Origin of the sequence: Pseudoroseicyclus aestuarii (genome assembly GCF_003217255.1) — a bacterium.
Taxonomy (GTDB): domain Bacteria; phylum Pseudomonadota; class Alphaproteobacteria; order Rhodobacterales; family Rhodobacteraceae; genus Pseudoroseicyclus; species Pseudoroseicyclus aestuarii.
Window position 1 is genome coordinate 333,820 of record NZ_QJTE01000001.1, and the last position, 54,427, is coordinate 388,246.

At 69.8% G+C, this 54,427-nt stretch carries 54 protein-coding genes and 1 other RNA gene (2 of these 55 running past the window's edge); 27 read left to right on the forward strand and 28 right to left on the reverse strand.

What is annotated here, in order from left to right; all coding sequences use genetic code 11:
* Positions 1–39, reverse strand: the start of a protein-coding gene (gene pepN, locus DFP88_RS01570) for an aminopeptidase N (protein WP_110812686.1). Its footprint begins 2,511 nt before the window's first position; the window shows 39 of its 2,550 coding nt (coding positions 1–39); it begins with the start codon at positions 37–39; its stop codon lies beyond the left edge, outside the window.
* A 99-nt stretch (positions 40–138) separates the two neighbouring features.
* Here pepN and DFP88_RS01575 point away from each other — a divergent pair, with 99 nt between their 5' ends.
* Together DFP88_RS01575 and DFP88_RS01580 are read left to right on the forward strand one after the other, a co-directional pair.
* The gene (locus DFP88_RS01575) at positions 139–465 is read left to right on the forward strand and encodes a hypothetical protein (RefSeq protein WP_110812687.1); all 327 of its coding nucleotides are present in this window, start codon (positions 139–141) and stop codon (positions 463–465) included.
* Positions 466–564: 99 nt separating this feature from the next.
* On the forward strand, positions 565–2,724 hold the full coding sequence (locus tag DFP88_RS01580; protein ID WP_110812688.1) for a malate synthase G: 2,160 nt from the start codon (positions 565–567) through the stop codon (positions 2,722–2,724).
* On the opposite strand, the gene DFP88_RS01585 is transcribed toward DFP88_RS01580, so the two are convergent.
* A complete protein-coding gene (locus tag DFP88_RS01585; protein WP_110812689.1) occupies positions 2,721–2,984 on the reverse strand; it encodes a hypothetical protein in 264 nt (87 codons plus the stop codon). The two genes, DFP88_RS01580 and DFP88_RS01585, sit on opposite strands and share 4 nt — an antisense overlap.
* 112 nt (positions 2,985–3,096) lie before the next feature.
* Between DFP88_RS01585 and DFP88_RS01590 the strand changes: the two genes are divergently transcribed.
* The 3 genes from DFP88_RS01590 (at position 3,097) to DFP88_RS01600 (ending at position 5,619) form a co-directional block, all read left to right on the forward strand.
* Positions 3,097–4,008, forward strand: a complete 912-nt coding sequence (locus DFP88_RS01590; protein ID WP_220032271.1) for a LysR family transcriptional regulator — start codon at positions 3,097–3,099, stop codon at positions 4,006–4,008.
* Positions 4,009–4,136: 128 nt separating this feature from the next.
* The gene (locus DFP88_RS01595; RefSeq protein ID WP_110812690.1) at positions 4,137–4,913 is read left to right on the forward strand and encodes a gamma-glutamyl-gamma-aminobutyrate hydrolase family protein; all 777 of its coding nucleotides are present in this window, start codon (positions 4,137–4,139) and stop codon (positions 4,911–4,913) included.
* A gap of 25 nt (positions 4,914–4,938) precedes the next feature.
* Positions 4,939–5,619: a D-lyxose/D-mannose family sugar isomerase gene (locus DFP88_RS01600; protein ID WP_110812691.1), complete on the forward strand. Its 681-nt coding sequence runs from the start codon at positions 4,939–4,941 to the stop codon at positions 5,617–5,619.
* Here the strand turns inward: DFP88_RS01600 and DFP88_RS01605 are convergent.
* From DFP88_RS01605 to DFP88_RS01615, 3 genes are all read right to left on the reverse strand, one after another.
* Entirely contained in the window at positions 5,598–6,167 is a 570-nt protein-coding gene (locus DFP88_RS01605; protein WP_110812692.1) for a pseudouridine synthase, read from the reverse strand. The genes DFP88_RS01600 and DFP88_RS01605 overlap by 22 nt on opposite strands.
* A 51-nt stretch (positions 6,168–6,218) precedes the next feature.
* Complete coding sequence (locus tag DFP88_RS01610; RefSeq protein WP_110812693.1) at positions 6,219–6,443, reverse strand: hypothetical protein; 225 nt, start codon at positions 6,441–6,443, stop codon at positions 6,219–6,221.
* Positions 6,444–6,515: 72 nt separating this feature from the next.
* Positions 6,516–6,722, reverse strand: coding sequence for a cold-shock protein (locus DFP88_RS01615; protein WP_110812694.1), 207 nt, complete (start codon positions 6,720–6,722; stop codon positions 6,516–6,518).
* A gap of 440 nt (positions 6,723–7,162) precedes the next feature.
* On the opposite strand from DFP88_RS01615, the gene DFP88_RS01620 reads away from it, so the two are divergent.
* The gene (locus tag DFP88_RS01620) at positions 7,163–8,335 is read left to right on the forward strand and encodes a type III PLP-dependent enzyme (RefSeq protein ID WP_110813279.1); all 1,173 of its coding nucleotides are present in this window, start codon (positions 7,163–7,165) and stop codon (positions 8,333–8,335) included.
* A gap of 52 nt (positions 8,336–8,387) precedes the next feature.
* Here the strand turns inward: DFP88_RS01620 and DFP88_RS01625 are convergent, their stop codons facing one another.
* The 3 genes from DFP88_RS01625 to DFP88_RS01635 form a co-directional block, all read right to left on the reverse strand.
* Positions 8,388–9,392, reverse strand: a complete 1,005-nt coding sequence (locus DFP88_RS01625; protein ID WP_110812695.1) for an LLM class flavin-dependent oxidoreductase — start codon at positions 9,390–9,392, stop codon at positions 8,388–8,390.
* Positions 9,393–9,553: 161 nt separating this feature from the next.
* Complete coding sequence (locus DFP88_RS01630) at positions 9,554–12,994, reverse strand: pyruvate carboxylase (protein WP_110812696.1); 3,441 nt, start codon at positions 12,992–12,994, stop codon at positions 9,554–9,556.
* 68 nt (positions 12,995–13,062) lie between these two features.
* Positions 13,063–14,622, reverse strand: coding sequence for an MDR family MFS transporter (locus DFP88_RS01635; RefSeq protein ID WP_110812697.1), 1,560 nt, complete (start codon positions 14,620–14,622; stop codon positions 13,063–13,065).
* Positions 14,623–14,746: 124 nt separating this feature from the next.
* On the opposite strand from DFP88_RS01635, the gene DFP88_RS01640 reads away from it, so the two are divergent.
* Positions 14,747–15,340: a MarR family winged helix-turn-helix transcriptional regulator gene (locus DFP88_RS01640; protein WP_181418535.1), complete on the forward strand. Its 594-nt coding sequence runs from the start codon at positions 14,747–14,749 to the stop codon at positions 15,338–15,340.
* Here the strand turns inward: DFP88_RS01640 and hisA are convergent.
* Entirely contained in the window at positions 15,337–16,053 is a 717-nt protein-coding gene (gene hisA / locus DFP88_RS01645) for a 1-(5-phosphoribosyl)-5-[(5-phosphoribosylamino)methylideneamino]imidazole-4-carboxamide isomerase (RefSeq protein WP_110812699.1), read from the reverse strand. The two genes, DFP88_RS01640 and hisA, sit on opposite strands and share 4 nt — an antisense overlap.
* A gap of 151 nt (positions 16,054–16,204) precedes the next feature.
* On the opposite strand from hisA, the gene DFP88_RS01650 reads away from it, so the two are divergent.
* Positions 16,205–16,597, forward strand: coding sequence for a DUF2147 domain-containing protein (locus tag DFP88_RS01650; RefSeq protein WP_110812700.1), 393 nt, complete (start codon positions 16,205–16,207; stop codon positions 16,595–16,597).
* A 16-nt stretch (positions 16,598–16,613) separates the two neighbouring features.
* Here DFP88_RS01650 and hisH read toward each other — a convergent pair whose 3' ends face one another.
* Both hisH and hisB read right to left on the reverse strand, forming a co-directional pair.
* Complete coding sequence (gene hisH, locus DFP88_RS01655; RefSeq protein WP_110812701.1) at positions 16,614–17,255, reverse strand: imidazole glycerol phosphate synthase subunit HisH; 642 nt, start codon at positions 17,253–17,255, stop codon at positions 16,614–16,616.
* Complete coding sequence (gene hisB / locus DFP88_RS01660) at positions 17,252–17,836, reverse strand: imidazoleglycerol-phosphate dehydratase HisB (protein WP_110812702.1); 585 nt, start codon at positions 17,834–17,836, stop codon at positions 17,252–17,254. The genes hisH and hisB overlap by 4 nt, the downstream gene beginning before the upstream one ends.
* Positions 17,837–18,051: 215 nt before the next feature.
* On the opposite strand from hisB, the gene DFP88_RS01665 reads away from it, so the two are divergent.
* The 3 genes from DFP88_RS01665 to DFP88_RS01675 all read left to right on the forward strand — a co-directional run bounded on the left by DFP88_RS01665 (position 18,052) and on the right by DFP88_RS01675 (position 22,796).
* Complete coding sequence (locus DFP88_RS01665) at positions 18,052–19,494, forward strand: Glu/Leu/Phe/Val family dehydrogenase (protein WP_110812703.1); 1,443 nt, start codon at positions 18,052–18,054, stop codon at positions 19,492–19,494.
* 123 nt (positions 19,495–19,617) lie between these two features.
* Positions 19,618–20,226 carry a heme oxygenase-like domain-containing protein gene (locus DFP88_RS01670; protein ID WP_110812704.1) on the forward strand — a complete coding sequence of 203 codons (609 nt, stop codon included), beginning with the start codon at positions 19,618–19,620 and terminating at the stop codon, positions 20,224–20,226.
* Positions 20,226–22,796 (forward strand): HWE histidine kinase domain-containing protein, encoded by a 2,571-nt coding sequence (locus DFP88_RS01675; protein WP_110812705.1) that lies wholly within the window; start codon positions 20,226–20,228, stop codon positions 22,794–22,796. The genes DFP88_RS01670 and DFP88_RS01675 overlap by 1 nt, the downstream gene beginning before the upstream one ends.
* 25 nt (positions 22,797–22,821) lie before the next feature.
* On the opposite strand, the gene DFP88_RS01680 is transcribed toward DFP88_RS01675, so the two are convergent.
* Genes DFP88_RS01680 through DFP88_RS01695 form a run of 4 tightly spaced genes read right to left on the reverse strand, consistent with a single transcriptional unit; the run spans position 22,822 to position 27,873 of the window.
* Positions 22,822–24,171 carry a M81 family metallopeptidase gene (locus DFP88_RS01680; protein ID WP_110812706.1) on the reverse strand — a complete coding sequence of 450 codons (1,350 nt, stop codon included), beginning with the start codon at positions 24,169–24,171 and terminating at the stop codon, positions 22,822–22,824.
* Positions 24,172–24,182: 11 nt separating this feature from the next.
* Positions 24,183–26,072: a beta-N-acetylhexosaminidase gene (locus DFP88_RS01685; protein ID WP_110812707.1), complete on the reverse strand. Its 1,890-nt coding sequence runs from the start codon at positions 26,070–26,072 to the stop codon at positions 24,183–24,185.
* Positions 26,069–26,992: an ROK family protein gene (locus DFP88_RS01690; RefSeq protein ID WP_110812708.1), complete on the reverse strand. Its 924-nt coding sequence runs from the start codon at positions 26,990–26,992 to the stop codon at positions 26,069–26,071. The genes DFP88_RS01685 and DFP88_RS01690 overlap by 4 nt, the downstream gene beginning before the upstream one ends.
* On the reverse strand, positions 26,989–27,873 hold the full coding sequence (locus tag DFP88_RS01695) for a DeoR/GlpR family DNA-binding transcription regulator (protein WP_281268138.1): 885 nt from the start codon (positions 27,871–27,873) through the stop codon (positions 26,989–26,991). The genes DFP88_RS01690 and DFP88_RS01695 overlap by 4 nt, the downstream gene beginning before the upstream one ends.
* Before the next feature lie 191 nt (positions 27,874–28,064).
* Here DFP88_RS01695 and DFP88_RS01700 point away from each other — a divergent pair, with 191 nt between their 5' ends.
* The 8 genes from DFP88_RS01700 (at position 28,065) to DFP88_RS01735 (ending at position 36,463) form a co-directional block, all read left to right on the forward strand.
* On the forward strand, positions 28,065–28,787 hold the full coding sequence (locus DFP88_RS01700) for a copper homeostasis protein CutC (protein WP_110812710.1): 723 nt from the start codon (positions 28,065–28,067) through the stop codon (positions 28,785–28,787).
* Entirely contained in the window at positions 28,784–29,941 is a 1,158-nt protein-coding gene (locus DFP88_RS01705; RefSeq protein WP_110812711.1) for a Gfo/Idh/MocA family protein, read from the forward strand. The genes DFP88_RS01700 and DFP88_RS01705 overlap by 4 nt, the downstream gene beginning before the upstream one ends.
* Complete coding sequence (locus DFP88_RS01710; RefSeq protein WP_110812712.1) at positions 29,938–30,816, forward strand: carbohydrate ABC transporter permease; 879 nt, start codon at positions 29,938–29,940, stop codon at positions 30,814–30,816. The genes DFP88_RS01705 and DFP88_RS01710 overlap by 4 nt, the downstream gene beginning before the upstream one ends.
* Entirely contained in the window at positions 30,813–31,655 is an 843-nt protein-coding gene (locus DFP88_RS01715) for a carbohydrate ABC transporter permease (RefSeq protein ID WP_110812713.1), read from the forward strand. Before DFP88_RS01710 ends, DFP88_RS01715 begins: the two co-directional genes overlap by 4 nt.
* Before the next feature lie 34 nt (positions 31,656–31,689).
* Positions 31,690–32,904, forward strand: a complete 1,215-nt coding sequence (locus tag DFP88_RS01720; RefSeq protein ID WP_110812714.1) for an ABC transporter substrate-binding protein — start codon at positions 31,690–31,692, stop codon at positions 32,902–32,904.
* A gap of 74 nt (positions 32,905–32,978) precedes the next feature.
* Positions 32,979–34,094 (forward strand): ABC transporter ATP-binding protein, encoded by a 1,116-nt coding sequence (locus tag DFP88_RS01725; RefSeq protein WP_110812715.1) that lies wholly within the window; start codon positions 32,979–32,981, stop codon positions 34,092–34,094.
* Between the two features lie 3 nt (positions 34,095–34,097).
* The gene (gene nagB, locus DFP88_RS01730) at positions 34,098–34,859 is read left to right on the forward strand and encodes a glucosamine-6-phosphate deaminase (protein WP_110812716.1); all 762 of its coding nucleotides are present in this window, start codon (positions 34,098–34,100) and stop codon (positions 34,857–34,859) included.
* Positions 34,860–34,876: 17 nt separating this feature from the next.
* Positions 34,877–36,463, forward strand: coding sequence for a gamma-glutamyltransferase family protein (locus tag DFP88_RS01735; protein WP_110812717.1), 1,587 nt, complete (start codon positions 34,877–34,879; stop codon positions 36,461–36,463).
* 73 nt (positions 36,464–36,536) lie between these two features.
* Here the strand turns inward: DFP88_RS01735 and DFP88_RS01740 are convergent, their stop codons facing one another.
* Complete coding sequence (locus DFP88_RS01740; protein WP_110812718.1) at positions 36,537–37,238, reverse strand: metal-dependent hydrolase; 702 nt, start codon at positions 37,236–37,238, stop codon at positions 36,537–36,539.
* A gap of 150 nt (positions 37,239–37,388) precedes the next feature.
* On the opposite strand from DFP88_RS01740, the gene gatC reads away from it, so the two are divergent.
* From gatC to rpmG, 6 genes are all read left to right on the forward strand, one after another.
* Positions 37,389–37,676, forward strand: coding sequence for an Asp-tRNA(Asn)/Glu-tRNA(Gln) amidotransferase subunit GatC (gene gatC, locus DFP88_RS01745; RefSeq protein WP_110812719.1), 288 nt, complete (start codon positions 37,389–37,391; stop codon positions 37,674–37,676).
* Positions 37,673–39,157, forward strand: a complete 1,485-nt coding sequence (gatA, locus tag DFP88_RS01750) for an Asp-tRNA(Asn)/Glu-tRNA(Gln) amidotransferase subunit GatA (protein ID WP_110812720.1) — start codon at positions 37,673–37,675, stop codon at positions 39,155–39,157. Before gatC ends, gatA begins: the two co-directional genes overlap by 4 nt.
* A 33-nt stretch (positions 39,158–39,190) precedes the next feature.
* A complete protein-coding gene (locus tag DFP88_RS01755; RefSeq protein ID WP_110812721.1) occupies positions 39,191–40,015 on the forward strand; it encodes a RodZ family helix-turn-helix domain-containing protein in 825 nt (274 codons plus the stop codon).
* A gap of 49 nt (positions 40,016–40,064) precedes the next feature.
* Complete coding sequence (locus DFP88_RS01760) at positions 40,065–40,688, forward strand: N-acetylmuramoyl-L-alanine amidase (RefSeq protein ID WP_110813280.1); 624 nt, start codon at positions 40,065–40,067, stop codon at positions 40,686–40,688.
* An 11-nt stretch (positions 40,689–40,699) separates the two neighbouring features.
* Positions 40,700–41,081, forward strand: an RNA gene (gene rnpB / locus DFP88_RS01765) — RNase P RNA component class A.
* A 182-nt stretch (positions 41,082–41,263) separates the two neighbouring features.
* Positions 41,264–41,431, forward strand: coding sequence for a 50S ribosomal protein L33 (gene rpmG, locus DFP88_RS01770; RefSeq protein ID WP_017928995.1), 168 nt, complete (start codon positions 41,264–41,266; stop codon positions 41,429–41,431).
* Positions 41,432–41,555: 124 nt separating this feature from the next.
* On the opposite strand, the gene DFP88_RS01775 is transcribed toward rpmG, so the two are convergent.
* The 7 genes from DFP88_RS01775 to DFP88_RS01805 all read right to left on the reverse strand — a co-directional run bounded on the left by DFP88_RS01775 (position 41,556) and on the right by DFP88_RS01805 (position 49,029).
* Positions 41,556–42,860 carry an NAD(P)/FAD-dependent oxidoreductase gene (locus DFP88_RS01775; RefSeq protein ID WP_110812722.1) on the reverse strand — a complete coding sequence of 435 codons (1,305 nt, stop codon included), beginning with the start codon at positions 42,858–42,860 and terminating at the stop codon, positions 41,556–41,558.
* Complete coding sequence (locus DFP88_RS01780) at positions 42,857–44,212, reverse strand: glutamine synthetase family protein (protein ID WP_110812723.1); 1,356 nt, start codon at positions 44,210–44,212, stop codon at positions 42,857–42,859. Before DFP88_RS01780 ends, DFP88_RS01775 begins: the two co-directional genes overlap by 4 nt.
* Positions 44,209–44,886, reverse strand: a complete 678-nt coding sequence (locus DFP88_RS01785) for a type 1 glutamine amidotransferase (RefSeq protein ID WP_110812724.1) — start codon at positions 44,884–44,886, stop codon at positions 44,209–44,211. Before DFP88_RS01785 ends, DFP88_RS01780 begins: the two co-directional genes overlap by 4 nt.
* Positions 44,887–45,096: 210 nt before the next feature.
* Positions 45,097–46,428: a glutamine synthetase family protein gene (locus DFP88_RS01790; protein ID WP_110812725.1), complete on the reverse strand. Its 1,332-nt coding sequence runs from the start codon at positions 46,426–46,428 to the stop codon at positions 45,097–45,099.
* An 86-nt stretch (positions 46,429–46,514) separates the two neighbouring features.
* Positions 46,515–47,324: an ABC transporter permease gene (locus DFP88_RS01795; RefSeq protein ID WP_110812726.1), complete on the reverse strand. Its 810-nt coding sequence runs from the start codon at positions 47,322–47,324 to the stop codon at positions 46,515–46,517.
* The gene (locus DFP88_RS01800) at positions 47,321–48,229 is read right to left on the reverse strand and encodes an ABC transporter permease (protein ID WP_110812727.1); all 909 of its coding nucleotides are present in this window, start codon (positions 48,227–48,229) and stop codon (positions 47,321–47,323) included. Before DFP88_RS01800 ends, DFP88_RS01795 begins: the two co-directional genes overlap by 4 nt.
* Positions 48,230–48,300: 71 nt before the next feature.
* Positions 48,301–49,029: a transporter substrate-binding domain-containing protein gene (locus DFP88_RS01805; protein WP_110812728.1), complete on the reverse strand. Its 729-nt coding sequence runs from the start codon at positions 49,027–49,029 to the stop codon at positions 48,301–48,303.
* A 266-nt stretch (positions 49,030–49,295) separates the two neighbouring features.
* Here DFP88_RS01805 and DFP88_RS01810 point away from each other — a divergent pair, with 266 nt between their 5' ends.
* A complete protein-coding gene (locus DFP88_RS01810) occupies positions 49,296–49,979 on the forward strand; it encodes a VPLPA-CTERM sorting domain-containing protein (RefSeq protein WP_245904633.1) in 684 nt (227 codons plus the stop codon).
* Positions 49,980–50,041: 62 nt separating this feature from the next.
* On the opposite strand, the gene DFP88_RS01815 is transcribed toward DFP88_RS01810, so the two are convergent.
* The 3 genes from DFP88_RS01815 to rlmJ form a co-directional block, all read right to left on the reverse strand.
* Entirely contained in the window at positions 50,042–50,827 is a 786-nt protein-coding gene (locus tag DFP88_RS01815) for an ABC transporter ATP-binding protein (RefSeq protein ID WP_281268140.1), read from the reverse strand.
* A 161-nt stretch (positions 50,828–50,988) separates the two neighbouring features.
* On the reverse strand, positions 50,989–51,432 hold the full coding sequence (locus tag DFP88_RS01820) for a tellurite resistance TerB family protein (RefSeq protein ID WP_110812730.1): 444 nt from the start codon (positions 51,430–51,432) through the stop codon (positions 50,989–50,991).
* Positions 51,433–51,475: 43 nt separating this feature from the next.
* On the reverse strand, positions 51,476–52,264 hold the full coding sequence (gene rlmJ / locus DFP88_RS01825; protein WP_110812731.1) for a 23S rRNA (adenine(2030)-N(6))-methyltransferase RlmJ: 789 nt from the start codon (positions 52,262–52,264) through the stop codon (positions 51,476–51,478).
* Between the two features lie 155 nt (positions 52,265–52,419).
* On the opposite strand from rlmJ, the gene DFP88_RS01830 reads away from it, so the two are divergent.
* The gene (locus DFP88_RS01830) at positions 52,420–53,259 is read left to right on the forward strand and encodes a MipA/OmpV family protein (RefSeq protein ID WP_245904635.1); all 840 of its coding nucleotides are present in this window, start codon (positions 52,420–52,422) and stop codon (positions 53,257–53,259) included.
* 73 nt (positions 53,260–53,332) lie between these two features.
* Here DFP88_RS01830 and DFP88_RS01835 read toward each other — a convergent pair whose 3' ends face one another.
* Both DFP88_RS01835 and DFP88_RS01840 read right to left on the reverse strand, forming a co-directional pair.
* Positions 53,333–53,962 carry an EF-hand domain-containing protein gene (locus tag DFP88_RS01835; protein ID WP_110812732.1) on the reverse strand — a complete coding sequence of 210 codons (630 nt, stop codon included), beginning with the start codon at positions 53,960–53,962 and terminating at the stop codon, positions 53,333–53,335.
* A gap of 96 nt (positions 53,963–54,058) precedes the next feature.
* Positions 54,059–54,427, reverse strand: the 3' end of a protein-coding gene (locus DFP88_RS01840) for a CTP synthase (protein WP_110812733.1). It continues 1,278 nt past the right edge of the window; only the last 369 of its 1,647 coding nucleotides appear in the window; its start codon lies off the right edge, out of view; its stop codon occupies positions 54,059–54,061.

Below are 54,427 nucleotides of genomic sequence, written 5' to 3' on the forward strand. Positions count from 1 at the left end.
GTCCTTGAGGTAAATCGTCTGGGGTGCAGCATCGCGCATCGCCGTCTCCTGTGTGAACCGAATGGGCCGCCGGTAGTTATGCCCCTAACCCCCGGGCCGCAAGCGGCCCCCTTCGCGACCCCGATAGGAGCCATACCCATGTCCGCCCCCCATACAGACGTCGAAAAGCAGGAACGTCAGCACCGCACACCGCTCGTCGGCATGGGGCTCGCCGCGCTGTTCGGCGTCGTGATGATCGTGCTCCTGTCCTTCTTCGTCTTCGGCGAAGGCGAGACCCCGGAGGCCGAGCAGGTCCTCGACACCTCGACGGGCGAAGTGATCAACACCGATGAGGGCGCGAACGAGGGGGCCGAGGCCGTCGGCGGCGCGACCACCGTCACGCCCGACCAGGCGGCGCCGGAAGAGGCGATCGTCGAGGACGGCGGCGAAGGCGCGGGCGTCGAGGAGACCGACGTCCAGCAATGACGCGCAGCGGCCCCGGCCTGCCGGGGCTGCCGCCTTGCCGCCTGACGGTGCCTCCACTAGGTCTGTGCGCGACGCAGGAACGCAGAGGGAGGCGGCAGGATGGCCCAGCCTGACAAGGAACAGCGCATCGAACGGCACGGGCTCTTCATCGACCCCGTGCTTTTTTCGTTCGTGCAGGACGAGGCGCTCGAAGGGCTGGAGCTGGATCGCGGCGCCTTCTGGAATGATGTCGCCAAGCTGATCCACCGCTTCCGCCCGCAGAACGACGATCTGCTGAAGACCCGCAACCGGATGCAGGCCGAGATCGACGCTTGGCACAAGATGCACCGCGGGCAGGAGATCGACGCAGGCGACTACCGCGCCTTCCTCGAGCGGATCGGTTATATCGTCCCCGAAGGCCCCGCCTTCGAGATCGAGACCGAGAACGTCGATCCCGAGATCGCGCTGCGCCCCGGCCCGCAGCTCGTGGTGCCGATCACCAATGCCCGCTTCGCCCTGAACGCCGCCAATGCCCGCTGGGGCAGCCTTTACGACGCGCTCTACGGCACCGACGCACTGGGCGATCTGCCGCAGGGCGGCGGCTACGACGAGGCGCGCGGCGCCAAGGTCATCGCCTGGGCCAAGGCGCATCTCGACAAGGTAGCCCCGCTCGCGGGCGGCAGCTGGGGCGATGTCACCCGGCTCTGGAGCACGGGCGAGCGCCTCGCCGTCGAAGGCCCGATGGGCGAGACCGGCCTTGCCGATCCCGCGCAATACGCGGGCAGCACGGATGGCGCGGTCCTGCTGCGCGCCAACGGCCTGCTGATCGAGATCGTGATCGATCCCACCAGCCGCATCGGCAGCACCGATGCCGCCGGCATCTCCGACATCCGCCTCGAATCCGCCGTCACCGCGATCATGGACTGCGAGGACAGCGTCGCCACTGTCGATGGCGAGGACAAGGTTCTGGCCTATCGCAACTGGCTGGGGCTGATGAAGGGCGATCTGACCGCCAGCTTCACCAAGGGCGGCGAAAAGATGACCCGCCGGCTCGAGGGCGACCGCACATTCACCGCGCCCGATGGCGCTGAGATGACGGTCAAGGGCCGCAGCCTGATGCTGGTGCGCAACGTCGGCCACCTGATGACCAACCCCGCGATCCTCGACCAGGACGACCGCGAGGTGCCTGAGGGGCTGATCGACGCCGTGGTGACGGTGCTCATTGCGATGCATGACCTGCAAAAGACCGAAGGGCCGCGGAACTCGGTGACCGGCAGCGTCTATGTCGTGAAGCCGAAGATGCATGGCCCCGAAGAGGTTGCCTTCGCCGATGCCGTCTACGGCGCGGTCGAGGAGATGCTGGGCCTGCCGCGCTACACGGTCAAGCTGGGCATCATGGACGAGGAGCGGCGCACCTCGGTCAACCTCGCCGAATGCATCCGCGCGGCGAAGCATCGCGTCGCCTTCATCAACACCGGCTTCCTCGACCGCACCGGCGACGAGATTCATACCTCGATGGAGGCCGGGCCGATGATCCCCAAGGGCGAGATGAAGTCCGCCCCCTGGATCGCCGCCTACGAGGATCGCAACGTCGATATCGGCCTTGCCTGCGGCCTCAAGGGCCGGGCGCAGATCGGCAAGGGCATGTGGGCCATGCCCGACCGGATGGAGGCGATGCTCGACCAGAAGATCGGCCATCCCAAGGCCGGCGCGACCTGCGCCTGGGTGCCGTCGCCCACCGCCGCCACGCTGCACGCGACGCATTACCACGTCGTCGACGTCATGGCGCGGCAGGACGAGCTGGCGAAGGGCGGCCCGCGCGGCAGCCTCGAGGATCTGCTGACGATCCCGCTGGCCACGGGCCGCAACTTCGACGCCGCCGAGGTGCAGCAGGAGGTCGAGAACAACGCGCAGGGCATCCTTGGCTACGTGGTGCGCTGGGTCGATGCCGGTATCGGCTGCTCCAAGGTGCCGGACATCCACGACGTCGGCCTGATGGAAGACCGCGCCACCTGCCGCATCAGCTCTCAGGCGCTGGCGAACTGGCTGCATCACGGCGTGATCACCGAGGATCAGGTTCTGACGGCGATGAAGAAGATGGCCGAGGTGGTGGACCGCCAGAACGCGGGCGACGCCGGCTACAAGCCGATGGCGCCCGGGTTCGACGGCCTCGCCTTCCGCGCCGCCTGCGACCTCGTCTTCGAGGGGCGCCAGCAGCCCTCCGGCTACACCGAGCCGGTCCTGCACCGCCGCCGACTGGAGCTGAAGGCCACGCTCTAGCGCCCGCTCCTTCGTACGAAGGCCTGCCACTCGGCCCCGGCCCCCTCACGGCGCTGCAGCATCTGCAGCGCCGTTTGCGTGTCGTGCGAGTAGGGGAGCCGGGTCGCGATCTCTAGGTCGCGGCGCGACACGCCCAGATCCTCGAGGAGGCGCGGGTCGATGTCGCGCAGCCGCCGGCGGGGCCGGCGCGGGGGCCGCGGCGGGCGGCGAGCCAAGGTCAGGCAAAGTCCGACGTTCAGGTGGGGCAGGGTGATCATCATCGTCTCTCTCCGCTGTCGCGGCCCCTCGCTGGGCCGTTGACTCGAAGCTGGCGACATGGCACCGTTCAATCAAACGAATAGATGTGATCCCAAAGATCAGGAAATCTGTCAGATGAACCGGATGACCCTGCCGGAGCCGCCGCTGCTCGACCTCGATCTTCTGCGCAGCCTGATCGCCATCGCGGAGCGGGGCAGCTTTTCCGCCGCGGCGGAGGTGGTGCATCGCACGCCCTCGGCCATCTCGATGCAGGTCAAGAAGATGGAGGATCTGCTTGGGCGCCCGCTGTTCCTGCGCGACAGCCGCTCCGTCGCCCTGACGGAGGACGGGCGCGCGCTGCTGGAGCATGCCCGCCGGATGCTGGCGCTGAACCGCGAGGCGCTGGCCCGTTTCGTCAGCCCCGACCTTGCGGGCACCGTCAGGCTGGGGGCCCCCGACCACGTCGCCGCCTCGGTGCTGCCCGATCTGCTGCGCCGCTTCGGCGACAGCCATCCGGGCGTCACCGTCGACGTCTCGGTCGGGCTGACGCGCCGCCTGCGCCAGCAGCTGCGGCAGGGACTCTCGGTGCTGTCGCTCGATCTCGCGCTGTTCACCGTAGATTGCGACGGGGGCGAGACGACCGTCGTCGATGCCGAGCTGGAGCTGCTGTGGAAAGAGCCGCTGGTCTGGGGCATCGCGCGCAGCGGTGTCGCGGCAGAGCGTCATCCCTTGCCCGTCGCTGCCTGGGACGAAAGTTGCAGCTGGGCCTCGGCCGGTTTCGCCGCGCTGCAGGCGCAGGGCCGGGACTACCGCATCGCCTTCAAGAGCGCGCATACGGTCTGCCAGCTCGCGGCGCTGCGCGCGGATCTGGCGGTGGCACCCGTTCCCCTGTCGCAACTGGGGGAAGGGGTGGTCGAGGCGCCTGCCTCTGCCGGTCTGCCGCCCTTGCCCGACACCGGGCTTGCGCTTGCCGTGGCGCTTGATGCCGCGCCGCCGGTGCGGGCGGCGGCCGATCACCTGCGCGCGGCCTTCTCCGCCCGCGGTTAACGCGGGCGCCGCGCCGCCGGCTGCCCAATTGCCGGGCAGCTGCCTTGCACGGGTGCACAAAGGCTCTGCGCGGTCTTTTCACCGCGCCGGGCAGGGCCTAGCTTGGGGGCAGGCAAACCGGAGGTCGCATGTCCCGCCCCGTTATTGGCATCATCAGCAACAGCCTTACCGTCGACGATTACAACAGCCATGCCGGAGGCACGATGAACGCCTCGGCCGTGGCGCAGGTCGCCGAGGGGCTGCCGCTGATCGTGCCGGCCGACCCCACCCTCGTCAGCGTGCCGGAGTTGATGGAGACCTGCGACGGTTTCCTCTTCACCGGCGGGCGACCGAACGTGCATCCGGGTGAATATGGCGAGGAGGAGACGCCCGCCCATGGCGCCTTCGACCGCAACCGCGATGCCGTCACGCTGCCGCTGATCCGCGCCTGCGTCGAGCGGGGGCAGCCCTTCTTCGGCATCTGCCGCGGCTTTCAGGAGGTGAACGTGGCCATGGGAGGCTCGCTCTACCCAGAAATCCGCGATCTGCCGGGGCGCGACAATCACCGCATGCCCCCCGACGGCACGATCGAGGAGAAGTTCGCCCTGCGCCATGTCGTGACCTTCACCGAGGGCGGACCCTTCCACCGCCTCTTCGGCCGGACCGAGGTGATGACCAACACGCTGCACGGGCAGGGGGTGAACCGGCCCGGCGCGCGCATCGCCATCGACGGCCATGCCCCCGACGGCACGCCCGAGGCGCTTTACGTGCGCGGGGCCACGGGCTTTACCCTCTCGGTGCAGTGGCACCCTGAGTATAACGCCGCCGCGGATCCCGTCTCTCGCCCGCTGTTCGAGGCCTTTGGCCGCGCCTGCCGCGCCTGGGCCGCGAGCCGCACCCCGGTGCAGGTGCTGCAAAGCGCCTGACGCGCTGCCGGGGGAGGGCAGGGACATGAGACGCTCGCGCATCAATACCGTCATGGCAGAGGCCGCGGAGGTCGTCCGCAGCCAGGGCCTCCATCTGCCGCCCTGGGCCTGGTGGAGCCCGGCGGAGTTCATGGCGCGGCGCGACAGCGCCCGCGGGGTGATCGAGGCGGGCTGTGGCTGGGAGGTCACGGACTACGGCACCGGCGATTTCGACCGGAGCGGGCTCGTGCTTTTCACCCTGCGCAACGTGACGCCGGCGGACCGGGCGCAGGGGACCGGCTATGCCGAACGGCTGCTGGTCAGCCGGCAGGACCAGCTCTCGCCGATGCGGAGCCATACCCATGGGGCCGGCGACATCATCAACCGTGGCGGCGCCGCGCTGGTGGTGGAGCTTTACGGGTCCGACGACAGGGGCGGCTTCGCCAAGGGGCGCGGCGGGCGGGTGCTGCGCGACGGTATCGCCTGCGACTTCGCCCCCGGCGACCGCATCCGCCTGCAGCCCGGAGAGAGCCTGACGCTAAGGCCCGGCGACTGGCATGCCTTCTGGGGCGAGGGCGGCAGCGTGCTGATCGGCACGGTCTCGACCGCGGGCGATACAGCCGGAGATACCCTTTTTCGCGACGAGATCGGCCCCTTCGGCCCGGTCGAAGAGGATGCCTCGCCCGAGCACCTGCTGGTCAGCGACTACCGCAGCTGGCTGGGCTGAGGCGCCGGAACCTCGCGCCAGGCGCCCGGTTCCAGCCCCTCGACGCTCCAATCGCCGATGCGCCAGCGCACGAGGCGCAGCGTCGGCAGGCCGATGGCGGCGGTCATCCGGCGGACCTGCCGATTGCGCCCCTCGCGGATCGTCAGCGAGATCCAGGCATCGGGCACGGTCTTGCGAAAGCGGACGGGCGGGACGCGCGGCCAGAGGTCGGGCGCGGCGATGCAGCGCGCCTCGGCCGGGCGGGTCATCCCGTCCTTCAGCCGCAGACCGTCCCGCAGCGGCTGCAGATCGGCCTCCGTCGGGGCGCCTTCGACCTGCACGAGGTAGGTCTTGGCCTGCGCATGGGCGGGATCGGCGATGCGGGCCTGCAGCCGACCGTCGTCGGTCAGCAAGAGCAGCCCCTCGCTGTCGCGGTCAAGGCGGCCTGCGGGATAGACGCCGGGACTGTCGATGAAATCCGACAGGGTCGCGCGTTTCGTGACGCTCTTCGCGTCGGTGAACTGCGACAGCACGTCCATCGGCTTGTTGAACAGGATGAGGCGGCTCATGGCCGTCCTTTTAGCGCCGGGGGACGCAGGGCGCCAGTGGCGCGGGCCGCGCTAGCCGGCGGTCTTCTTGGCCTTGGCGCGGGTCTTTTTCTTCGGCTCGGGCTTCGCCTCTGCGGCGGCTTTCGCCTGCTGCTCGAGGCGGGCGGCCTGAAGACGATCCTTCTGCGCCTTCCGCTTGTCGTTGTCGGCCGAGATGATCTCGGTCGCGACGCGCGTCGTCTCTTCGGCGCGGGTCTCGGACTTGGACGGTTTGAAGAGCGGCGGCGTGGAGGGCATCGGGGTCCTCGTCGTGTCGATTGGCCCGGGGGCCAACGAAAAAGGGCGGGGCCAGTGGCCCCGCCCGATCAATCAGGCCAGCTCGAGGTTGACGGCCGACTGACGGCCATCACGGCCGCTTTCGATGTCGTAGCTCACCTTCTGGTCGTCGGCGAGGCCGGACAGGCCCGAACGCTCAACGGCAGAGATGTGCACGAAAACGTCCTTGCCGCCCCCGTCCGGAGCGATGAAGCCGAAGCCTTTGGTGGTGTTGAACCATTTCACGGTGCCAGTGGCCATATCCGTGGTCTCCTGTCTCTTTGCTGCCCGCAGTATGCGGCAGCGTGGCGAACGCGGTCTCGATCGATCAACTGAGGCCGGAAAGCGCAGACAGAGATGCAATAGAAAAGCGGTAGCCCTAGGAAGATGGGGCAGGGCGGGCTTCGGCGCAAGCCCCTAAATGCAATGACCGGGTTCTGGGCGTTTTGACGCCCGGTATCAGGGGGATAAGCGGCATGATGGAAAAAACTGCCGCCGGGGGGAGAAAGGCCCTTGATCCGAATCCCCTCATGGGCCACATGCCGCCTCAAGACGCCAACGCACGCGCCTCTGGCCACGCCTGGTCGCCAGCCCCCGATGACGGGGCAGACGAACGAGCCCAGCACGCGTTTATGCAGCGACGGTAACGTCTCCATTGGAACGAGCCGGCCCTTGGGCCCCCCTGTCTGGCGGAGATGACCATGACCCTGCATTTCTCTGACGCTTCGGCGTCGGCGCGCCTTCCCGTATCCTCGCGCCTCGAGGCCTATGCCGCCACCGCGCCCTTCGACCGGCCGACGCTGGTCATCGACCTCGACCGGGTCGAGGCGCAGTTCCGCGCCCTGCGTGCGGGCCTCGGCCGCGCCGACATTCACTATGCCGTCAAGGCGAACCCGCATCCGGCGATCATCGAGCGCCTCGTGCAGCTGGGCGCGCATTTCGATGCCGCCAGCCGCGGCGAGATCGAGCTTTGCCTCAGCCAGGGCGCGCGCCCCGAGCACGTCAGCTTCGGCAACACGATCAAGCGCGCCAGCGACATCGCCTTCGCGCATAACGCGGGCATTGGCCTTTTCGCGGCAGATGCCGCCGAAGAGCTGGAAAAGATCGCCGAGAACGCGCCGGGCGCGCGCGTCTACATCCGCCTGATCGTCGAGACCTCCTCGGCGGACTGGCCGCTGACGCGCAAGTTCGGCTGCGACCGCAGCATGGCGCTGGAGCTTCTGGACCGCGCGACCGAGCTGGGCCTGCGGCCCGTCGGCTTCTCCTTCCATGTTGGCAGCCAGACCCGGCGGGCCGAGATGTGGACCCCCGTCCTCGACAAGCTTTCGGGCATCTGGGCCGCGGCGCAGGAGGCGGGTCACGACCTGCAGCTGCTGAACATCGGCGGCGGCTTCCCGGCCTTCTACGGCGAGGCGATCGACGCGCCGACCGATTACGCCGCCGCCGTGGTGGCGATGGTCGAAGAGCGCTTTCCGGGCGTGCCGCACCTGATGGCCGAGCCGGGGCGCGGCATGGTCGCCGAGGCCGGCGTCATCGCCTGCGAGGTCATGCTGACCTCGCGCAAGTCCGACCGCGACATGCACCGCTGGGTCTACCTCTCGATCGGCCGTTTCTCGGGGCTGGCCGAGACGGAGGGCGAGGCGATCCGCTACGAGTTCGTGACCCCGCACGACGGCGAGGCGACGGGCCCCTGCATCCTTGCCGGCCCCTCCTGCGACAGCGCCGACGTGCTGTACGAGAAGCGGCCGATGAACCTGCCGCTGGCGCTGAAATCCGGCGACCGGGTGCTGATCCGCGGCACCGGGGCCTATACCTCGACCTATTCCTCGGTCTGCTTCAACGGCTTCCCGCCGCTGGACGTCGAGGTGATCTGAGACGCAAAAAGGGGGCCTCGCGGCCCCCTTTTTCCTGTCCCCTGCGCCGCGGTCAGGCGGCTTCGGCGACGCGCATCCCGGCCAGGACCTCGGCCCCGATCTCGAAGCTTTTCAGCCGCGCGCCGTGGTCGTGGATCATGCTGGTCAGCAGAAGCTCGTCGGGCTGGTACTCGTCGATCAGCACCTCGAGCTGGCGCCGCACCGTGTCGCGGCTGCCGGTGGCCGAAACGGCGAGCGCGGCCTCGGCTCCCGCAAGCGCCTGCGCGGGCACGTGATCGGCGACATTCTCCACCGGCGCGGGCAGCTTTCCGGGGCGGCCCGTGCGCATCCGCGCGAAGCTGAGCATCTGCGAGGAGCGGTGGTAGACCGCCTCCTCGTCCGTCTCGGCGGCGAAGAGCCCGGCGGCCATCATGAAATGCGGCTTCGCCAGCCGGGCCGAGGGCTTGAAGCCGCTGCGATAGGCGGCGATCGCCTCGCCCAGCATCTGCGGCGCGAAATGCGATGCGAAGGCATAGGGCAGCCCCAGATGCGCGGCGAGCTGCGCGCCGAAGAGCGAGGAGCCGAGGATCCAGACCGGCACCTGCGTGCCTGCGCCGGGATAGGCCCGCACCGGGGCGGCGCCGTCCTCGTCATCGAGGTAATTGATCAGCTCGACCACGTCCTGCGGGAACTGGTCGGCGCTGGAGAAATAGCGCCGCAGCGCCTGCGCGGTGGCCCCGTCCGTGCCCGGAGCGCGCCCCAGGCCGATGTCGATCCGGCCGGGATAGAGCGTCTCGAGCGTGCCGAACTGCTCGGCCACGACGAGGGGCGCATGGTTCGGCAGCATGATCCCGCCGGAGCCGACGCGGATCGTCTTGGTGGCGCCCGCGACATGGCCGATCACGACAGAGGTCGCGGCGCTGGCGATGCCGGGCATGTTGTGATGCTCGGCCAGCCAGTAGCGGTGATAGCCCCAGCCTTCGGCATGGCGGGCGAGATCGACGGTATTCGCCAGCGCCTCGGCCGTGCTCTGGCCCTCTACCACGGGGGCGAGATCGAGTAGGGAATAGTTCTGCATGACGCGTCTCCTTAGCGCCTCGATATGGGGCGCCGCCGCTGCCGCGCAAAGGGGGAGGGCGGCCTCGGGGGGCATCGAGCCCCCGCTCGGCCGCCGCCGCGCCATGGCGCGGCCCGCGCCCGGACCGGCGGGGCGCTGGTGATCCGCCGCCCGCCGGGGCGTCACTCCATCTCGACCAGCAGGTCCTTGGCGTCGATCTGCGCGCCGGGGGCGACGTGGACGGCCCTGACGGTGCCGGCCTTCTCGGCGTGGATGCCGGTCTCCATCTTCATCGCCTCGATCGTCAGCAGAAGATCGCCCTGCGCCACCGGCTTGCCGGCCTGTGCGGCCACGGTGGCGACGACGCCGGGCATCGGCGCGCCGACATGGGCAGGGTTTCCGGCCTCGGCCTTGGGGCGCTTGGCCGTCGTGGCGGCGGCCTTGCGATCGGCGACGCGGATCGTGCGCGGCTGGCCGTTCAGCTCGAAGAAGACGCGGGCGTCGCCCTCTTCGGTGGTTTCGCCCACGGCCTGCAGGCGCAGCTCCAGCGTCTTGCCGGGGTCGATCTCGATGCTGATCTCCTCGCCCGGCTCCATGCCGTAGAAGAAGGTGCGCGTCGGCAGGGCGCGCACCGGGCCGTAGGTCTGGTGGCGGGCCATGTAGTCGGTGAAGACCTTGGGATACATCAGGTAGCCGTTCAGATCCTCGTCCGAGACCGGCTGTCCCAGATCCTCGGCCAGCTTCGCCTTGGCCGCGGCAAGGTCGACGGGCGCCATATGGGCGCCGGGGCGATCCGTCATCGGGGTCTCGCCCTTCAGGATCTTCTTCTGCAGCGCCTCGGGCCAGCCGCCGGGGGGCTGGCCGAGGTTGCCGCGCATCATGTCGATGACACTATCGGGGAAGGCAACGTCGGTCGCCGGATCCTCGACCTGCGCGCGGGTCAGACCCTGCGCCACCATCATCAGCGCCATGTCCCCGACCACCTTGGACGAGGGCGTGACCTTCACGATATCGCCGAACATCATGTTCACGTCGGCATAGGTCTTGGCGACCTCGTGCCAGCGTTCTTCAAGGCCGAGGGACCGGGCCTGCGCCTTGAGGTTGGTGAACTGCCCGCCCGGCATCTCGTGCAGGTAGACCTCCGACGCCGGGGCCTGCTGGCCGGTCTCGAAGGCGGCGTAATGCGCGCGGGCGCGCTCCCAATAGTTGCTGATCTCGCGGATCGCGCCGGCGTCGAGGCCGGTGTCCCGCTCCGTCCGGGCCAGCGCCTCGACCAGGGTGCCGAGGGTCGGCTGGCTGGTATTGCCCGAAAGGGCGTCCATCGCGGCATCGACCGCGTCCACGCCCGCCTCGCTCGCCGCGAGCAGCGTCGCCATGGCCCCGCCGGAGGTGTCATGCGTGTGGAAGTGGATCGGCAGGCCGACTTCCTCTTTCAGCGCCTTGAAGAGGGCGCGGGCGGCGGGCGCCTTCAGCAGGCCCGCCATGTCCTTGAGGCCGAGGACATGGGCGCCTGCGGCCTCGAGCTCCTTCGCCATGGCGACGTAGTACTTGAGGTCGTACTTCGCGCGGTCCGGATCCAGCAGGTCGCCGGTGTAGCAGATCGCCGCCTCGCAGACCTTCTCGGCCTCGATCACCGCGTCCATCGCGACGCGCATGTTCTCGGTCCAGTTCAGCGAATCGAAGACGCGGAAGATGTCGACGCCGGATGTCGCGGCCTGCGCGACGAAGCTTTGCACCACGTTGTCGGGGTAATTCGTGTAGCCGACGCCGTTGGAGGCGCGCAGCAGCATCTGGGTCAGCAGGTTCGGCATCGCCGCGCGGATGGCGCGCAGCCGCTCCCAGGGGTCTTCCTGCAGGAAGCGGTAGGCCACGTCGAAGGTCGCGCCGCCCCAGCATTCCACCGACAGAAGCTGCGGCAGGTTGGCGGCATAGGCGGGGGCCACGCGGGTCATGTCGATGCTGCGCATCCGGGTGGCCAGAAGCGACTGGTGCCCGTCGCGCATCGTGGTGTCGGTGACGAGAAGGCGGGTCTGCGCCTTCATCCAGTCGGCCAGCGCCTTGGGGCCATCCCGGTCGAGGATCTGCCGCGTCCCCTCGGGCGGGGTCTCCACGCGCAGGGCGGGGGCGCGGGGGATGCGCGCCTCGGCCGGGGGCTGGGCGCGGCCCGCCGTCTCGGGGTGCCCGTTGACGGTGATGTCGGCGATATAGGTCAGCAGCCGCGTCGCCCTGTCGCGGCGATGGGCGAAGTCGAAAAGCTCGGGCGTCGTGTCGATGAACTTGGTCGTGTATTCGTTCGACAGGAAGACCGGGTGCTGCAGCAGGTTGATGACGAAATCGATGTTGGTCGACACGCCCCGGATGCGGAACTCGCGCAGGGCGCGGTCCATGCGGGCGATCGCCATCTCGGGCGTCTGGGCGCGGGCGGTGACCTTGGTCAGCAGGCTGTCGTAGTAGCGGGTGATGACGGCGCCGGAATAGGCCGTCCCGCCGTCGAGACGGATGCCCGGCCCGGTGGCGCTGCGGTAGGTCTGGATGCGGCCGTAATCGGGGATGAAGTTGTTCTGCGGATCCTCGGTCGTCACCCGGCATTGCAGCGCGTGCCCGTCGAGCTGCACGTCGTATTGCGAGGCGCAGCCGGTGGCATCCATGATGCTCTTGCCCTCGGCGATCAGGATCTGCGCGCGCACGATGTCGATGCCGGTGACCTCCTCGGTCACGGTATGCTCGACCTGAACGCGGGGGTTCACCTCGATGAAGTAGAACTCGCCCGAGTCCATATCCATCAGGAATTCGACCGTGCCGGCGCATTCGTAATTGACGTGCTGGCAGATCTTCTTGCCGAGGTTGCAGATCCGCTCGCGCTGCGTCTCGGACAGGTAGGGGGCGGGGGCGCGTTCGACGACCTTCTGGTTGCGCCGCTGCACGGAGCAGTCGCGTTCCCACAGATGGTAGATCTGGCCCATCCGGTCGCCGAGGATCTGCACCTCGACGTGGCGGGCGCGGATGATCATCTTCTCGAGGTAGCCCTCGCCGTTGCCGAAGGCGGCCTCGGCCTCGCGCCGGCCCTCCAGCACCTTGGCCTCGAGCTCGTCCTCCGAGGCGATGGGCCGCATGCCGCGGCCGCCGCCGCCCCAGCTGGCCTTGAGCATCAGGGGATAGCCGACCTCAGCGGCCTCGGCCCGGATCGCCTCCATATCCTCGCCCAGCACCTCGGTCGCGGGGATGACGGGCACGCCGGCCTCGATCGCGACGCGCCTTGCGCTGGCCTTGTCGCCAAGCTGGCGCATGGTCTGCGCGCGCGGGCCGATGAAGGTGATGCCGGCGGCGTCGCAGGCATCGACGAAATCGGGGTTCTCGGAGAGCAGCCCGTAGCCGGGGTGGATCGCGTCGGCGCCGGCCATCTTGGCCACGCGGATAATCTCGGGGATCGACAGGTAGGCGGCAACCGGGCCCAGCCCCTCGCCGATGCGATAGGCCTCGTCCGCCTTGAAGCGGTGCAGCGAGAGCTTGTCCTCTTCGGCGAAGACGGCGACCGTCTTCTTGCCCATCTCGTTCGCCGCGCGCATCACGCGGATCGCGATCTCGCCGCGGTTGGCGACTAGGATTTTCTGAAACTCGGCCATCACGTCCCCCGAAACCGGTACGGGGGCATGGTGTTGCTGCACCGCGGAAAAGGCAAGGGCGCGGGCGATCAGCCCCGCGCGGCGGGTCCCTGTCCGCGCAGCGGCAGCTCCTTGAGCATCAGCGCGAAGACGAGGCCGACAAGGGCCGCGCCCGCCGCGATCATGTAGACCGGGTGCAGCGCCTGCGTGACCGCCTGCGCTATGCCCTCGCGCGCGGCGGCATCCAGCCCCTCAAGCGTCTGCGGCCCCAGTTCGGGCCCGATCTCCAGCCCCTCGGCGCCGCCGAGGACGGAGAGCCGCGCCGCGAAGAGCGCGCCGAACAGCGCGACCGCGAGGCTGCCGCCGACCTGCCGGAACATCAGCCCCGCCGCGGTGGCCGCGCCCATCACCTCGCGCGGGACGGCGTTCTGTACCGCCGTCGTGGTGACCGGGAAGATGCAGCCCATGCCGCAGCCGACGAGGCCCAGCGTCAGGGCAAAGCGCCAGAAGGGCATCTCGGGGGTGATCGTCGTCAGAAGCAGCATGCCGACCAGCAGGAAAGCGGGGCCGGCGATCAGCAGCGGGCGGTAGCGCCCGGTGCGCCGCATGATCGCGCCGCAGCTGTTCGAGGCGATGAGCACGCCCGCCATCATCGGGATCAGCTCCAGCCCCGAGAGGGTGGGAGAGGAGCCGCGCGCGATCTGCAAAAAGATCGGCAGGTAGGTGATCGCCCCGAACATCGCCGCGCCGGCGACGAAGCCGACGACCGAGGTCACCCAGAAGGTGTTCATCGCGAAGAGCGACAGCGGCAGGATCGGCTCCGCCGCCCGCGCCTCGATCAGCAGGAAACCGGGCAGGGCCACCAGCACCAGAACGCCGAGCGCAAGGATCACGGGCGAGGTCCAGGGCAGGGTGGTCCCGCCCAGCGAGGTCAGCAGCACCAGCGCGCCGAGCGCGAGGCTCAGCGCCGCCGCGCCGGCATAGTCGATCTTGTGCCGGGTGCGCTGGCCCAGCGGCTTGAAGGCGCTGGCAAAGCCGAGCACCGCCAGAAGGCCGAAGGGCAGGTTGATGTAGAAGATCCAGTGCCAGGTGAAGCGCTCGACGAAGATGCCGCCCAGCAGCGGGCCGGCGACCGAGGACAGCGAGAAGACCGCCGCGAAGACGCCCTGCACCTTGCCGCGCTCGCGCGGGGGGATGATGTCGCCGATGATCGACAGCGCCAGCACCATCAGCCCGCCGCCGCCCAGCCCCTGCAAGGCGCGCGCGAGGATCAGGAACAGCATGGAGCCTGCCAGCCCGCAAAGCGCCGATCCCAGCAGGAAGACCCCGACCGAGACGAAGACCATGACGCGCCGGCCATAGAGATCGCCGAGCTTGCCATAGAGCGGCGCCGAGACGGTGGAGGCGAGGATATAGGCGGTGACCACCCAGCTGAGGTGATCGAGACCGCCGAGATCCGCGACGATGGTCGGCAGCGCCGTCGAGACGATGGACTGGTCCAGCGAGGCAAGCAGCAGCAGCACGGCGACAGAGGCGATGACCACCGGCACGTTGCTCCCCTCGGGCCCGGTCTCGGGCGTTCTGGGGGCGGGTCCGGCGGCGCGCGCGGCGCGGGCGGCAGCCTCGGGCGAGGCGGTGATATCGGTCATGGCGGCCTCGCGGGAGGGGCTGGGAGCTTCGGCGGACCTATGCGCAGGGCAACTATGTGTCAATCGCACGAATTTGGGAACGGTTTCGATTGACAGGCCCCCGTCCCCGGTCGCAGCAGGGGCCATGACCGGACCGAGCGATCAGGCGCCCCTCGCACGGGGCAGGGACGAGGCGGCCGAGAGGCTGCGCGCGCAGGGCTTCGCCGAGGCGGCGATCGATCCGCTGCTGGATTTCGAGACGGCGAGCTTCATCTGGAGCCGGATGATCGCCAAGGGAGAGCTGCTCTCGACGATCCTGTCGCGGCTGCAGCTGGGGGTGGAGCCGGCGCAGTTCCACGGGCTGACGGCGGTCGTGCGACTGCAGGCCGGCGTCGGGCGTCCCGCCGCCGAGCCGACCGTGGGCCTTCTGGCCGGAGAGCTTGCGGTCGATCCCTCGCGCGCCAGCCGGATCGCCGCCGACCTCGTCGCCGCCGGCTTCGTGCAGCGCGGCGCCTCGCCGGGCGACGGCCGCCGATCCGTTCTGGCGCTGACGGAGAAGGGCGAGGCTGTGCTGCAGGCGGTGCGGGCCGAGAAGTGGCGCGCCCTCGCGCAGGTCTTCGACGGCTGGACGCCCGAGGAGATCGCCGGTTTCGCGGCCCAGGTCCGGCGCTACGCGCAGGGCCTTCAGGCCGCGACCGAGGCGATGCAGGCCGAGGCCGGGGCGCCGCCGCAGTCCTAGCGCAGCGCCGTCAGCGCCTCGTCCAGCTTCAGCGCGCCGTCATAGAGCGCGCGGCCCGAGATCGCGCCGGAGATGACGCCGGTGTCGCGCAGCGCCGTCAGATCGGCGAGCGAGGAGACCCCGCCCGAGGCGATGACCGGGATCGAGACGGCGCGGGCCAGCGCCTCGGTCGCGGCGACGTTGGGGCCGGCCATGGCGCCGTCGCGCAGGATGTCGGTGTAGATCAGCGCGGCGATGCCGGCGTCCTCGAAGGTGCGGGCCAGATCGGTGACCTCGGTCTCGGTCTCGGTGGCCCAGCCGCGCGTCGCGACCTTGCCGCCGCGCGCGTCGATGCCAAGCGCGACCTGCCCCGGAAACCGCTGCGCAGCCTGGCGCACGAACTCCGGATCCTCGATTGCCGCGGTGCCAAGGATCACCCGGCTGATGCCGGCATCCAGCCAGTGCTCGACCGTGGCGATGTCGCGGATGCCGCCGCCCAGCTGCACCGGCACGCTCACCCGCGCTAGGATCGCCTCGACCGCCGCCGCGTTCACCGGGCGCCCGGCAAAGGCGCCGTTCAGGTCGACGAGGTGCAGCCATTCGGCGCCCGCCTCCTGAAACACCTGCGCCTGCGCTGCGGGATCGTCGCTGAAGACCGTGGCGGCGTCCATCTCGCCGCGCAGCAGGCGCACGGCCTGACCGTCCTTGAGGTCGATGGCGGGGTAGAGGATCATCGTCGGAGCCTTCGTTCCTGTTACGCGCGGCTGCAAGAGCACGGGCCGTCGCCGGATGCAACGTGACGTTACGGACAGTCGCGCTTGCCAGCCGCGCCGCCCGCGCGCCAGTCTGATCCTGCCGGCGGGGAGGCCGGCTGGGAGGATCATCATGACACCACGTACCATCGCGCTCGCTCTGGCGCTCTGGGCCGCAGGGGCTGCCGGCGCGCTGGCCGACCCGCTCGAGGGGCTGTGGCGCAGCGCGCCCGACGACAACGGCAATACCGGCCTCATCGAGGTCGCGCCTTGCGGCGACGCGCTCTGCGGCACGCTGACCCGCGCCTTTGGGCCGGACGGGGCCGAGATCGCCTCGGACCGGGTCGGGCGGCAGATCATCAGCGAGACGCGCCCGCGCGGCGACGGCACCTACCGCGGCAAGGTCTGGGCGCCGGACCGCGACCAGACCTACAACTCGCGCCTGACGCTGGAAGGCGACGTGCTGCAGGTCGAGGGCTGCGTTCTGGGCATCTGCCGCAACGGCGGGACCTGGCAGCGGCAGTAGCCGCCGCCAACGGCCCTCAGGGGCGCCAGCGCAGGAAGTTGGCGATCAGCCGCAGGCCGGTCGCCTGGCTTTTCTCGGGGTGGAACTGGCTGCCGACCACCGTGCCGGCGCCGACCACCGCCGAGACCGCCCCGCCGTAGTCACAGGAGGCGAGGCGCTGGCCCGTGTCGCTGACGGCGAACTGGTAGGAATGGACGAAATAGGCGTGATCGCCGGTCTCGATCCCCTCGAGCACGGGGTGCGGATGCTCGATGACCAGATCGTTCCAGCCCATGTGCGGCACCTTCAGCGCCGGATCGGCGGGGCGGATGCGGGTGATGCGGCCGCCGATCCAGCCAAGGCCCGGCGCCCCTTCGTATTCCTCGCCCTCGTCGGCCAGAAGCTGCATGCCGACGCAGATGCCCAGAAGCGGCTTCGCCTCCCGCTCCACCGCCTCGCGCAGCGCCTCTTCGAGGCCCGGCAAGTCCGCCAGCGCGCGGCGGCAGGCCGGAAAGGCGCCGTCGCCCGGCAGCACGATGCGGTCGGCGCGGCGGATGTCCTCGGGGCGGTCGGTCACGAGGATCGTGCCGGCGTCCCCCTCGCGCGCCATCCGCTCGAAGGCCTTCTGCGCCGAGTGCAGGTTGCCCGCCCCGACGTCGATCAGCGCGGTCAGGCTCATAGCGCGCCCTTGGTCGAGGGGATGCCGGACTGCCGCGGATCGGGCTCCACCGCCTGGCGCAGGGCGCGGGCGACGGCCTTGAACCCGGCCTCGACGACGTGGTGGGCATTGATCCCCTCCAGCCGGTGCAGGTGCAGCGTCACCCCGCCATGGGTGCTGAAACCCCGGAAGAACTCGCGCACCAGCTCGGTGTCGAAGCTGCCGATCTTGCCCGGCATCGCCCCGAGGTCGCAGACGAAATAGGGCCGGCCCGAGAGGTCCAGCGCCGCGCGCAACAGCGCATCGTCCATCGCGAGATGGCAGTCGCCGTAGCGCCGGATGCCGCTCTTGTCGCCAAGCGCCTTTGCCAGCGCCTGGCCCAGCGCGATGCCGGTATCCTCGACCGTGTGGTGATCGTCGACATGCAGGTCGCCCTTGGCGCGCACGGTCAGGTCGATCATCGCGTGCCGGGCCAGCTGGTCCAGCATGTGGTCGAAGAAGCCGACGCCGGTGTCGCAGTCGTGCTTGCCGGTGCCGTCGAGCCCCAGCGTCACCGTGATCTCGGTCTCCGCCGTGCTGCGGGTGATGGTTGCCTCGCGCATGCGCCGTCTCCTTGCCGTGCGGGGCGCTTATAGGCGCGGGGAGGCGGCGAAGCCAAGCGGCGCAGCGTCATCGGCGCTGGCCCCGCCGCCGCCTGCCCCGACAAGAGGTCCGTGTTTTGAACTTGTTAAGTAGCTGCGCCTCAGAATCGGACTAAGATGGTCCCGAAGCAGGGCCGCACGCGCGGCGCCGGCCACGAGACAGGAGAGCCGAGACCATGAGCCAGAACCAGGACCTGAAGGCCGAACCGAGCTTTCGCGACTCCGTCGATCTGATGTTCGACCGCGCCGTGGCGCTGATGGACATGAGTCCCGGCCTGAAGGAGAAGATCCGCGTCTGCAACGCCACCTACACGGTGCGCTTCGGGGTCCGGCTGCGCGGGCAGATCCATACCTTCACCGGCTACCGCTCCGTCCATTCCGAGCACATGGAACCGGTGAAGGGCGGCATCCGCTACGCGCCCAACGTCCACCAGGAAGAGGTCGAGGCGCTGGCCGCGCTGATGACCTACAAGTGCTCGCTCGTCGAGGTGCCCTACGGCGGCTCAAAGGGCGGCCTCAGGATCAACCCGCGCGACTGGGAGGAGGACGAGCTGGAGCGGATCACCCGCCGCTTCGCCTACGAGCTGGCCAAGCGCGACCTGATCAACCCGTCCCAGAACGTGCCGGCGCCCGACATGGGCACCTCCGAGCGGGAGATGGCCTGGATTGCCGACCAGTACCGCCGGATGAACACCACCGACATCAACGCCAATGCCTGCGTCACCGGCAAGCCGCTGAACGCCGGCGGCATCGCCGGCCGGATCGAGGCGACGGGCCGCGGCGTGCAATACGGCCTGCGCGAATTCTTCCGCTACCCCGAGGATGTCGCCGCGGCGAAGCTGTCGGGTAGCCTCTCGGGCAAGCGGGTGATCGTGCAGGGCCTGGGGAACGTCGGCTACCACGCCGCCAAGTTTCTGTCCGAAGAGGACGGCTGCCGCATCACCGCGATCATCGAGCGCGACGGCGCGCTGCACGACGAGGCCGGGCTGAACGTGCAGGCGGTCTACGACTGGATCCGCGAGCATGGCGGCATCACCGGCTATCCCGGCGCCGCGCATGAGCCCGATGGCAGCAAGCTGCTCGAGGCGGACTGCGATATCCTGATCCCCGCCGCGCTGGAGGGGACGATCAACCTCACCAACGCCCATGCGATCAAGGCGCCGCTGATCGTCGAGGCCGCGAACGGCCCCGTCACCGCAGGCGCCGACGAGATCCTGCGCGAGAAGGGCTGCGTCATCATCCCCGACATGTATGCCAATGCGGGCGGCGTGACGGTCAGCTACTTCGAATGGGTCAAGAACCTCAGCCACATCCGCTTCGGGAGGATGCAGCGCCGCGCCGAGGAGGCGCGTCACCAGCTTCTGGTCGACGAGCTGGAGCGGCTGAGCGCCGACAAGCAGCTGGGCTGGACGCTCTCGCCCGGCTTCAAGGAGCGCTACCTGCGCGGCGCCGGCGAGCTGGAGCTCGTGCGCTCGGGCCTCGATGACACGATGCGCACGGCCTACCAGGCGATGCGGACGGTCTGGCACGGGCGCAGCGACGTGCACGACCTGCGCACCGCCGCCTACCTCGTCTCGATCGAGCGGGTTGCGGCCAGCTACCGTGCCAAGGGGCTGTGACGACTGCACGAGATCGTACGGATTTTCCGTTTTTGTGCATCCCCCGGGGGCAGATCCTTGTCCCCGGGGGTGGGGGCCTCTAGGTTTCGCTCTCTGCATGGCAGCGACAGGACCGCGCTCCGCATGACACGACCCGATCCGGCAGCCCTGCCGGAGGATTCCCTGAGGCAGAGGCTGCGGCGCGATACGCGTGGGGCGCACGAGGCGTTCGACGTCCGTCTTTCGGCCCGGCCCATCGACACGCGCCCCGGCTTCATCCGCTTCGCCCAGTCGCACGAGGCCGCCTTTTCCAGCCTGGCCCGCGGCCTTGCGGGGCAGGGGGACGAGGCGGCGGAGCCGGACCTGCAGGACCTCGCTGCCGATCTGGCCGGGCGTCTGGGGCGCGATCTGCGCAGCCTCTCGGTGCCGGCCCTTTCTCCGCTGCCGCCGGCCCGCGTCGATCCGCTGGCGGCGGGCTACATCCTGCATGGCTCCCGTCTTGGCACCAAGATGCTGCGCCGCAGCTGGGCCGAGACCGCGGACCCTGACCTCGCCCGGGCCGATGCCTATTTCTCGGCCGATGCCGGGATCGAGGGCTGGCGCGCCTTTTGCGACCGGACCGATGACATGCCGGCCTCCGGGCCCCGCGCGGATTGCGTGGTGCGCGACGCTGCCGCCCTTTTCGCCCTATTCGAAACCGCCCTCGATGCAGCGGACCGGGCCGCCGAGACGCGCCCTGAAGGAACTGCCTGATGCCTGACGACCACGCCGAGCGATCCGTCGATCTGACGAATTGCGATCGCGAGCCCATCCACCTGCTGGGGCGGGTGCAATCCTTCGGCTGCCTGCTGGCCGTGGCCCCGGACTGGACGGTGGTCCAGGCCTCGGCCAATACGGAGGAGGTGATCGGCCATGCCGCAGAGGCCCTGCTGGGGCAGCGCCTCGACACCGTGGTCAGCGCCTCCGTCCGCGACGATCTGCGCCGGCGGATGCATGTCCTCGGCAGCGACGGTCAGGCCGCCCGGATCTACGCCTACGACATGTTCGGCGATGGCCGCCGCTTCGATCTGTCGATCCACATCACCGGCGATCTCTGCGTCATCGAGATGGAGCCCGAGATCGGCGCCCCGAACCGCGACGATCTGGCGATGGTGCAGCCGCTGATCGCCCGCGTCCGCGCCCAGTCCACCTTCGAGGAGGCGGCGCAGAAGGCCGCGCTCGGCCTGAAGCGGCTGACGGGCATCGACCGCGTCATGGTCTACCGCTTCGGCGAGGACGGCGCCGGCACCGTCGTCGGCGAGGCGATGGAGCCGGGGATGGATCCCTACCTCGGGCTGCACTATCCGGCCTCCGATATCCCGAAACAGGCCCGCGCGCTTTACCTGCGCAACCTGCTTCGGCTGATCGGCGACGTGGACGATCCCACCCATCCGATCCTCTCGGTGCCCGAGCGCGAGGACCAGCCGCTGGATCTGTCGATGGCGGTGACGCGCGCCGTCTCGCCCATCCATATCGAGTACCTGCGCAACATGGGCGTCGGCGCCTCGATGTCGGTCTCGATCCTGCGGCGGGGCAAGCTCTGGGGGCTGTTCGCCTGCCACCATTCCGAGGCCTTCCACGTCGACTACCAGCGCCGCAGCGCGATCGAGCTTTTCGCGCAGCTCTTCTCCTACGAGCTGGCGCAGCTCGAGACCGAGGCCGAGATGGCCGAGATCGAGCGGGCGCGTCAGCTTCACGACCGGCTGATGGCCCAGATCTCGAGCGGCGACGACATCGCCGACGGCTTCGAGACGATGGCCGAGGAGATCGGCGCGGTGATCCCGCACGACGGGATCGCGCTTTACGTCAAGGGCCGCTTCCATGTCCGTGGCTCTGCGGTCAACGAAGAAGAGATGCTGGGTCTCGCGCGCTTTCTCAACGGCGCAGAGCCGGGCACCGTCTACAGCACCGACCGGCTGGCCGAGGTCTATCCGCAGGCCGAAAATTTCGCCGACCGCGCGGCGGGGATCCTCGCGCTGCCGATCTCGCGCACGCCGCGCGACTACATCGTGCTCTTCCGCCGAGAGCAGCGGCAGACCGTCACCTGGGCCGGCAACCCCGAGAAGGCGGTGCAGCAGGGGCCGAACGGCCCGCGCCTGCACCCCCGCAAGAGCTTCGAGGCCTGGTCCGAGGTCGTGCGCGGCCGCTCCGCCCCCTGGCGGGCAGCGGAACAGCGCGCCGCCGAGGCGCTGCGCGTGACGCTGCTGGAGGTCGTGCTCAAGCTGTCGGACGAGGCGCAGGATGCCGCCCGCCGCGCGCAGGAGCAGCAGGAGTTGCTGATCGCCGAGCTGAACCACCGGGTGCGCAACATCCTGAACCTGATCCGCGGCCTTGTCAGCCAGGGCCGCGGCGGCGCCACCTCGATCGAGGCCTATCACCGGGTGCTGGACGACCGCATCCATGCCCTGGCGCTGGCGCACGACCAGCTGACCCAGACGGACTATTCCTGGATCAGCATCCGCGAGCTGATCGCCAACGAGATCGGCGCCTTCCTGTCGCAAAAGGGCGACCGGCTGAAGATCGAGGGCGATGCCGTCGAGGTGTCGCCAAGCGCCTTCACCACGCTCGCCCTCGTGATCCACGAGCTGGTGACCAATTCCGCGAAATACGGCGCGCTGTCGGACAGCAGCGGCTGGGTCGCCGTCACCATCGCGCAGCAGGGCGACGGGGCGGTGATGCTGCGCTGGGTCGAGCATGATGGCCCGCCGGTGCGCGCGCCGCAGCGCCGCGGCTTCGGCACCACGATCATCGAGCGGTCGATCCCCTTCGAGCTGAAGGGCACGGCGCAGGTCAGCTACAAGGTCTCGGGCCTCGAGGCCGAGTTCCGCCTGCCGGCCCAGCACGTCCGCCTGCAGGAGGCCCCGGCAGAGGGCGCCGCGGCGCCGGCCCCTGCCGCCGGCCCGCAGGAGACGCGGATCGACGGGCAGGCGCTGGTGGTGGACGACAACATGATCATCGCCATGGATGCGGGTGACATGATGTCCGACCTCGGCGCCAGCCGGGTGCATACCGCCGCCTCCGTCCCCGAGGCGCTGCGCATTCTGGGCACGGAGGCGATTGCCTTCGCGCTGATCGACATCAACCTCGGCTCGGAGATCTCGCTGCCCGTGGCCCTGGCCTGCCGCGAGGCCGGCATCCCGGCGATCCTCGCGACTGGCTACGGCGCGCGCGAGGAGGTGATCGGCCGCTACCCGGTGATGCCCGTGGTGCGCAAACCCTATACCCTCACCCATGTCCGCCAGGCCATGGCCGAGCTGGCGGCCCGCTCCGCCGCGGCGGGCTGACGGCCCCCGCGGGGGGCTGCCGGGCTTAGCGGGCGAAGGGGAAGGTGCCCTCGGGGCGGTGCCGGTTCTCCAGCGCGGACAGGTCCTGGCTGACGGCGCCGGGGGTCAGCGCCATGACCTGCCGCCCCGGCAGCATCCGGACATCGGGCGAGAGGTAGCCCGATTTCACCACGAGCAGCGGGTGCATCCGCAGATCGAGCCCCAGTTCGACGAAATCGGCCATGTTGTGGAAGGGGCGCCGCCGCTCGGAGATCACGACGGTGATCCCGCGCGTGCGCAGCACCGCGCAGCCCATGGCGAAACGCAGCCCCTCCACCGGCAGCACGAGGCGCGGCCCGCCGCCGCCCAGGCTGCCGCCGATCTCGACCGAGGTCGCGCCCTCCTGAAGCGCCTTGTAGGCGGCAGGGTCGGCGATCCCGGCGAAAAGCGCGCCCTCGATCCCGCGCTCGAGCACTGCCTCGATCACGTCGGCCCTGTCGCCGACGCCGCCCGCCGTGGGGTTGTCGCCGCTGTCGGCGAGGATGGTGTAGCCGTCCCCGAGGCTCGCGAGCAGCGCGTCCAGCGGCCCGGCCTCAACGTCGAAGGCCAGCCGCTCGCGCGCGTCCCAGTAGCTTTGGGCGATCTCCTCCGCCGCGGCTTCGCCGGCGGCGCGGTCGGTGCAGGTGACCATGGCGGCGGCGGTGGCGCGGGCGATATCGGCCCAGACGTAGCCGATCATCAGGTTGGCATCGAGGACGCCCCGCCGCTCATCAAAGCCGGGCAGGGCGGCATAGAGGCCGGCGCAGGGCTCCACGAAGGTCGAGGACATCTCGCCCGGCACGAGGATCGGCACCGGGCGGCGCACCACCATGGGCCGCGGCCCGCCGGTCAGCGCATCCTCGAGCATGCGGCTGGCGCGGGCGGCAGTCTCCTCCACGTCGACATGGGGCGCCGTGCGGTAGGCGGCAAAGGCGTCGAGCGTCTCGGCGATGGCCGGCGTCATCTGGCCGTGCAGGTCGAAGCCGGCCGAGAGGATCGCCTCGGGTCCGACGATCTGCCGGACCTCGCCGATCAGCCAGCCCTCGGGGTCGGCGACATCGGGGACGTACATCGCCCCGTGCATCAGCAGGAGCACGCCGTCCAGCGGCGCCTCCTCTTGCGCCGCCCGCAGCCGGCCCAGAAGATCGCCCGTCATCGCGGCCCAGGCCTCGGGCGCCACCGGCCCGCCGGGGACCGAGCGGTAGTGCACCAGCGGCACCGCCTCTATCGCACCGAAGTCGTGGTGGGCGCGGGCCGTCAGGTCCGCCCCCTCGGTCACGGTGAAATCCCCGACCCGCTGGTGCAGCGGGTTGTAGCTGGAGCATTCGGTATGCAGCCCGCCGATCGCGATGCGCATGGCAGCCTCCGTCACAGCTGGGGCATCAGGCGCGAGAGCGCGCAGAAGCGGGTCCAGTCCTTGGCTTCTGCCGGGCTCCAGCCCGCCTCGGCCAGCGCCGACAGACGCGGGAAGACCATCTCGTTGAAGCGCTCGGTGGTGTAGATCGTCTCGGTCCAGATCGCGCCCTCGACCCCGATCAGCCGGCCCGGCCCCTCGGGCAGGCCCGCCGTCGCCTCGTAGTCGTAGGTCTGCTTGGGAGAGACCGTGCCGGCCCAGGCCGCGCCGGGGGCATCCCAGCCCTCGCCCTGCACCATGTCGAAGTAATAGGCCTGACCCGGCATGGCGACGACGTCGTAGCCGTCTTCGATCATCGCCGCGACGCTCTCGACCTTCTGCCAGGCGAAGATGACGCCGTTCTCGGGGTCGATCCCCTCGCCCTCGGCGCATTCGTCCCAGCCGCCCATGCGGCGCCCCTTGGCGGCGATCATCTCCTGCACGCGGCGCAGGAAGTAGGACTGCAGCCCCATGGTGCCGTCGAGGCCCTTCTCCTCTCGCAGCGCCTGCGCGGCGGGCGACTGCGCCCAGGAGGCCTTGTCGACCTCGTCGCCGCCCATGTGCAGCACCTCGGAGGGGAAGAGATCGCAGAGCGCGTCGATCACCACCTCCATCACCTCGTAGGTCTTCGGCAGGGCGGGGTTCAGCGCGTTATTGGGATAGCCCTGGACCGAGCGGTAGCTGTCCTCAGGCTCTTCCGGGTCGAGCAGGCCGGGGATCGTCTTGAGAAGCGCGGTGACATGGCCGGGGGTGTCGATCTCGGGCATCAGCGTGACGCCGAGGCTCTCGCCCTGCGCGACCAGCGCCTTCACCTCCTCGACCGTGTAGCGGCCCTCCTGGCCCTTGGGCCCGTCGGCATACTGCGGGTCGAGGTCGGTGCCCGGCCCGCGCTTGCCGCCGCGCTCCGCGAGGTCGGGGTAGGCGGGGATCGGCAGGCGCCAGCCCTCGTCGTCGGTCAGGTGCCAGTGCATCCGGTTCAGCTTGTGCCAGGCGAGGATATCGACGAAGCGCGCGATCTTCTCGGCATCGCGGAAGTTGCGGGCCACGTCGATGTGGCAGCCGCGCCAGCCGTGGCGCGGCGCATCCTCGATCGTCCCGCTCTCGGGCAGGGCGAAGCGGCTGTCGGTCTGCGCGGCATGGGACATCTGCGCGAGCGTGATCAGCCCGTGCCGCAGGCCTTCGGCATCCGAATGGCGCAGCGTGATCGCCGCGCCGTCGAAGGCCAGAGCGTAGCCGCCCGCAGGCAGGGCGCCGTCCTTGGCCACGGTAACGGTGGCGCTGTCCTCGACGGGGTCGAGGGAGATGACCTGCGGCGCCACCGGGAAGAGCCGGCGGTGCAGCGCGGCGACGGCCGCGAAGGGGGCCTTGGGCGCATCCGCCGCGGGCACGAGAACCGCGGCCTTGGACCGGCCATCGCAGGCCACCGTCGCGGGCCAGGGCAGCACGGCATAGGGCAGGGCGGCCTCGCCCTCGGGGTAGTCGCGCTGCGGGCCGCGGGACTGGCCGGGCGCGGGCTGCAGCTCTCCGATCTCGGCCTCGATCCGGTCGCCATCCGCGGTCTCGATCCAGGCGGCGAGAACGCCCTGCGTGCGGTTCTTCGGCGCATGGGTCAGGCCGTCCATCACCACCTCCCAAACTTCGCCGGGGGCGATCTCGGTGCTGGGGGCGGCATCGACCTCCACATGGTTGGCGAAGCGGCGGCGGAAGCTGCCGCCGGTCACCGCCACGTCGTTCGCAGGCCGCGTCATCGAGGCGTAGCACAGCCGCACCGGGCGCAGCGGCGCATCGCCGAGGTTGTGCAGCCGCAGGACGAGGGCGCCGAACTTGGCGCCGTCACGGTAGGTCTGGTCGAGGCGTAGTGTCATGTCGTTTCCCTGTCGGTGGTTCTTGGGGCGCCGGCCTGGGCGAGGACCGCCATGCCGCGCGCGCCGGAGCTGTCGCCGTGACGAGCCGTCACGATTCGCGTGGGTTTGAGAAAGGGCCCGAGGCTGAGCGGGGCCAGCGCGGCGGAGAGCCGCTCGGCCACCCGCGGCATCTGCGACACCCCGCCGCCCAGCACGATGACCTCGGGCGCGAGGGTCAGTTGCAGCGTGTAGAGAAGCTCTGCCGTCAGCCGGGCCCAGGCCTGCAGTACCGGCTCCATCTCGGGGTCGGCGGCAATCTCGAGGGCGGTCATCTCGCGCCCCGTCAGATGCTGGGCGATGCGCGCAAGGCCGGTGCCCGAGACGTAGTTCTCCATGCAGCCCAGCTTGCCGCAGCCGCAGGGCAGGAGCGGCAGGCCGGTCTCCTCGAGCGCGCGGGCGGGCATGCCGACATGGCCGATCTCGACCGCGAGGCCCGAATGCCGGGGCGGCAGGGCGCCGTCCAGAACATGCCCCGCGCCCACGCCGGTCCCGAGGATCAGGCCGACGGCGCTGGCCGCGCCTTCCGCGGCGCCGCCATGCGCCTCCGAAAGGGTGAAGGCCATGCAGTCGTTGGCGACGGGAAAGGCGCGCCCGTAGTGCGCGCGCAGCGCGGCGCCAATGGAATGGCCCGAGCTGGCGGTGTTCGAGGTGAAGGTCTCCCCGGTTTCGGGGTCGATTACCCCGGCGACCGACAGGCCGACGGGCAGGGCAGGATCGCCCGCGCGGGCGATCAGCCAGTCGATCTGCCCGGTCAGCGCCGCCATGAAGGCCTCGAAGCTTCCGCGCGGCGTGGGGACGCGCTGCACGGCCAGCGTCTCCAGCCCCTCGTCGAAGAGGCGGGCCTCGATCTTGGTGCCGCCGAGGTCGATGCCGCCGATCATTGCGGCGCCTCCGCCAGGGCTGCGTCGTCGACCGGGTCGGGGCGCAGCACGGCGATGCCCTGCGCCTCGATCGCCTGCATCACCGCGCCGCCCTCGGGCATGTCGGTGACGAGGACCGAGACATGGGCCAGATCGCAGATCTTGTGCAGCGCGGGCTTGAGGAACTTGGTGCTGTCGGCCAGCACGATGACCCGGTTCGCCGCCTCGACCATGGCGCGGGTCTGATGCGCCTCGTCCTCGCGGAAGGTCGAGAGGCCGAGCGTGGGATCGACGCTATCGGCGCCCATCACGAAGGTGTCGAATCGCATGCCCGAGAGCGCCGTCTCGACCAGCCGCCCGCTGAGCGAGAGGTGGTTGCGGCGGATTCGCCCGCCGGTCAGCATCACCTCGTGCGTGCCGTGGCGCAGGGCGTTCTGCGCCACCATCAGCCCGCTTGTCATGATCGTCAGCGGCGGCGTCTCGGCCAGCGCCTCGGCAAAGAACTCGGCGGTGGAGCCGTTGTCGATCAGGATCGCGTTGTCCCCCGTCACCAGGGCGGCGGCGGCCTGGGCGATGCGCCGCTTGGCGGGCAGGTTGGCGCGGCGGCGGTCGGTCGACTGCGGCTCCACGAATCGCGAGGCGCCGACCTGCCCGCGCCCCCGCGCCAGCGACAGCGCGAGGTCGATGCGGAACTCCGCGAGGCCGGAGTGCCCGAAGCTGCGGCAGAAGCGGATCAACGTCGGCTCCGAGGTGCCCAGCGTGGCGCAAAGCTCGCGGCTGGAAGAGCGGATGAAACGCTCGGGCTCGCTCAGCGCGAAATCGGCGATGCCGCGCAGCTTCGGCGTCAGCACCGGGCGCTGGCCGTCGATCAGGGTCATCAGATCATCGCTCGATCCGGCCATGTCCATCTCCGTCCCCTGCAGCCTTGGGTAGCATGGTGGCGGGCGGGCAGATTTTTGTCAAACAAAGTTAAACAGCCCCCATGTTTTAGGTTGGCTAATAATTTCAGCGGAAAAAACAAACAAAATTTCTTGCCAGCTTTAGTCAAACCTGCTCACCTTCCGTGAAATGAAACACGGGCCGAGGGGGTTCGATGGCCGCAGCGCTGGAAATCTGCGTGGATACGCCCGATGGGCTGGCCGCCGCACTTGCGGGCGGGGCTGACCGAATCGAGCTGTGCTCGGCGCTGGCGCTGGGCGGTCTGACGCCCTCTGCAGGGCTGGTCGCGGCAGCGGCGGGCGCGGGCGTTCCGGTGCGGGCGATGATCCGGCCCCGGGCCGGCGGCTTCGTGCTTTCGCCCGCGGATCTGGAGGTCAGCCTCGGCGATCTTCGCGCCATGCGCGCCGCCGGTCTCGAGGGTGTCGTCCTCGGCGCCGCGCGGGCCGATGGCAGCCTCGATACCGAGGCTCTGGCGCGGCTGCGCGAGGCGGCGGGCCCGATGGCCGCGACGCTGCACCGCGTCTTCGACCTGACCCCCGACCCCGAGGCCGCGCTGGAGCAGGCGATCGACCTCGGCTTCGACTGCATCCTGACATCCGGGCAGGCGCCCAGCGCACCTGCGGGCGCGGCGCTGATCGCCCGCCTGACCGAGCGGGCGCAGGGCCGCATCGCCATCATGGCGGGCGGCGGCGTCACCGCGCAGGCGGCGCCGGCGCTGATCGAGACGGGGGCGGCCTGGCTGCATGCCTCCTGCAAGGGCGACGACGAGACCGCGCCGGCGCTGATGGCGCTGGGCGCCCCGGCCCGCACCGATGCCGCGCGCATCGAGGCGCTGCGCCGGGCAATGACGACAACGGAGGCAGGAGTGCCGGCATGAGAATAGGTGTGATCGGCCTCGGCCAGAGGCTTGGGCATCTGGTGGCGGAATTCGCCGCCGTCGCCCCCGAGGCGCGCTTCGTCGCTGTGGCGGACCCCTCGGACGTGCGGCTGGCGCAGCTCGAGCAGAAGGGGATCACCTTCGAGACCCGGCACGAGGACGGCGCGGCGCTGATCGCGGCGCATGAGTTCGACCTCTTGATGATCGGCTCGCCGAACATGATGCACCTTGAGCATCTGCGCGCCGCGCTGCAGTCGAACGCGCCGGCGATCTTCACCGAGAAGCCGGTCGTCATCTCGATGGAAGAGACGCTGGAGCTGGCGCGGCTGATCGGGACGCACGACGGGGTCAAGCGGCTGATGCCGGGCATGGTCCTGCGCTACTCCCCGCTCTACCGCGCGCTCCGGGCGGCGCAGGCCGAGCATCTGGGCCCGATCAGCTCGATCGAGGCCTCGGAGCATATCGCGCCCTATCACGGCAGCTTCTTCATGCGGGACTGGCGCCGCGAGACGAAGCTCTCGGGCGGCTTCCTGCTAGAGAAGTGCTGCCACGACATCGACCTCTATCAGGGCGTCGTCGGATCGCGCCCGGCGCGCGTCGTCAGCTTCGGCGGGCGCAAGAAGTACCTCCCCGAGAACCGCCCTGCGGGCGAGCCGGCCTACCTGTCAGAGATGGCGCCGCGCTGGGGCGGCACCAACGACGCCTTTTCCGGCACGGCGGACATCATCGACTACCAGACCGCGCTGATCGAGTATCAGGGCGGGGAGTCGATGGCCTTTCACACCAACCTCAACGTGCCCGACGAATTCCGCCGCTTCTGCGTGATCGGCCGCGACGGCATGGCCGAGGGGGATTTCCTGCGCAATTACTTCAAGGTCACGCTGTCCGACGACGGCAAGGCGGTGATCGACGAGAAGGAGGTGGCCACTGACACCTCCGGCGGGCATTACGGCGCCGACAGCGCCATGGCGCGCGACATCACGAACCATCTGCGGGGCGACCTGCCGCAGCTTCCGCTGTCGATCATCGACGCGCTTGAGGCCGGGGTGACGGCGCTGGCCGCGGACGCCAGCCGCACGGAAAACCGCATCGTCGAGCTGGCCGAGTACTGGGACGCCTTCGACCATGCGCTGGCCGGCGAAGTCGCGGCATGACCCGGAAGTTCGACCCCTTTCCTTACCTGCTGCTGGTCCCGGCGCTGATCCTGACGCTGGTCATCGTCGCATGGCCGCTGTTCGAAACCTTCCGCCTGTCCTTCACCGATGCCTCGATGCGGCCGACCTACGACTATGTCGGCTTCGAGAACTTCGTCGAGATCTTCCAGGACGACTTCGGCGAGGTGATCGGCCGCACGCTCTACTGGATGACGCTTTCGGTCGTGCTCAAGCTGGCGATGGGGACCATCGGCGCGGTGCTCTTGAACGCGGCGATCCCGGGGCGGGCGCTGTTCCGCATCCTGGTGATGCCGCCCTGGATCGTGCCGATTGCCATCGGCGCCTTCATGTGGGGCTGGCTCTATAACGGTCAGTTCGGGATGATTTCGGGCGTGGCGCAGCGGCTGGGCATTCTCGCCGGACCCTTCGAGTTCCTCGCCTATGGCGACAGCGCCTTCTACGCGACCATCGTCACCGATGTCTGGGTCGGCACGCCGCTCGTCGCGCTTTACCTGCTGGCGGCGATGCAGTCGATCTCGACCGAGATGTACGAGGCCGCCTGGACCGACGGGGCATCGCGCTTCTACCGCTTCCGCCGGATCACGCTGCCGCTGATCGCGCCCTCCATCGCGACCATGGCGCTTCTGTCGGCGATCTGGACCTTCAACTCTTTCGACATCATCTGGATCCTGACCGAGGGCGGCCCGCGCGGCGCCACCACCACGATGATCATCGATACCTACAAGGTGGCGATCAGCCGCTTCCGCTACGGCGAGGGTGCGGCACGGGCGGTGATGATCCTCGTGTGCATGTCGATCTTCGCCGGATGCTACCTCGCGCTGCTGCGCGGCATCAGCAAGAGGGCCCAGGCATGATCAACAAGTATCGCTGGTGGGAACTGGTCTTCATCTATGCCGGCATGGCGCTGTTCCTCGTCTTCGTGCTGGCGCCCTTCGCCGAGGCCTTCTTCGTCTCGATGCGCCCGATCGACGCGGTCTTCCGCATCCCCTACCGCTTCTTCACCGAGGACATGTCGTTCCAGGCCTACCGGGACATGTGGACCTCGGTGCCGATGCTGGGGCGCTACATCTTCAACAGCCTCTTCATCGCGCTTTGCGTGACGCTGCTGGCCCTGTTCTGCATCATCCCGGCGGCCTATTCCTTCAGCCGCTTCGAATACCGGATGCGGGACGGTCTGCTGGGCGCCTTCCTCGCGATCAACATGATCGGCGCGGCGGTCCTCATCATCCCGCTCTACAAGCTGATGATGACGCTGGGGCTGCTGAACAGCTACCTGTCGATGATCATCCCCGGCGCGGCCTTCACCGTGCCGACGGGCATCTTCCTGATGCGCAGCTACTTCCTGCGCATCCCCAAGGAGCTGGAGGAGGCGGCCATCGTCGACGGCGCCTCGCGGCTTTACACGCTGTGGCGGGTGATCCTGCCGGTCTCGCTGCCCGGCATCATGGTCGTGGCCATCACGACCTTCATCAACGCCTATGCCCAGCAGTTCCTCTTCGCGCTTACCTTCAACTCGGTGAACGCGCTGAACCCGCTGCCGGTCGGCTTGTACCAGTTCTTCGGCCGTCAGGCCGTCGTCTGGAACGAGCTGATGGCGGCGAGCCTGGTCGGCATCCTGCCGGTGCTGATCGTCTACGTCTTCCTGCAAAGATACGTCGTCGCCGGGCTGACCTCCGGCGCGGTGAAGGAATGACGGCAATAGGGTCGCAACAGGGAGTCAAGAAGACATGAAGCTTCGCAACACCATCCTCGCCTCCACGGCGCTCGTCGGCCTCGCCGGCGCGGCCGCCGCGCAGGAAGAGATCTACATCATCAACTGCGGCACCGATGCCGAGCCGCAGGTCCCCGTCCAGCAGGAGGCGATCGAGGCCTGGGAGGCCGAGAACCCCGACTACACCGTGAACCTCGAGTTCGTGGCCTGGGGCCAGTGCCAGGAAAAGGCCACCACGCTCGCCTCTGCCGGCAACCCGCCCGCCATCGCGCTGATGGGCAGCCGCGTGCTGATGCAGCTGGCCGATGCCGGGCTGATCCGCCCCTTCGACATGACCGAGGAAGAGCTCTCCTCCTACGAGGACTCGGTTCTGCAGACGGTGCAGTTCGACGGCCAGGTCTGGGGCCTGCCGCGCGCCTTCTCGACCAAGGCGCTGTACTACAACAAGGCGCTCTTCGAAGAGGCCGGCCTCGATCCCGAGAGCCCGCCCGAAACCTTCGAGGAACTGGTCTCCGCCTCGCAGGCGATCACCGAGAACACCGATGCCCGCGGCTTCGGCATGGTCGCCGCCTCCTTCGACGCGACGATGCATGACTGGCTGAACTTCGTCTATTCCAACGGCGGCACCATCCTCGGCCCCGACGGAGAGGTGACCTTCGACACCCCCGAGGTGATCGAGGCGCTGCAGCTTTACGCCGATCTCGTGCCCTACAGCGAAGACGGCCCGATCGCCTATGACCGCGGCAAGCTCGAGCCGCTGTTCCGCGAGGGGCAGGTCGCGATGTACATCTCGGGCGGCTGGGGCCGCCAGCGGACCGGCGACGTGGACTATGGCCTCGCGCTGATCCCGCACGGCCCCTCGGGCGAGAACGGCACCCTGCTGATCACCGACAGCCTCGTGGTCTTCGAAGGCTCGGGCGTGGAAGAGGCGGCGACCGACCTCGCGCTTGCGCTGACGTCGACGGAGGCCCAGTCCGCCTTCGACATCGCCGGCGCCTGGACGCCGATCCGTCAGACGCAGGACACCGACGCGCTGATCGAGGAAGATCCCACCTGGGAGCCCTTCATCACCTCGATCCCCACGGGCGGACCCGAGCCCTTGATGCTCGACTACGTCGCCATGCAGGACGCCATCATCGAGGCGATCCAGGGCGTCATCCTGGGCGAGGTGACGGCCGAGGAAGCCGCCGCCGAGGCGCAGGAGCAGCTTGAAGAACTCGCCGAAGAATAACGGCGCCGGGGCCGGGGGGGCAGGTGTCCCCCGGCCCGCACTCTAGGACCCGAGGCAGGAGAGAAGACGACACAATGGGACAGCTCAGGCTTTCGGGCGTGACGAAGAGCTTCGGCACGGCGCAGGTGATCCAGCCCACCGATCTCGAGATCGAGGACGGCGAATTCGTCGTTTTCGTCGGCCCCTCGGGCTGCGGGAAATCGACCATGTTGCGGATGATCGCCGGCCTCGAGGAGATCACCTCGGGCACGGTCGAGATCGACGGCAAGGTCGTGAACGACCTCGCCCCGGTCAAGCGCGGCATCTCGATGGTCTTCCAGAGCTACGCGCTCTACCCGCATATGTCGGTTTACGAGAACATCGCCTTCCCGCTGCGCGTCGCCAAGACGCCGCAGGCCAAGGTCGATGAGCTGGTGGGCCGCGCCGCCAAGGTTCTCAAGCTCGAGAACCGGCTGCAGCACCGACCCGGCGCGCTTTCGGGCGGGCAGCGCCAGCGCGTCGCCATCGGCCGCGCCATCGTGCGCGAACCTTCGGTCTTCCTTTTTGACGAGCCGCTGTCGAACCTCGATGCCGCCCTGCGCGCCGAGATGCGGGTGGAGCTGAGCCGGCTGCACAGCCAGCTCGGCAACTCGATGATCTACGTCACCCACGACCAGGTCGAGGCGATGACCATGGCCGACAAGATCGTCGTGCTGCGCGACGGGTTGATCGAGCAGGTCGGCAGCCCGCTGGAGCTGTACCATCGCCCCGCCAACCGCTTTGTCGCCGGCTTCATCGGCACGCCGAACATGAACTTCCTGCCCGGCACGGTCGATAGCGTCGGCCCGACCGGCGTCACGGTCGCCCTCAAGCGCGGCGGCATGGTGACGGTCGAGGCCGATGGCCGCACCGTCCAGCCCGGCGAGGCGGTCGAGCTGGGCATCCGCCCCGACGCGCTGACCGTCGGCACCGCAGACGGCGCGCTGAGCCTGATGCCCGAGGTGGTCGAGAGGCTCGGCAGCTCCACGGTGGTCTACTGCCAGGACGAGGACGGCACTGCCGTCTGCCTCGTCGCCGACGGCGCGCTGAATGTCCGGCCCGGCCAGAAGGTCACCGCCGGCATCCCCGCCGCCGAGGCGCATCTGTTCCGTGCCGACGGCTCGGCCCTGCCGCGCACCGGCGCGCTGCCCGACCTGCCCGAGCTGGCCTGAGGCATGCGCGTCCTGATCGCGCCCGATGGCGCGGCGGCCGCCGAGGCGACTGCCGCGCGCATTGCCGCCCGCCTCGAGGCCGCGCCCGCCTCCGTCCTCGGCCTCGCCACGGGCGGCACGATGGAGCCGGTCTATGCCGCGCTGATCGACCGTCACCGGCAGGGCCTCAGCTTCGCGCAGGCCACCAGCTTCAACCTCGACGAATACGTCGGGCTGGCGGGCGACCACCCGCAAAGCTACCGCCGCTACATGCGCGAGCATCTCTTCGGCGAGATCGACATCGACCCCGCGCGCTGCTTCATCCCGCGCGGCGACATCGACCCCGAGAAGGCGGCCGAGGGCTACGAGGCAGAGCTGTCCCGCCTTGGGCCGATCGACCTGCAGCTGCTGGGGCTGGGGCGCAACGGGCATATCGGCTTCAACGAGCCGACCAGCTCGCTCGCCTCGCGCACCCGCTGCGTGCGCCTCTCGGCCAGCACGCTCGAGGCCAACAGGCGCTTCTTCGACGGCGGCGAGACGCCGCCCACGACGGCCGTGACCATGGGCGTCGCCACCATCATTGAGGCGCGCGAGATCCTGCTCCTCGCCGTCGGCGCGGAGAAGGCGCAGGCGGTGCAGGCCATGGTCGAGGGGCCGGTGACGGCGATCTGCCCGGCCTCCGCCTTGCAGTTCCACGAGCGGGCGACCATCGTGCTCGACGCCGCCGCGGCGGCGCGGCTGGAATACCGCGAACGTTATGAACCCGCAGGCGGCACGGCCCCCTGACGGGCAGGAGAATGCCGATGACCCCCGAGCTGCCCTATCCCTCGCAACGCCAGCCGGTGATGGGCCGGGCCATGGTCGCCACCTCGCAGCCCCTGGCGGCGCAGGCGGGGCTGTCGATGCTGGCGCGCGGCGGCAGTGCCGCCGATGCCGCCGTGGCCGCCGCCATGGTGCTGACGGTGGTCGAGCCGACGGGCAACGGCATCGGCTCGGATGCCTTCGCGCTGGTGCACGACGGGCAGGCGCTGCACGGGCTGAACGCCTCGGGCCGCGCGCCCGCCACCTGGACGCCCGAGCGCTTCGCCGGGCAGGAGGCGATGCCGACCCGCGGCTGGGATGCGGTGACGGTGCCGGGCGCCGTCTCGGGATGGATCGCGCTCTGGCGCCGCTTCGGCACCCTGCCGCTCGACGAGATCGCCGCCCCCGCAATCCGCTACGCCGAAGAGGGGCATCCCCTCGCGCCGCTGATCGCTAGGCAATGGCGCTCCGGCGCCGAGATCCTGCAGGATCAGCCCGGCTTCGCCGCGTGCTTCATGCCCGGCGGCCGCACCCCCGAGGCGGGGGAGTGGGTGCGCCTGCCGGATCATGGCGCCACCCTGCGCCGCATCGCCGATACGGAGGGCGCGGCCTTCTACGAGGGCGATCTGGCCGAGGCCATGGTCGCCCATGCGCAGGCCAATGGCGGCGCGATGACGCGCGACGATCTCGCCGCGCATCGCGCCGATTGGGTCGCGCCCGTCTCCCAGCGCTTCGGCGATCATGTCATCCACGAGATCCCGCCCTCGGGGCAGGGGATCACCGCGCTCATGGCGCTGGGCATGCTTGAGGGGCTGGACCTGCCCGACCACCCCGACGATCCGGCGCAGATGCACCTCGCGATCGAGGCGGTGAAGCTGGCCATGGCCGATGCCCGCGCCCATGTCGCCGATATCGCCGCGATGCGCTGGGCGCCCGAGGCGCTGCTCGATCCCGCCTACCTCGCCTCGCGCGCCGCGCTGATCGACTCCGCCCGGGCCGGCGATCCGCAGGCCGGCGCCCCGACAGAAGGGGGGACGGTCTATCTCTCCGTCGCGGATGAGAACGGCATGATGGTCAGCTTCATCCAGTCGAACTACATGGGCTTCGGCTCGGGCGTCGTGGTCCCCGGCACCGGCATCTCGATGCAGAACCGCGGCGCCGGCTTCACGCTCGAACCCGGCCACCCGAACGAAGTCGGCCCCGGCAAGCGCCCCTTCCACACCATCATCCCGGCCTTCGCCACCGATGCCGAGACCGGGGCGCCGCGCATGGCCTTCGGCGTGATGGGCGGCTTGATGCAGGCGCAGGGGCACGTGCAGATGGCGCTTCGGGTGCTGCGCGCGGGGCAGAACCCGCAGGCCGCCGCCGATGCGCCGCGCTGGCGCTGCATGGGCGGCAAGAAGGTCGCGGTCGAGGCCGGCTTCGACCCCGCCCTGGCCGAGGCGCTGCGCGCCCTTGGCCACGAGATCACGGTCGAGACGCTCGACGCGATGTTCGGCTTCGGCGGCGCCCAGCTGATCCTGAAGGGCGCGCAGGGCTATATCGGCGGCTCCGACCCGCGCAAGGACGGCCAGGCCGTCGCCTTCTGACCTTCATGTTTCTGGAAATACTCCGGGGGGCCGCGGGGGGCTGGCCCCCCGCTCCCGCAACCGGACGTGGCGCCTAGCGCGCGGCGATCTCGACCGGCTCCAGCACGTCCGGTGTCTTCACATCGACCCCCGGCAGCCCCGCCACCAGCGCATCGGCCGATTGCTCCAGCGCGCCGAAGGTCTTCCAATGCGATGGGAAGACAGTCTCGAAGGCGAAGTATTTCTTCGCCGCCCAGGCCGCGGCTTTCATGTCCATGGTGAAGAAGCCGCCCGCCGAGAGGATGCCGATGTCGGGGCGGTAGTATTCCCCCATCCAGCCCATGTCGGCCATGATGTCGGTATCGCCCGAGAAGTAGATCACATGCCCCTCGCCGGCGATCATGAAGCCCGACTCGGTGCCGGTATAGACCGGCCCACCGTCGGTGGAGACGGACGAAGAGTGGCTGGCCGTCACCATGGTGACCTTGGCCCCGTCCAGATCGACGGTGCCGCCCTTGTTGAAGCCCACGGTCTCGATGCCGTGCTTGGCGCTCCACCATCCGCCGAGTTCGGCGATGCAGAGGACCGGGATGCCCAGCTCCTTGGCCAGATCCGGCGCATCGGCGGTGTGATCGCCGTGGCCATGGGTGATCAGAATGTGGGTCGCCCCCTCCAGCGCCTCGGCGCGCCGGTCCTCGGGGAAGGTCGAATTGCCGCTGAACCAGGGGTCAATCAGCAGGGTCTTGCCGCCGATCTCGATCCGCCAGGAGCCATGTCCGAGCCAGGTGATGCGCATGGGGTGCCTCGCTTGTGATGTTGCGCCCGGAGGGTAGGGCGCCTCAGCGCGGCGACCAGAGCGGGGCCGCGGCCCGCCCCGCGCGCCAGCCGCGCCTTGCAGACAGGGGGGAGGGGCGCTAATCCGCAGGCTGATCGAAGGAGGCAGCCCATGTCGATAGATGAAGGCACGGCGCGCCGTGTCGCCCGCCTGGCCCGGATCCGCGTCGAGGAGACGGACCTGCCCGCGCTCGCGCAGGAATTCAACGCCATCCTCGGCTTCATCGAGCAGCTCGGCGAAGTCGACGTCGAGGGCGTGGAGCCCATGGTCTCCGTCACCCCGATGCGGCTGAAGCGCCGCGACGACGTGGTGACCGACGGCGGCCAGCCGCAGGCCGTTCTCTCCAATGCCCCCGATGCCCGCGAGGGCTTCTTTGCCGTGCCGAAGGTGGTGGAATGACCCTTCCCGATCTCAGCAGCCTGACCATCGCCACGGCCCGCGAGGGGCTGCGCGCCAAGGACTTCACCGCCCAGGAGCTGACCGAGGGCTTCCTCGCGCTGCAGGAGGGGGCCGGCGCCCTCAACGCCGTCGTCCATGCCACGCCCGAGATCGCCCGCGCCCAGGCCGAGGCCGCCGACGCGCGCCTGGCCGAGGGCGCGGCGCCCGACCTTTGCGGCATCCCGCTGGGCATCAAGGATCTGTTCTGCACCAAGGGCGTGCCGAGCCAGGCCGCCAGCCGCATCCTCGAAGGCTTCAAGCCCGAGTACGAATCGACCGTGACGAGCCAGCTCTTCGCCGATGGCGCGGTGATGCTGGGCAAGCTGAACATGGACGAATTCGCCATGGGCTCCTCCAACGAGACGAGCACCTATGGCCCGGTGGTGAACCCCTGGCGCAAGAACCGCGACCTGACGGCGGGCGGCAGTTCCGGCGGCTCGGCGGCGGCGGTGGCGGCGGGGCTCTGCCTCGGCGCGACTGGCACCGATACCGGCGGCTCGATCCGGCAGCCGGCTTCCTTCACCGGGATCACCGGGATCAAGCCGACCTACGGGCGCATCTCGCGCTGGGGCATCATTGCCTTCGCCAGCAGCCTCGATCAGGCCGGGCCGATGACCCGCGACGTGCGCGATGCCGCGATCATGCTGCGCGCCATGTGCGGCGCCGATCCCAAGGATTCGACCAGCGCCGACCTGCCGGTGCCGGATTTCGAGGCCGCGCTGACCGGCGATATCCGCGGCAAGGTCATCGGCATCCCGCGCGAGTACCGCATGGACGGCATGCCCGAAGAGATCGAGGCCCTCTGGGCGGAGGGGCGGCGCATGCTGCAGGAGGCGGGCGCCGAGGTCCGCGACATCTCCCTGCCGCATACGAAATACGCGCTGCCGGCCTATTACGTCATCGCCCCGGCCGAGGCCTCCTCGAACCTCGCGCGCTATGACGGCGTGCGCTTCGGGCGCCGCGCGGCGCTGGGGCAGGGCGAGGACATCACCGCGATGTACGAGAAGACCCGCGCCGAGGGCTTCGGCGCCGAGGTGCAGCGCCGCGTGATGGTCGGCACCTACGTGCTCTCCGCCGGTTTCTACGACGCCTACTACAACAAGGCGCGCAAGGTGCGCACGCTGATCAAGCGCGACTTCGAGCAGGTCTTCGCGGATGGCGTGGATGCGATCCTGACGCCGACCGCGCCCTCGGCCGCCTTCGGGCTGGGCGACATGGCGGATGCCGATCCGGTGCAGATGTATCTCAACGACGTCTTCACGGTGACGGTGAACCTCGCCGGGCTGCCGGGCATCTCGGTGCCCGCGGGCCTCGACCGGCAGGGCCTGCCGCTGGGCCTGCAGCTGATCGGCAAGCCCTGGGAAGAGGCGGAGCTGCTGGATACCGCCTATTCACTGGAACGTGCTGCGGGCTTCGTGGCGCGGCCGGACAAGTGGTGGTAGCGGCCTGAAGGGCCTCATGGAGACACTGGAACGATGGTGAGCGGTCTGAAATCCGGGGCGGTCCTGTCCGCCCTCGCGGCGCTGAGCCTCTCGGCCTGCGCGCCCGCGGTGCCCGACAGCGCCGTCGCGGCGCGCAACGCGCAGCTGGCCGGGGCCAGCGCCACCTCCTTCGGCGGCAGCACCCTGCCGCCGCCGGGGCAGGCGCCCGCCACCAGCTTCAGCCCCGCCGCGCCGACGGCCGTGACGCCGCTGTCCGATACCGCTGCGGCGCCCGCAGTGCCGGGCGGCATCTCGACCTCCGAGCTCGCCGCGGCGGGCATCGGCGGCGGCGCGGCACCTGCCGCCGCCCCGCCTGAGCCCGCGACCTACAATGCCGCTGCGCCCGGCGGCGATGCCGACCGCCGCGGCGGCGTGCAGGCGAGCCCCGGCAATGCCGCGCCCGACCTCGTTGGCGTGGTGCCCGGCGCGCTGTCGGACGAGCAGAACTTCGACGCCGTGGCGGGCCGCGAATCCATCGAATCGGATGCCGAGCGGCGCGCCCGTCAGGCCGCCGAGTACCAGGTCGTCACCCCCACGGCGCTGCCGCAGCGCGACGGCGGCTCGGGCCCGAACCTCGTTCAATACGCGTTGAACGCGCCCAATGCGCGCGGGCAGGAGTATTACTCGCGCTTCATGCTGGGCAATGTGCCGGGCCGCTACGAGCGCAACTGCGCGCGTTACGGCAATGCCGACGATGCGCAGCGCGTCTTCATGGCGCGCGGCGGGCCGGACCGCGATCCTCTGAACATCGATCCCGATGGCGACGGCTTCGCCTGCGGCTGGGATCCGGCCCCCTTCCGTGCCGCCCTCGGCGACTGAGCCCCTCTCGCCGAACCATGGCCCGCGCCGCGATGGCGCGGTGCCGGACATGGTGGTGCTGCATTACACCGCGATGACGCATGAGGCCGGGCTTGCGCGTCTCTGCGATCCGGAGTTCGAGGTTTCCGCCCATTGGCTGATCGCGCCGGATGGCACGGCCTTGGCCCTCGTCCCCGAGGAGCGGCGTGCCTGGCACGCCGGGGCCGGGGCCTGGGGCGATGCGCGCGACGTCAATTCCCGCTCCATCGGGATCGAGCTGTCGCACCGCGGCACCCATCCCTTTCCCGCCGCGCAGATGGCGGGGCTGGAGCGGCTTTTGTCCGGCATCACGGCGCGCTGGGCGATCCCGCCAGAGCGGGTCATCGCCCATTCCGACATGGCCCCGGGGCGCAAGAGCGACCCCGGCCCGCGCTTCGACTGGCGGCGCCTCGCGTTGGCGGGGCTGTCGGTCTGGCCCGACCCCCGCGCCGCGCAGGGCGACTTCGACGCGCTGGCTAGGGCCTTTGGCTATGTGCCGCCCGAGGACGGCGGCGCGGAGGTGGTTCTGCGCGCCTTTCGCAGCCGCTTCCGCCCCTGGGCGCTGGAGGCGGGGGCTTCGGGGCCAGAGGACGTGGCCGCGATCGCCGATCTCGCCGCGCGCTATCCGGTTGACCGGACCCGGGGGCGGGGCTAGGGGGCCACTGCGCGGATGGCCGGATGGCCGCGGGGCCCCTCGGGGCCTCGAGGAAAGTCCGGACTCCACAAGGCACGGTGCCGGGTAACGCCCGGCCGGGGCAACCCGAGGGAAAGCGCCACAGAGATGAGACCGCCCCGCATGCGGGGTAAGGCTGAAACGGTGGGGTAAGAGCCCACCGCGGGACGGGCAACCGGACCGGCACGGCAAGCCCCACCGGGAGCAATGCCGAATAGGGACTTCGCGCCGGGCCTTCGGGTCGCGGCAGGGATGCCTGATCCCGAGAAGTCCGGGTTGGCAGCTAGAGGCGCGCCGGTAACGGCGGGCCAAGAGGAATGGCCATCGAAGGGGGCGACCCCTGAACAAAATCCGGCTTACAGGCTGTCCGCGCATGTCTCCCCTCCGCCGGGGGCGCGCGGCGCGGGGCATCGAGCCCCCCGCCGCGCGGCGGCTGGCGCCGCGGCGCCCGCTGCCTGCCCCGAGGGCGGTTGACAGTGGCCGAGGATGCCTTAGAAGGCGGGTTTCAGGATTTTCCCCGTGCGGGCACCCAGCCCCGCGGCGACAGGAGAGACGCCATGGCGAAGCCGACAACCATCAAGATCCGCCTGAACTCCACCGCGGGGACCGGGCACTTCTACGTGACCAAGAAGAACGCGCGCACGATGACCGAGAAGATGGTCGTTCGTAAGTACGACCCCGTCAAGCGCGAGCACGTCGAGTACAAGGAAGGCAAGATCAAGTGATCCTGCCGGCCCTGCCGCGATAGCGCGGGGCACACCGGCCACAGGCCGGATCATAGTTCTAGAAGGCCCGCTGCCCATGACAGGGCGGCGGGCCTTCTTGCGTCTGGCCGCAGTGCCTGAAGCGTCAGATGCCGAGGCGGTCGCGCAGCGAGAACCAGGTCATCGCCAGCGTCAGCAGCGGCGCGCGGGCGTGGCGGCCGCCGGGGAAGGGCGGCGTGGGCAGCTGCGCCAGGACGTCGAAGCGGCCGGCCTGCCCGGCGACGGCCTCGGCCATGGCGCGGCCCGCCAGCCCTGAAAGCGCGACCCCGTGACCCGAGAAGCCGCCAGCGGCGAGGATGTTGGGCGCGGGGCGCAGCAGCATCGGCAGGCGCGTCATGGTGACGCCCAGCGTGCCGCCCCAGGCCTGATCGACCCTCACGCCTGTCATCTGCGGAAAGAGATGCCCGAGCCGCTTTTCCAGCGCCGGACGGATGTCCTGCGGAAAGCCTAGGGCGTAGTTCTCGCGCCCGCCGAAGAGGAAGCGGCGGTCGTGGGTGAAGCGGTAGTAGTTCACCACGAAGCGGCTGTCGGCGACGGCGATGTCGCGGGCGAGGATATCGGTCCAGCGCTCTGGCAAGGGCTCGGTCGCGGCGATGAAGCTGTTGATCGGCATGACGCGGGCGTTCACCTCGCGCTCGATGTCGGGCAGGTAGCCGTTGCCGGCGAGGATGACATGATCCGCCGTCACGCAGCCCTGCGGCGTGTGCAGTCGGGCGGGGCTGCCCTTCGCGATCCGCGTGACCTCGGTCGTCTCGAAGATCGTGGCGCCCGCGGCTTCGGCGGCGCGGGCAAGGGCGCGGGCATAGGCCAGGGGCTGGACGTGGCCGGCGCCCCAGTCGAGCGTGCCGCCCTTGTAGTGCGGCGATTTCACGAGGTCGCGGAAGGCGGGGCCGTCCAGCGCCTCGATCTCTTCATAGCCGTAGGCGGCGCGCAGATGCTCGGCCTCGCGCGCGTCCTCGGCGGCCTCGCCGTCGGTATAGGTGCCATGGGCGACGCCGGGGGTGTAGCGCGCCTCGGGCGCCTCGGCCGCGCAGAAGGCGCGCAGCTGGGCCTTCGCCTCTTCGGCGAGATCCCAGAGCGCGCGGGCCGGGCCGTCGCCCAGCCGCGCCTCGAGCCAGCGCTGGGGCTTGTTGTAGCCAGAGCTGACCTGCCCGCCGTTGCGCCCCGAGGCGCCCCAGCCGGCGCGATGCGCCTCGAGCACGACGACGCGCAGCCCGGCCCGCGCCGCCGTCAGTGCCGCCCAGAGGCCGGTATAGCCCGCGCCCACCACCGCGACATCGCAGCGGATGTCGCCTGCGAGGGGGGCGCGATCAGCCTCTGCCGGCAGGCTGGCGGCATACCAGCTGGGGGCATGCATGCCGGGCCGGTCGTTGCGGTAGAGCGGGTTCATACGTTCAGCAGCAGGTGCTGGCGTTCCCAGGGGCTGATCACCTGCAGGAACTCGTCATGCTCGGCCCGTTTGACGATGGAATAGACGCGGGCGAAATCCGGGCCCAGCACCTCGTGGATCGCCTTGGCCGCATCGAACTGCTCGAGCGCGGCGCCGAGGCCCTGCGGGATCGCGTCGTCGGCCTCGTAGGCGTCGCCGCGGTAGCGCTTGTCGGGCCAGATTTCATTTTTCATGCCGAGGTAGCCGCAGGCGAGCGAGGCGGCGATGCAGAGGTAGGGGTTGCAGTCCATGCCGGCGAGGCGGTTCTCGACCCGCCGCGCCTGCGGCGCCGAGATCGGCACGCGGATGCCGGTGGTGCGGTTGTCGCGCCCCCATTCGAGGTTGATCGGCGCGGCATGGTCGCGGACGTAGCGGCGGTAGGAGTTCACGTAAGGCGCGATCATCGCGATCACCGAGGGCAGGTGTTCCTGCAGACCGCCGATGAAGTTGAAGAAGGCATCGGTCTCACCGCCCTGCGGGCCGGTGAAGATGTTGCGCCCGTTTGCATCGACGATCGAATGATGGACATGCATGGCGCTGCCCGGCTCTCCCTCGATCGGCTTGGCCATGAAGGTGGCGAAGCAGTCGTGCTTGAGCGCGGCCTCGCGGATCAGCCGCTTGAAATAGAAGACCTCGTCGGCGAGCTTGAGCGGATCGCCGTGGCGCAGGTTGATCTCGAGCTGGCCGGCGCCGCCTTCCTGGGTGATGCCGTCGATCTCGAAGCCCTGGATCTGGGCGTATTCGTAGATGTCGTCGATGACGGGGCCGTATTCATCGACCGCCGTCATCGAATAGGCCTGCCGCGCGGCGGCGGGGCGCCCCGTGCGCCCCATCATCGGCTCGATCGCCTTGGCCGGATCGACGTTACGCCCGACGAGGTAGAATTCCATCTCGGGGGCGACGACCGGCTCCCAGCCCTCGGCGCGATACAGCTCCACCACCCGGCGCAGCACGTTGCGGGGGGCGCATTCGATGGGGCGGCCGCGCTGGTCGTAGGCGTCGTGGATCACCTGCAGCGTGCCGTCGCTGGCCCAGGGGGCGGCGGTGGCGGTCGCCATGTCGGGTTTGAGGACCATGTCGGGCTCGATGAAGCCCTCGGGGCCCGCGGCCTCGCCCCAGTCGCCGGTGATGGTCTGGAAGAAGATCGAGTTGGGCAGGTGGAAGAACTGCTGCCGCTCCCACTTGGCGGCGGGAACGGCCTTGCCGCGGGCGATGCCGGGCAGGTCGGCGATGACGCATTCGACCTCGTCGAGGCGCGAGGCCTCGAGATAGGCGCGGGCGGCGTCGGGGATCAGGTCGTGCCAGTTGCTCATGCGCGGAGACCTTTCAGGATCTGCGCCATGTGGTCGGCGATGCGGGCGCTGTCGGTAGGCCGCTCCAGCGCGGCCTCGGCGGCGGAGAGGCGGTCTTCGGGGACGGCGCCGCCGCGATGCTCGATCAGGCCGCGGATGAAGCGGGCGTCGAACTCGGGGTGCGGCTGTATCGACCAGATGCGGTCCGAATAGAGGAGGGCCGCGTTCTCGCAGAAGGCCGAGGCGGCGACGGCGCGGGCGCCCGGCGGCGCCACGGTCACCTGGTCCTGGTGCCAGGCGTTGAGCGCGACCGCCTCGCCGCCGAAATCGTAGAGCTGGCGCCCGACGGCCCAGCCGCCGGCGAATTTCTCGACACGGCCGCCGAGGGCCTGGGCGATGATCTGGTGGCCGAAGCAGATGCCGACCATCGGCACCTCGGCCTCGCGCACGGCGCGGATGAAGGCCTCCAGCGGGGGGATCCAGGGGTGATCCTCGTAGGCGCCGTGGCGCGAGCCGGTGATCAGCCAGCCGTCGCAGTCCTGCGGCGAGGCTGGCATCTCCTGCGCCTCGACGTCGTAGCGCCGGAAGGTGAAGTCGTGGCCCGAGAGAAGACCCTCGAAAAGGTCCGCGTAATCGCCGAGATCCGGGCGCAGCGCATCGGGCGCATGGCCTGTCTCGAGTATGCCGATCTGCATGAAGCACCGTGGTTGGGGAACGGGCCGAGCCTAACCCGCGGGCCGGGCACGGGGCAAGCGGGCGTGGGGCAAGCGGGCGTGGGGCAAGCGGGCGCAGCGGTCGGGGCGGGGGCGCAGCAGGCCGGGCGGGGGCGCGGGCGGCGCGCGCCGGGGGTTTCACACCCCCGGACCCCCGTGGAGTATTTCCGGAAACATGAAGGGGGCGCGGCGTCAGACCGTGTCGAGGTAGAGGGCGATCTGCTGCTCTGGCGTGAGCTCGCCCATGTAGTGCAGCTCCTGCCGCTTGGTCATCACCAGGTTGTCGACCAGAAGCTGCGGGAAGATGCGGCGGGCGAGGGCGGAATTCTCGAAGGCGTCGATCGCCTCGGCCCAGGTGGCGGGGATCTGCGCCATTTCCTGCTCGTAGGCATTGCCGGAGATCGGGGGCGGCGGGACGAGGCCGTCCTCGATCCCGACGAGGGCGGCGCCGAGAACGGCGGAGAGCAGCAGGTAGGGGTTCACGTCGCCGCCCGCGACGCGGTGCTCGATACGGCGGGCCTTGGGGCTGCCGCCGGGCACGCGCACGCTGGCGGTGCGGTTGTCGAAGGCCCAGCAGATGCCCGTCGGCGCATGGCTGTCCGGCACCAGCCGGTCGTAGCTGTTGGCATGGGGCGCGAAGATCAGTGCGCAGTCCGGGATCGCCTGCAGGCAGCCGGCGATGGCGTGGCGCAGGGCCGGCGTGCCATGCGGCGTGCCATCGGCGAAGATGTTGCGGCCGTGATCGTCCAGCACCGAGAAATGCATGTGCATGCCGCTGCCGGCCCAATCCTCGTAGGGTTTGGCCATGAAGCTGGCGGCCATGCCGTGTTTTCGCGCGAGGCCGCGCACCAGCATCTTGAAGAGCCAGGCGTCGTCCGCGGCCTTCAGCGCGTCGGGGACATGGACGAGGTTCACCTCGAACTGGCCGAGGCCCACCTCGGAGATCGCCGCCTCGGCCGGGATATCCATCGCCTCGCAGGCGTCGTAGAGATCGTTGAAGAAGACGTCGAAGGCATCGAGCGCCCTCAGGCTGAGGATATCGGCGCCCATGCGCCGCTTGCCGGAGCGGGGGCTTTTCGGCTGGCGAATCTCCTTGCCGCTGTCATCGACGAGGTAGAATTCCATCTCGGTCGCCACCACGGGTGTCCAGCCGCGCGCGGCGTAGCGCTTCTGCACGGCGGCGAGGGCATGGCGCGGGTCGCCGGCGAAGGGCTCCCCGGCTTCGGTGTACATCCACAGCGGCAGCAGCGCGGTCGGGGTCGAGAGCCAGGGCGTGGGCACGTAGCCGCGCTCGGTCGGCCAGAGCACGCCGTCGGGATCGCCGATCTCGAAGACGAGGGGGCTGTCCTCGACGTCCTCGCCCCAGATGTCGAGGTTCAGCACCGAGAGCGGGAAGCGGGTGCCCTCCTCCTCGATCTTGCGGGCGAAGCGGGTGGGCACGCGCTTGCCGCGGGCCTGTCCGTTCAGATCGGCGGCGCCGCAGCGGATGGTGCGCACCTCGGGGTGGTCGGTCAGGAAGCTCATGCAGGCGGGATCCGGGATGTCATCGCCCACAGCTAGCCGCGCGCCGCGGCGCCGTCCAGCGGCGCCGTCTCAGCGCAGGATCTGTGTCAGCGCAGGATCTGCGTCAGCAGTTTCGGACGGCCGCGCCGCTGCGCCTGCGGCAGGTGGCGGTTGAGGCGGGCGTTCACCCGGCCCATGACGGCGATGATCGCCAGCGTCAGCAGGATGAAATAGCCGGCTAGGATGGGGTAGGGGACGAAGGGATTGAAGGTCTTGTCCGCGAAGTAGGAGGCGTAATAGAGCGCATCGCCGCGCTGCTGCAGCGCCGGAAAGCCCGAGAAGAAGACCAGCGTCGTGGCGTGGAAGAGGAAGATCGCCTCGTTCGTGTAGGAGGGCCAGGCCAGGCGCAGCAGCACCGGCCATGTCACGCGCCGGAACTTGGTCCAGCCGGTCAGGCCATAGGCATCGGCGGCCTCGGATTCGCCCGGCGGGACGGCGCGCAGGGCGCCGTAGAAGATCTCGGCCGAATAGGCGGCGGTGTTCAGGAACAGGACCAGCGCCGCCCCCGCCCAGGCCGAGGTGAGCGCGCCGAGGCCGGGGTAGGCGCCCTTGAGCGAGAGGAAGAGGAAGTAGGCGAAGAAGACCTGGATGAAGAGCGGGCTGCCGCGGAAGACGAAGATCACCGCCTCCGAGGGCTTGCGCCAGAGCGGGTTGCGCGAGGCCTTGCCCACCGCCAGCGCCGTGGCGAGGCAGAAGCCGCTGAGCAGCGCCACGAGGCCGAAGTAGAGGTTCCAGATCATCCCCGAGCCGATCAGCGTGACCTGCTGGCACAGGGTGAAATCGCTGCGCGGCAGCAGCCTTTCGCCATAGCCGATGGAGCGGAAGGCGTAATCCGCGACGGTGTCCCAGCAGCTCATTGCGGCCCCATGGCGTCTGCTTGCCGGGCGCCGGCGCGCCGCTCGGCCCGGGCGATGCGGGCATCGACATGGCCGATCCGCCCCTCGAGCCGGTCGAGCGCGATACCCGAAAGCTTCGTGCAGAGAAGGTAGAAGACGAGCAGCGCGCCGAAGTAATAGACGCGCCAGTCGCCATGCGGGTAGTCGGTGAACTGCGGCGTCTTGCTGCCCCCCAGATCGCGGGCCCAGTAGACGATGTCCTGGATGCCCAGCAGGAACAGCAGCGGCGTCGCCTTGAGCAGCACCATCCATGTGTTCGACAGGCCGGGCAGGGCATAGACCCACATCTGCGGCACCAGGATGCGGCGGAAGACCTGCCGCGGCGCCATGCCGTAGGCCTCGGCCGTCTCGAGCTGGGCGCGGGGGACGGCGCGCATCGCGCCGTAAAGGACATTGGCGGCGAAGGCGCCGAAGACGATGGCGAAGGTCACCACCGCGAGCCAGAAGCCATAAAGGTCGTGCACCCATTGCGCGGCATTGCCGAGCGGCATCTTGGCCGCAGAGCAGACGACGAAGTCGTTGCCCTGCCGGATCGGCTGGTCCCAGTCGGGGCAGAGCGCCTTGTGCCGCAGCCATTCGATGCCCTGGTCGAGCGCGATGACGAAGAACAGGAAGAAGGCGATGTCGGGCACGCCGCGCACCACGGCGATATAGCCCTTGCCCAGCCAGGACAGCGGCGCGATGCGGCTGCGCGCCGCGACGGCGCCGGCAAAGCCGAAGGCCAGGGCGGCCGGGGCGGTGACCGCCAGCAGCAAAAGGACGGTGCCGAAGGCCTGGTAGAAGGCCAGGTGCTTGCCCGTCGTCAGGTAGCAGGACAGCCAGGCCAGGCCCTCAAGCGTCTCGGGATCGGCGCAGTATGAGAACATTACAGGGTCCGGCACAGGAGGGGTGCCCTGCCGGGCGGGCCGGCAGGGCAGGGATCAGGCGAAAGGGCGCGTCATTCGTAGACGGCGGTATCCTCGCCGAACCACTTGCGCAGCATCTCGTTGAGGCTGCCGTCTTCCTTCATCTCGGTGATGACGGCGTCGAAGGTCTCGCGCAGGTCTCCGTCGCTTTCGCGCAGGCCCATGCCGATGCCGCCGCCCAGCGGCACGCCATCGCCGACGAAGACCAGCTCTCCGCCCGAGGCTTCGACCACCGGCACGAGGTAGTCGTAATCGGCGAAGACGGCATCGGCCTCGCCGTTGCGCATGGCGGCGACGGTTTCCTCGGGCGTGGCGTATTCAAGAAGGGTGGCGCCGGTCTCGGCGACATGGCCGGCCTGGATCGTGGCGGTCTGCGCCGCGACCACGCCGCCATCGATATCGGCATCCTCGCTGAGCGCGACATAGGAGCTAACGGTGGGCGGGTAGTAGTCCTGGGTGAAGTCGATGACCTCGTCCCGCTCGTCGGTGATGCTCATGCCGGCCATGATCGTGTCGTAGTTGCCGGAGACGAGGTTGGGGATGATCGAATCCCAGTCGTTGGTGACCCATTCGCAGGTCAGGCCGGCCCGCTCGCACAGCACGTTGCCGAGCTCGATTTCGAAGCCGTCAACAGTGCCGCTGTCGTTGATGAAATTGTACGGAGGATAGGCGCCCTCCGTGCCCATGCGGATCGTGTCCTGAGCGAAGGAGGCGGCGGGGGCGAGGGCGAGGCCCGCGGCGAGAAGAAGGGTGTTTTTCATTGTCGTCTCCCTGTGTGTGCCGGCGATGAAAGCCGCGAAATGCGCAAATCACAAGGTTTTTGGCCCAAAAATCGCAAGAATCCATGGCAAATGCCCGAAACTTGGGCAGTGTTGAGGGAGGAGCGCGATGGGCAGATATCGCCTCCCGAGCGCCTTAGTCCGCCGCCGGACCGCCATGGAAACGCCTTGTTTCGAAAATGGCCGGTAGAGCGCCGCTGCTCTGCCCCGCTAAGCACGCTCCAAGGCATTCAACGGGAGTTTGAGTAATGAGCGTCAAAGTTATTGCGACGATTGCGGCAGTCCTCGTCGGGGCGGCCGGCGCGGCCTCTGCCGCCACCATCGATTTCGACGTCAACCGCGGCTGGAGCAGCGCGGGGCAGACCTACGGCGACGTCACCGTCACCGGCGGTCATGTCGGCAGGGACGGGACGATCCTGACCAACACTAGCGCGGTCGCCAGCTGGTCCGGCAAAATGGGCGGCATCGGCGTCTGTTCGGGTCTGATCTGCACCACCGGCACGGCCGAGTGGGGCTCGCTTTTCGACCAGCACACGATCGACGGCAAGGGCGCGCCCGAAATGGCCTTCCTGTCGTTCGGATCGCTGGACGTGCAGATCGACTCCGTCACGCTGAGCTACTGGGGCAAAAGCGACGAGTTCGACTTCGCGAGCTACGCCTCGCTTGCGACCGGATCGAAGCCGATCAGCTTCACCAGCGATCACGACGCGGAGGGTGACAGCCCGGTCAAGACCTTCGCCTTCGCCGATGGCATGCTGACCGGCTCTCTCTTCGGCTTCGGTGCCAACTTCCACGACGACGCCTTCAAGCTGAAGAGCGTGACCTACAGCGAGATGCCTGCGACGGCGCCGGTTCCGCTGCCGGCCGCCGGCCTCATGCTGCTGGCCGCCCTCGGCGGTCTGGGCGGGATGCGCCGCCTGCGCCGCGGCTGATCGCCTGAAGGCTTTGATGACGAAGAGGGGCGGTCCGGTCGGGCCGCCCCTTTTTCATGGGGTCAGCCCGCGGCGTCCTTCGGCATCGTCGCGGAGAGGAACTGCCGCAGCCGCTCGGAGCGGGGCTGGCCGAAAAGCTGCTCCGGCGGGCCCTCTTCTTCGATCAGGCCCTTGTGCAGGAAGATGACGTGGTCGGCGCAATCGGCGGCCATCTTCATGTCGTGCGTGACGAGGACCATGGTCCGCCCCTCGTCGGCGAGGGACTTGATGACGCGCACCACCTCCTGCTCGAGCTCGGGGTCGAGGGCGCTGGTCGGTTCGTCGAAGAGCATGGCCTTGGGCTCCATGCACAGGGCGCGGGCGATGGCGGCGCGCTGCTGCTGCCCGCCGGAAAGCTGTGCGGGCCAGGCATCGGCCTTGTCGCCGATGCCGACGCGGTCGAGGTACTTGCGCGCCGCGGCCTCGACCTCGGCCTTGGGCCGGCCGAGGACATGGACCGGCGCCTCCATCACGTTCTGCAGCACCGTCAGATGGGCCCAGAGATTGAACTGCTGGAAGACCATCGACAGGTTGGTGCGGATGCGGGTGACCTGCGCCCGGTCGGCGGGGCGGCGGGCCTGCCCGGTGCCGGTCCAGCGCACCGGCTCTCCCTCGAAGAGGACTTCGCCCTGCTGGCTGTCCTCGAGCAGGTTGCAGCAGCGCAGCAGCGTGGACTTGCCCGAGCCAGAGGAGCCGATCAGCGCCACGACATGGCCGCGCGGGGCGGTGATGTCGACGCCCTTCAGCACCTCGAGCGCGCCGTAGGATTTGTGCAGGTCGCGGATCTCGATGACGTTGCTGGTGCTCACGGGGCCTCTGGAACCTTGGGGTGCAGGGCCACCACTACGGCGCAGGATCTGCACGAATGCAATCCATTTGAGCATCTGCCGCCGCGACCGGCAGCGGCGGGGGGCCGCGCCCGCCCGTGCGCTGGGCGGATCGCGCAAAGGATGGGCGCTGCGGCCTGCGCCTAGCGGCGCCGCGCCTCGACCGCCTGCCGCGCGCGGGCGCTGTCGGGATCGGAGATGCCGAGCAGCGGGGCGACCATGCGCATCAGCGAGTCCTCTTCGTCGTCGCGCTGGCCGTCGGTCAGCACCACATCCCAGAGGGCTTCCATCACGGCGGTCCGCTCCTCGTAGGGGACGCTGTCCTTGATGGCGCGGGTGAAGCGGACGGTATCGGGGGCCTCGTTCTCGAGCGCCTCGCAGTCCTGCCGCAGGGCCGCGGCATCCCCGGGCGTCAGGCCGTAGCGCGACGCGAGGATGCGGTCGATCCGCGCCACCTCGGCGGTATCGTAGGTGCCGTCGGAGCGGGCGATGCGGACGAGCAGCGCGCCGAGCGCCCGGCGGGCGTCGGGATCGGGCAGCGTCTCGGGGTCGGGCGCCGTCAGCCGGCGAAGCAGATCTGCAAACATGAAGCGAAGCTAGGGCGGCAGGGGCCGGGAGGGAAGGGAGGAATCACAGCATCGCGAAGCGGGCGGAGAGGGATTCAAGCTCCCGGTGCAGGCCGTAGGGCGGATTGACGATCAGCAGGCCGGAGCCGGCCATCCGGTGCCCTTCGCGCGCGGGTGGAAAGCGGACCTCGTGGCGCACCGCATCGGTCAGGTCCGGCTCGAGCGCGCGCAGCATCGGGGCATGGGGCGAGGGTTCGGCACGCCCGTCGAGCAGCGGGTACCAGAGCATCAGCACGCCCACCGGCCAGGCCTTGTGCAGCTTGCGCGTGAGGCGGGGGATGGTGCGGTAATCCTCCTTCACCTCCCAGGAGGGGTCGATCAGGCACAGCCCGCGCCGCGGCTCGGGCGGGGCGAGCGAAAGCGCGAGGTCGCCGCCGTCGCGCTTGTGCACCCGCAGCGGCCAGGGGGCGAGGGCTTCTGTCAGTGCGGCATGTTCGGCCGGGTGCAGTTCGGCCAGATCGCCGCGATCGCCCTCGCGCAGGGTCAGCGCTGCGATCATCGGAGAGCCGGGATAGGCCGCGGCGCCGTGCTTCGCGCGCACCGCGGCGATGGCGCGGGCATAGGGATGGGCGGCGGGGAACCAGTCCTCGCTGCGGGCGATGCCGCCCGCGGCCTCGCCGGTCTTGGCGGCCTCCTGGCCCGCAAGGTCGTAAAGGCCGCGACCGGCATGCGTCTCGATATAGCTGATCGGCTTGGCCTTGGAGGTCATCCGCGAGAGGATCCAGGCCAGCACCGCGTGCTTGTGCACATCGGCAAGGTTCCCGGCGTGGTAGGCGTGCTGGTAGGAAAGCATTGAGGATCCCCGGAATTGGCCTTGCCCCGGTTAGACGGGCCGCCGCCCGCGGGCAAGCTGTGGCGCCGCTGCTGCAGCCCGGTCAGGATCGGGCGCAGATCGGCCCGCAGCCTGTCGCCAGCGGATGAAGATGGCGTAAATGGGACAAGCCCCCAATGATCGAGAGAATCCCCATGGTCCTGCGCCAATCCCTGATCGCCGCCACGATCCTCATGCCCATGGCCGCAAGCGCCGGCAGCCTCGTTCAGCCGGTGGGCGAGCCGGTGATCGTCGGCAATGCGCCGGTGGCGCAGGCGCGGGTCGGCAATACCTTCGGCTTCACCCTGCGCGGCGGCGTCGCCACGCGGCCCGGCTACTTCGGCTCGGACGAGTACGAGGTCGGGCCCGACCTCGGCTTCGCGCTGGAGCGGCTGCGCTTCGGCTTCTTCGACATCGGCAACGACGATCCGGGCTACATCGCCACGGGCTTCGGCCTGCGCGGCTCCTTCCGCTACGTGCCCGAGCGCAGCGCCGACGACTACGAGGAACTGGCGGGCCTCGAGGATATCGACGCGACCTACGAGCTGGGCCTCGGCGTGACCTACAGCCAGCCCCTCTTCGAGGTCTTCGCCGACCTGCGCTACGGCATCGGCGGGCACGAGAGCCTCGTGGCCGAGCTGGGCGCCGATGCGATCCTGCGCGTCAGCGACCGCCTGACCCTGCGCGCCGGCCCGCGCGTCCTGCTGGGCTCGGACGACTACGCCAGCACCTATTTCGGCGTGACCGAGGCCGAGGCCGCGGCGAGCGACTACGCCGCCTATGACGCCGAGGGCGGGCTGCTGTCGGCGGGGGTCGAGCTTCAGGCCGCCTACATGCTGACCGAGCGCTGGGGCATCGAGGGCGCCGTGGGCTACGACCGCTTCCTGAACGACGCCGAGGACAGCCCGATCACGGTCGAGGACGAGCAGTTCACCGCCCGTCTCGGCGTCACCCGCCGCTTCGACTTCCGCTTCTAGGGTCTTCCCGAGCGAGGTCTTAGGGCCGCCCCGCCGATCCCGGCGCGGGCGGCCCGTTTCGTTGCGGCTGCAGTCAGTCGCCGATGGTGGTGATGCTGTCGATGCGGCCGCCGAGGTCGCTGCCGCCGGTCCCCGTCTCCACATCCGTCGCGCTGCCGATGCCGCTGCCGGTATCGTCGAGCGGATCGACGGTGCCCGGATCGGTGATGCTGTCGTTGTCGTTCAGGTCCTCGACGCCGCCGTCGATGTCGACGTCGCCCGAGGAGACGCTGCCGGCCAGCCCGCTGTCGATCTCTCCGGTCGTGGCGCGCAGGTCGTCCTGAAGGCCGTCCATCGTCGCGTCGATATCAGTATCGGCGGGGTCTATGTCAGTGGACAGGTCGACCTCCGTCTCCGCCCCGCCGCTCAGGTCGCTGTCGAGGCCGGTGGTGAGGCCTGCATCATCCGCCTCGCCCGTGGTGCCGCCAGTGGCCGAACCGGCGCCGCGCAGATCGGCGAGGAGCATCGAAAGCTCTGCCTCGCTCAGCACCCCGTCGCCATCCTCGTCGAAGCGGTCGAAGCTGCCGGCCTGCCATTCGGAGGCGCTGAGCGTGCCGTCCCCATCCGCGTCCCATTGCTGCAGCAGGTCCGTGGACGTCCCGGTGCCCTGCGCGAGGGCAGGGGCGGCGATCAGGGCGAGGATGGCGGTGAGGGGGGCTTTCATGGCGCGTCTCCGGCTGCTGGTGGCGCCGCCGCGCGGCGCCCTTTCAGCCAAGCAAACGCATGAGGCGGGACTGCGGTCCCGCCGCGGCCCCCCGGATCAGACGAGGCGGCTGTTGGCCACCGCCGCGCGCACGAAGTCGGCGAAGAGCGGGTGCGGGTCGAAGGGTTTCGACTTCAGCTCGGGGTGGAACTGCACGCCGATGAACCAGGGGTGATCGGCCCATTCCACGATCTCGGGCAGGCGCCCGTCGGGCGACATGCCGGAGAAGCGCAGGCCCTGCGCCTCGAGCGCCTCGCGGTACTTGGTATCGACCTCGTAGCGGTGGCGGTGGCGTTCCTCGATGGCGCCGGTGCCATAGACTTCGGCCACGCGGCTGCCCTCGGACAAATCGGCGGTATAGGCGCCAAGGCGCATGGTGCCGCCCTTGTCGTCGCCGGGGCGCCGCTCGACCACGCGGTTGCCCTG

Coding starts and splice junctions, on each gene's coding strand:
- DFP88_RS01575 (WP_110812687.1), top strand. CDS start 139: ATGTCCGCCCCCCATACAGACGTCGAAAAGCAGGAACGTCAGCACCGC.
- DFP88_RS01580 (WP_110812688.1), top strand. CDS start 565: ATGGCCCAGCCTGACAAGGAACAGCGCATCGAACGGCACGGGCTCTTC.
- DFP88_RS01585 (WP_110812689.1), bottom strand. CDS start 2,984: ATGATGATCACCCTGCCCCACCTGAACGTCGGACTTTGCCTGACCTTG.
- DFP88_RS01590 (WP_220032271.1), top strand. CDS start 3,097: ATGAACCGGATGACCCTGCCGGAGCCGCCGCTGCTCGACCTCGATCTT.
- DFP88_RS01595 (WP_110812690.1), top strand. CDS start 4,137: ATGTCCCGCCCCGTTATTGGCATCATCAGCAACAGCCTTACCGTCGAC.
- DFP88_RS01600 (WP_110812691.1), top strand. CDS start 4,939: ATGAGACGCTCGCGCATCAATACCGTCATGGCAGAGGCCGCGGAGGTC.
- DFP88_RS01605 (WP_110812692.1), bottom strand. CDS start 6,167: ATGAGCCGCCTCATCCTGTTCAACAAGCCGATGGACGTGCTGTCGCAG.
- DFP88_RS01610 (WP_110812693.1), bottom strand. CDS start 6,443: ATGCCCTCCACGCCGCCGCTCTTCAAACCGTCCAAGTCCGAGACCCGC.
- DFP88_RS01615 (WP_110812694.1), bottom strand. CDS start 6,722: ATGGCCACTGGCACCGTGAAATGGTTCAACACCACCAAAGGCTTCGGC.
- DFP88_RS01620 (WP_110813279.1), top strand. CDS start 7,163: ATGACCCTGCATTTCTCTGACGCTTCGGCGTCGGCGCGCCTTCCCGTA.
- DFP88_RS01625 (WP_110812695.1), bottom strand. CDS start 9,392: ATGCAGAACTATTCCCTACTCGATCTCGCCCCCGTGGTAGAGGGCCAG.
- DFP88_RS01630 (WP_110812696.1), bottom strand. CDS start 12,994: ATGGCCGAGTTTCAGAAAATCCTAGTCGCCAACCGCGGCGAGATCGCG.
- DFP88_RS01635 (WP_110812697.1), bottom strand. CDS start 14,622: ATGACCGATATCACCGCCTCGCCCGAGGCTGCCGCCCGCGCCGCGCGC.
- DFP88_RS01640 (WP_181418535.1), top strand. CDS start 14,747: ATGACCGGACCGAGCGATCAGGCGCCCCTCGCACGGGGCAGGGACGAG.
- hisA (WP_110812699.1), bottom strand. CDS start 16,053: ATGATCCTCTACCCCGCCATCGACCTCAAGGACGGTCAGGCCGTGCGC.
- DFP88_RS01650 (WP_110812700.1), top strand. CDS start 16,205: ATGACACCACGTACCATCGCGCTCGCTCTGGCGCTCTGGGCCGCAGGG.
- hisH (WP_110812701.1), bottom strand. CDS start 17,255: ATGAGCCTGACCGCGCTGATCGACGTCGGGGCGGGCAACCTGCACTCG.
- hisB (WP_110812702.1), bottom strand. CDS start 17,836: ATGCGCGAGGCAACCATCACCCGCAGCACGGCGGAGACCGAGATCACG.
- DFP88_RS01665 (WP_110812703.1), top strand. CDS start 18,052: ATGAGCCAGAACCAGGACCTGAAGGCCGAACCGAGCTTTCGCGACTCC.
- DFP88_RS01670 (WP_110812704.1), top strand. CDS start 19,618: ATGACACGACCCGATCCGGCAGCCCTGCCGGAGGATTCCCTGAGGCAG.
- DFP88_RS01675 (WP_110812705.1), top strand. CDS start 20,226: ATGCCTGACGACCACGCCGAGCGATCCGTCGATCTGACGAATTGCGAT.
- DFP88_RS01680 (WP_110812706.1), bottom strand. CDS start 24,171: ATGCGCATCGCGATCGGCGGGCTGCATACCGAATGCTCCAGCTACAAC.
- DFP88_RS01685 (WP_110812707.1), bottom strand. CDS start 26,072: ATGACACTACGCCTCGACCAGACCTACCGTGACGGCGCCAAGTTCGGC.
- DFP88_RS01690 (WP_110812708.1), bottom strand. CDS start 26,992: ATGATCGGCGGCATCGACCTCGGCGGCACCAAGATCGAGGCCCGCCTC.
- DFP88_RS01695 (WP_281268138.1), bottom strand. CDS start 27,873: ATGGCCGGATCGAGCGATGATCTGATGACCCTGATCGACGGCCAGCGC.
- DFP88_RS01700 (WP_110812710.1), top strand. CDS start 28,065: ATGGCCGCAGCGCTGGAAATCTGCGTGGATACGCCCGATGGGCTGGCC.
- DFP88_RS01705 (WP_110812711.1), top strand. CDS start 28,784: ATGAGAATAGGTGTGATCGGCCTCGGCCAGAGGCTTGGGCATCTGGTG.
- DFP88_RS01710 (WP_110812712.1), top strand. CDS start 29,938: ATGACCCGGAAGTTCGACCCCTTTCCTTACCTGCTGCTGGTCCCGGCG.
- DFP88_RS01715 (WP_110812713.1), top strand. CDS start 30,813: ATGATCAACAAGTATCGCTGGTGGGAACTGGTCTTCATCTATGCCGGC.
- DFP88_RS01720 (WP_110812714.1), top strand. CDS start 31,690: ATGAAGCTTCGCAACACCATCCTCGCCTCCACGGCGCTCGTCGGCCTC.
- DFP88_RS01725 (WP_110812715.1), top strand. CDS start 32,979: ATGGGACAGCTCAGGCTTTCGGGCGTGACGAAGAGCTTCGGCACGGCG.
- nagB (WP_110812716.1), top strand. CDS start 34,098: ATGCGCGTCCTGATCGCGCCCGATGGCGCGGCGGCCGCCGAGGCGACT.
- DFP88_RS01735 (WP_110812717.1), top strand. CDS start 34,877: ATGACCCCCGAGCTGCCCTATCCCTCGCAACGCCAGCCGGTGATGGGC.
- DFP88_RS01740 (WP_110812718.1), bottom strand. CDS start 37,238: ATGCGCATCACCTGGCTCGGACATGGCTCCTGGCGGATCGAGATCGGC.
- gatC (WP_110812719.1), top strand. CDS start 37,389: ATGTCGATAGATGAAGGCACGGCGCGCCGTGTCGCCCGCCTGGCCCGG.
- gatA (WP_110812720.1), top strand. CDS start 37,673: ATGACCCTTCCCGATCTCAGCAGCCTGACCATCGCCACGGCCCGCGAG.
- DFP88_RS01755 (WP_110812721.1), top strand. CDS start 39,191: ATGGTGAGCGGTCTGAAATCCGGGGCGGTCCTGTCCGCCCTCGCGGCG.
- DFP88_RS01760 (WP_110813280.1), top strand. CDS start 40,065: ATGGTGGTGCTGCATTACACCGCGATGACGCATGAGGCCGGGCTTGCG.
- rpmG (WP_017928995.1), top strand. CDS start 41,264: ATGGCGAAGCCGACAACCATCAAGATCCGCCTGAACTCCACCGCGGGG.
- DFP88_RS01775 (WP_110812722.1), bottom strand. CDS start 42,860: ATGAACCCGCTCTACCGCAACGACCGGCCCGGCATGCATGCCCCCAGC.
- DFP88_RS01780 (WP_110812723.1), bottom strand. CDS start 44,212: ATGAGCAACTGGCACGACCTGATCCCCGACGCCGCCCGCGCCTATCTC.
- DFP88_RS01785 (WP_110812724.1), bottom strand. CDS start 44,886: ATGCAGATCGGCATACTCGAGACAGGCCATGCGCCCGATGCGCTGCGC.
- DFP88_RS01790 (WP_110812725.1), bottom strand. CDS start 46,428: ATGAGCTTCCTGACCGACCACCCCGAGGTGCGCACCATCCGCTGCGGC.
- DFP88_RS01795 (WP_110812726.1), bottom strand. CDS start 47,324: ATGAGCTGCTGGGACACCGTCGCGGATTACGCCTTCCGCTCCATCGGC.
- DFP88_RS01800 (WP_110812727.1), bottom strand. CDS start 48,229: ATGTTCTCATACTGCGCCGATCCCGAGACGCTTGAGGGCCTGGCCTGG.
- DFP88_RS01805 (WP_110812728.1), bottom strand. CDS start 49,029: ATGAAAAACACCCTTCTTCTCGCCGCGGGCCTCGCCCTCGCCCCCGCC.
- DFP88_RS01810 (WP_245904633.1), top strand. CDS start 49,296: ATGAGCGTCAAAGTTATTGCGACGATTGCGGCAGTCCTCGTCGGGGCG.
- DFP88_RS01820 (WP_110812730.1), bottom strand. CDS start 51,432: ATGTTTGCAGATCTGCTTCGCCGGCTGACGGCGCCCGACCCCGAGACG.
- rlmJ (WP_110812731.1), bottom strand. CDS start 52,264: ATGCTTTCCTACCAGCACGCCTACCACGCCGGGAACCTTGCCGATGTG.
- DFP88_RS01830 (WP_245904635.1), top strand. CDS start 52,420: ATGATCGAGAGAATCCCCATGGTCCTGCGCCAATCCCTGATCGCCGCC.
- DFP88_RS01835 (WP_110812732.1), bottom strand. CDS start 53,962: ATGAAAGCCCCCCTCACCGCCATCCTCGCCCTGATCGCCGCCCCTGCC.